The sequence below is a fragment of the Candidatus Villigracilis sp. genome, from assembly GCF_057083605.1.
On sequence record NZ_JBXMTI010000002.1, the window covers coordinates 1 to 43,857 of the forward strand.

Consider the following 43,857-nt stretch of genomic DNA (forward strand, 5'->3'; position numbering starts at 1 on the left):
GCACGGATTCCACTGCTTCGAATACGGGCTCCGGTTTCATCACCATCCCACCCCCACCTCCGTAGGGAGTATCATCGGTCGTATGATGCTTATCGTGCGTGTAAGCACGGATGTCATGAACACGCACATCGATGAGTCCCCGCTGGCGGGCGCGCTGAAGGACGCTGGATTCAAGATAAGGACGGAATACTTCGGGCAGGAGGGTAAAGACCTCGAATTGCATTATGAGATTTTAGCATAATAAGAAGCAAATTAGAGATTAGTGCCTCGCTTGACGATGCTTTCCTGCGAATGGTAATATCAATTCATGTATTTAAAAGGAAGTAAATGGAGTATGAACCGCAGGCGGAAAAGGCCAAACTGGTTCCGAATTATTGTGTTGTGTCTGCTTGTGTTGGGCGGCTCATATGTCAATCGGTTCATCCTCCCGAATCAAACCCCCATCGGAGTATCTTCACCAACCCCAACCCTTGCGCCAGAGGCTTTTATCGTTAAAGCGGATGACTTGTTCAAGGAAGGCAAGTTGATCCCTGCCATTGAATCCTATCGCCAGGCAATTTCATCGCGCCCGGATGACCCTGCTGTTTATATTATGCTGGCGCGCACGCTTGTATTTGCAGGTCAGTATGAGGAAGCGCAGACCAGCGCGGAAGATGCGCTGCTGCTTAACCCAACCAATTCCATGGCCTTTGCTGTGCGTGCCTGGGCGCTTGGTTTTCAAGGCCAGTACGTTGAGGCTGAGGATGATATAGGACGAGCCTTGGAATTGGACCCCAATAATGCGCTGGCTCACGCGTATTATGTCGAGATCCTCGTGGACTCTTTTTATAACGACGTTGGTTCCTTTGAAAGCGTGGAGAAAGCCATTGAGGAGTCCAAGGTGGCTATTGCACTTGCCCCGGATACTTTGGAAACCCATCGTGCACGCGGTATCGTGCTCGAAGCTACAGCAAATTACGAAGAAGCCATTCGCGAATATGAAGCCGCCATTGCGATTAATCCCAATATCGCAGATTTGCATCTTTTCATTGGCAGTAATTACCGCGTTCTCGGAATTTATGATAAAGCCGTGGAATCCTTCACGCGAGCGAACGCCCTTAACCCTGAAAATCCCCTGCCCGATCTTTATATGTCCCGCACCTACGCCACCATTGGTGAATACGGCAAAGCCATGCAGTACGCTGAATCGGCTGTGGCGGATAGCCCTGCGGATTCAAACCTGCGCGGCAACCTGGGCGTGATGTACTATCGCAACTCATACTGGCCCGAAGCGGTTGAGCAATTTAAATATGTCGTCAACGGCGGGTTTACGGAAGATGGCGTTCAACTTAATGCAATTGATCTTACTCCGAACCCTCGTATTGCAGAATATTATTTTACGTATGGTCTCGCACTTGCGCGCCTGAATCAATGTGGCGAAGCTTTGAAGATTTCACAACTGATCATTTCGCGCGTCCCATCGGATGAGCTGGCAGTGGAGAATGCCAACGCGATTAACAGCCGCTGCCAGGAAAACCTCTCGGTGACTCCGCTCCCTGCTTCGCCTGAGCCTGATTCAGTCTCGACGGCTGAGCCTACGCCCACACCATGAACATTTACCAAAAACGCAATATCTTTCGACGCCGCGATGAATCTAATGTCTATCGCATGTTTTTCTGGGTCATCCTGATCCTTGGAGGAATTTGGCTGATCCGCGCTGTACGGCAGGGGGATGTCAAGCCGCTGTTTCTACCAACCCCAACTCCCACTCGTTTTGCACAATCTTATGCCATTGAAGGGGATGCATTATTTACAGCCGGCAAGCTGGAAGATTCTACAAGCACGGACGGCAAGGTAAGCCCTGGTGCCATTACGGCCTATCGTGAGGCCACCAAGGTGGACCCGAACAATGTGGAAGTGTGGGCGGATTTATCTCGCATCCAAACCTATTCCACTGCGCTTCTGGTTAGACGGGAGGATATCCTTGCCCGTTTGGACGAATCGATAGAGTCCGCTGAAAAGGCTGTAGAAGTTAACCCTGATGACAGCTATGCTCATGCCGTGCATGCCTTTTCGTTGAATTGGAAGGCATCATATATTGCGGATGATCGTGAAAGACAAGCCCTTCTGACAAAATCTGAGCAGGAGGCGGTGCGCGCTTTGCAATTGGACAATTCCAGTGCGCTTGCGCTTTCCTTTTATGCTGAGGTGCTGGTGGATCAACAAAAATGGACACAAGCCCAGCAGTATATTGAACAGGCCCTGGAACGCGACTCTTCACTGATGGATGTGCATCGCGTCCATGCCTATGTACTTGAATCGCTGGGTGAATATTCACTTGCCATCGAAGCTTATGACCGCGCCATTGCCATCACTCCAAACCTGACGTTTTTATATCTGCGGGCGGGAGCGGGATATCGCCGCCTTGCCTTTGAAAGCCCCAACGAGGATATTCAACGCCAGCTTTACGAAAAGTCACTTGAATATTTTGCGCAGACTGCCCGTATCAACGAACAGTTGGGTGTGCAAGACCCTGTACCCTATCTCTCCATTGCGAGAACCTATTCCCAGATGGGTGAGTTCTTTATTGCCATTCGCAACGTGCAGAAGACACTTGAATTTCAGCCTGATAATGCAGTTTTTTACGGTGAGTTGGGTGTGCTGTATCACAAGAACCGCAATTATGAGACCGGTATTCTTGCGTTGGCATGTGCAGTGCGCGGTTGTGATGAAGATGCCTCTTGCGAGGGACGTGGTGGCTGCGGACCAAATGACACTCCAGCAGTTGTGGAGGGGTTGGAGCTTGATGCCAGCACAGTCTACTATTACGATGTGTATGCATCTGAGTTGGCGGCGTTGAGTACACCAAAGAAAAGTTATTGTGATGAAGCACTGGCTGTTGCGGAAATCATCGAAGCCTCGGAATATGATAACGACCCGAACATCGCTGCCGATATTGTAGTGGTGCGTACCATCTGCGCTTTTGATGCAGGGGACGACACTGGCTTCATTATCCCTGCCACAGCCACACCTGAGCTGATGGATATAACGCCAACCCCGACACCATGATGTCGGCAGGAAAAATTCCCTCGAACCGAACCAACTGACAGTTAAGTCCGAGGCGGGTGTGCGTCAGAGTTTTGTAAGAATTTATACAATCCCCTTGACTTGACCAATTTAAATGGGTAATATTGAAATTAGCACTCGATAGCTGTGAGTGCTAATTGTGTGCTTATACAAAAATTCCAAAACTCTTACGGAGGCAAGAAATGGCAAAAATCTCATTTAAACCTTTGGGTGGCCGCGTGCTGGTCGAACCCATCGAGCAGGAAGAAGTGACCGCTGGCGGTATCGTCCTTCCTGAAACTGCAAAGGAAAAACCGCAGCAAGGCAAAGTATTGGCTGCCGGCCCCGGTGACCGTAATGACAAGGGCGAGCGCATCGCCATGGATGTGAAAGTTGGCGATGTGATCCTCTTCGCCAAGTACTCTGGCACCGAAGTGAAGATTGAAGGCAAGAAATTGCTTATCATGCGCGAGAGCGATCTTCTCGGTATCGTTGGCTAATTATGTCGCTCCTGGCGCCGTCCTCGGCGCCGAGACGGCGCCCAAGCTATAAAATAAAAAAGGAAGTGAATTATGGCCGCTAAACAACTTGTATTTTCAGAAGACGCACGCCGCAAACTTAAGATCGGCATGAATGTCGTTGCAGAAGCTGTTTCTGCAACTCTTGGCCCTAAAGGCCGCAACGTGGCAATTGACCGCAAATTCGGTTCTCCAAGCATCACGCACGATGGCGTTTCCGTTGCCAAGGAAATTGAACTTGACGATCCGTTCGAGAACATGGGCGCTCAGCTTTTGAAGGAAGCTGCCCAGAAGACCAATGACATCGCCGGTGACGGCACAACCACCTCCACCGTTTTGGCTCACGCCATCGTGAACGAAGGCCTCAAGGCTCTCGAAGCTGGCTATAACCCGATGCTGCTCAAGAAAGGCATCGAGCTCGCCACCGAGACTATTGTTGCTGAACTCAAGAAGAATTCCGTTAAGATCGATACCCGCGAAGAAATTGCTTCTGTGGCTACCAACTCTGCCGCAGATGTGGAAGTTGGTGAATTGATCGCAGACGTGATGGACAAGGTTGGTAAAGACGGCGTTATCACTGTTGAAGAATCCAAGACGATGCAGTTCGAAACTGAATTCGTCGAAGGTATGCAATTCGACCGTGGTTATCTCTCCCCTTATTTCATCACCAACGCCGAACAGATGGAAGCCCAGATCAGCGATGCTTATGTTCTGATCTACGATAAGAAAATCTCTGCTGCACAGGATATCGTTCCTCTGCTCGAAAAACTTGTTCAGCTTGGTAAGCGCGAACTTGTCATCATCTCTGAAGATGTAGACGGTGAAGCCCTCGCCACCCTCATTTTGAACAAGATCCGCGGCATGTTGAACGTGCTTGCCATCAAGGCCCCTGGCTTTGGTGACCGCCGCAAGGCTATGTTGCAGGATATTGCAGTGCTGACCGGTGGACAAGTTATCTCCGAAGAGACCGGCCGCAAGCTTGAATCTGCCACTGTGCAGGACCTTGGCCGCGCCGAGAAGGTCGTCTCCGACAAAGAGAACACCACCATCATTGGCGGCAAAGGCAAGAAAGGCGATATCGAAGGCCGCATCAAGGAAATCCGCATCGAGATCGACAAGAGCACCAGCGATTACGACAAGGAGAAACTTCAGGAACGTCTCGCCAAGCTCAGTGGCGGTGTTGCCATTATCCGCGTGGGCGCAGCAACCGAAACTGAAATGAAGGAAAAGAAACACCGCGTGGAAGACGCTCTCTCTGCCGCCCGCGCCGCAGTTGAGGAAGGTATCGTCCCTGGTGGTGAAATTTCCCTCATCAATGCGGCTGCCAAACTCGATAAGCTCGCCAAGCAACATGCTGAAGACGAGAACGAAGAGATCAAAGTCGGCATCAACATCGTCAAGAAGGCGCTCGAAGCTCCTATTCGCAAGCTGGCTTCCAACGCTGGTCAGGATGGCTCTGTCATTATCGACACCGTCCGCCGCACCGCTGCTGAGAAGAAGAATACAAACATCGGCTTCAACGTGCTCACCGGCGAATACACCGACATGATCAAAGCTGGTGTAATCGACCCCGTGAAGGTGGTTCGTGGCGCTCTCGAAAACGCCGCCTCCATCGCCGCGATGATCCTCACCACTGATGTGCTCATCACCGACATGCCCGAGAAAGACAAGGCTCCTGCCATGCCTCCTGGCGGCATGGGCGGTATGGATTACTAAGCCCTCACCCTACCCTCTCCCAAGCTTCGCTGGGAGAGGGTTTTGTAAACAAATTTGCAGGGACACAGCGACGCTGTGTCCCTGTGTTTTTAATTTATGTAATGCCCGCTCGCGGGTATAATTCTGCAAATGTTTTCACAACCCCGTTTCATCAATAAGACTTCGGAAGTCTCTGGCAAGATTCTCCGATCAAAACGAATCAAAAAAGACTTCCGAAGTCTGGCTTTGATTCTGTTTTTTGTTTTGGGATTAAGCTCCTGCGCTTCCTTCTTAAACTCGAGCACGCCCACTCCCGAACTGCCGACTTTTACGCCCGAGCCTCCTACTGCCACTCCTCCGCCCTCGGTAGCGACTGTCAATGGGGAGTACATCACCTCCGCAGAGTTCCAGGCTGAACTTGCGCGCTATAAAGCTGCACAAACTGAACGTGGTAACACTGTCTCTGATGCGGACGCGAATAAGGTTGTCCTGGAGGACATGATCGCGCAGTTTTTATTGTCACAAGCTGCCAGAGAAGCGAATTTCAATTTGACAGAATCAGACCTCCAGTCCAGGATTGAGGCGCTTGGCGGTGCAGATGCGGTTGCCCAATGGCAGTCTACTCACGGATATGACGATGTATCCTTTCGAGTCGCATTGAAACGTTCGATTGAATCCGCATGGATGCGTGACAAAATCATTGCGGATGTTCCAACAGCCATGGAGCAAATCCATGTGCGCCAGATTTTGACCTATAATGAAGCCAATGCGCAGGCCGCTTTAGAGCAGTTAAATGCCGGTACAGATTTTGATGAACTTGCGGCATTGTATGACCCGGTCACGCTTGGAGAATTAGGCTGGCTGCCGCGCGGCTATCTGCTGGATGTGGGCGCGGATGAGGCGGTTTTTGCTTTGCAGGCAGGCGAGTATAGTGAGATCATTTCAACCGATGCAGGCTTTCATATCTTTAAAGCACTTGAACGCGGCGTACATCCATTAACCCCGGATGCTTTATTTACCATGCAGGAACTGGCCCTAAAGAATTGGCTTGCAGAACAACGTGCAAATAGCGATATTGTATTGGCTCCATAATGAGTGGAAGCCCTGATCTTTGTATAAGAATTTGCTACCGTACATTTACACCGCAAAGCTCGCTAAGTGCGCTAAGACAACCTTAAAATCTTTGCGTTCTTTGCGCTCTTAGCGGTAAAAATAATTTCATGTACGGTAGAGAATATAAGAATTAATTTCGGAGCAGCATAATGAGCAATTACAACTACGAAGGTTCCCCTGCACCAAAAAAACAAAGCTCGCGCCTTGAGTTGTGGGATATGTTAAGTATCGTCACGCTGATCGCTGCGGCTTGTATCGGCCTGTACTTTGTTACGATCTTTATGATGCCCAACTCCGCTCTTAATCCTTTCCCACCTGTTCCATCCAATCTTAACTTGCCTCCCACACCTACGATCACCCCCATTCAATTGGAGCCAACGTGGACGCCTACTCCCTCCAATGTGACTGAGACACCCACTCTGCTGCCAACTATCACTTTGGAGGCATCTCCAACTCTTATCTCATTGGTGACGCCGTCCATTACCCCGTCACCGACCAAGACGCCCAAGGCACCCTTCTCTGCTACTGTTACTTATATTGACAGCACGATCATCCACCCTGAACTCGGATGCAACTGGCAGGGTGTGGGCGGCACGATTGTGGATGCCAATAATGCAGATATGCTCAGGATCACGATCCGTCTCGTAGGTTTTTATAATGGCAAATCCAAGAATGAATTAACTGTCAGTAGCATTGCCCCGGCTTATGGGAAATCAGGCTATGAATTTTTCCTGGGGACTGTGCCAATCTCATCCGAGGGGCTGTTGTACATCCAGATATTAGACCAGGCTGGCTTGCCGCTCTCAGATAATGTATACATCGATACCTTCAATGATTGTTCCAAAAATCTGGTGCTGGTGAGATTTAAGAAAAACCCGTAAATTGCATACTATAACCAAAAAGTCCGCCACTTTGCCAGTGACGGACTTTTTTGATTTTTACTTCACTTCCAGATTCCAATTATGATATTGTGGATGTTTTGCACGGACTACATCATCGAAAAGTGATCGTAATTTGCTGGTGACCGGGCCCATCATCCCCACACCAACGGGGCGGTGATCAATCTTCGTCACTGCAACAACCTGTGCGGCGGTACCCGTCATGAACATTTCTTCCGCGATAAAAACCTCTGTGCGGTCAATCGAACGTTCAACGACTTGGACGCCAAGCTCGTTGCGCGCCAATTCAATGATCGAGCGGCGGGTGATGCCTTCAAGAATATTATCTGTGACGGGCGGTGTGATCAACACACCATCACGCACCATGAAGATATTCATCGCGGAACCTTCAGAGACATGACCATTTTGGTCCAACACAATGGCTTCGTCAAAGCCAGCACGGTTTGCATCCGTTTTGATCAGCGCCGAGTTTGCATATGCGCCAGCCACCTTGCCTCGCGCGGGGATAACGTTATCGTCGATGCGTCGCCACGAGGAAAAAGTCACATGCGCATTCGTGTCATTCTTAACGTATTTCTCGAATTTCATCACGAACAAACAAAATTCATCTTTCAAGTCATGCAGCTTCACGCCGATACCCAGGTCTGATTTGTAAATAGTGGGGCGCAGGTACACATCCTCTTGCCACTTGTCCGTCCGCAAAACATCCAGTGTGAGTTCCGTCAGACTTTCTTCATCAAACTGAATGTTCATCGCCATCATTTTCCCCGAATTTAGCAAGCGGCGGAAATGGTCATAGGGACGAAAAACGAAGAGACGTTTCTTCTCTTCGTTCCAGTAAGCCCGCATCCCACCGAAAACGGCGGTTCCATATAAAAAGCCATGCGTGGCGATATTGATCTTTGCCTCGCTCAAGGGAATTATTTTTCCCTCAAAGAAAGCGTGCTTCGTAAGGTCCACTGACACCTCCAAAATTAAATTGAATTGATCGGATTGGAATTATAACGTATACAACCCCGTCACCATTCCGACGCTTCGCCTCATTCTCCGCCCATGCCTGATTCTTCATCTACGACATTTGCCTGCGCCTGCCCATTCCCGCCTTGACAAGAATCCGATTCCTGCCTAAAATCTAATTCGATACTCATCGAATTAGATTTACGGAAGTGAAAAGTGAACGAAATGCTTGATTTTGTAAAAGCCATGTCCAACCCAGACCGTCTGCGGATCATCGGCCTGCTCTCACAGGAATCCGCCACCCGCAAGGAGATCGCCGAGCGCCTCAAGCTCTCGGTAAAAGACTCGCTGACCCATCTGGGATTCCTGGAGTTTGTAGGCGCTGTAACCAAGACAGATGGCGTATACACCCTCAACAATGACAAACTTGCGGTGCTTGCAAAAGAAAAACTGGCAGAGGTGCGCCCGTCTTATGTTCCCGCGGAACATTTGGATGAGAAATCTAAAAAGGTGCTGAAAGCTCACCTCAATGCGGACGGCAGCATAAAGCAAGTGCCGCTCCAGCCTGCAAAGCTGCGCGTGATCCTGGATTATCTAATTCCATTCTTTGAATTTGATAAAAACTACACAGAGAAGGAAATCAATACGATTTTGCGGCCTTTCAACGAAGATACAGCCGGTCTGCGCCGCGACCTGGTGGAAGCAGGTCCGTTAGCCCGTGAAAGCGACGGTTCGCGATATTGGAGAGTCAAATGAATATAAAAACAAGAAAAGATATTAACAGGGAATATAAAGAAAGAGTGAAACCCGCTGGTGTCTATCAGGTAAAAAATACTGTGAATGGCAAGGTTCTGCTCGGAAGCAGCCTGAACCTTGAAGGGCCGTTGAACCGTCACAGGTTCATGCTCAAAATCGGAAGCCATACCAATAAAGCACTCCAAAAAGACTGGGATGAATTAGGCCCTGATAATTTTATCTTTGAAATCCTGGAAGAGGTGAAGTTCAAAGATGACCCAAACTTTAACCTCAAAGACGAATTGATATTATTGGAGATGATCTGGCTAGAGGCGCTTCAGCCTTTTGACGAGCGGGGTTACAACCTCAACGCAAATATTCGCGAGGCTTGATGCCGAAAACCTCATACGACGGTCAATTAGCATGAGCGACGAACTTGTTACTTTCTTCAAAGCCCTCTCAGACGCGAACCGTCTGAAGATCATTGGCTTGCTTGCCCAGCAACCTTATAGTGTGGAGGAACTCGCCGCGCTGTTAAATCTCAAGGCATCCACAGTTTCGCACCATCTTTCAAAACTGTCGCAGGTTGGTTTGGTCAGCGCGAAGACAGAAAGTTATTACAACGTCTATCAGCTAGATGAAAAAGCGCTGGAACTCAAATCCCGCAACATCTTCTCGCAGGAGAATCTCGCCGCCTCTGTCGCGGATGTGGATGCGGATGCCTATGACAATAAAGTGGTCAAGGATTACGTTCGCAAGGACGGAAGTCTGAAAACCATCCCTGCTCAACGCAAAAAATTGGAGGCCGTACTACGCTATGTGGCCAGGGCTTTCAAGGTCGGTAAACGTTACAGCGAGAAACAGGTCAATGAAATCTTAAGCAGCTATCACGAAGACACTGCATCCCTGCGGCGCGAATTGGTGGGATTTAAATTGATGAAACGCGAAGGTGGCGGTGGGGAATACTGGAGAGAAACATGATCGCAGAATATCCACTCACAAAAGCCAATCGCATTAATCTGGCAAAAGCATTCAGAAATGTGCCTCGCGTGGATATTTCAATCGAATGTGTGCTTGAGGACCAGATGGGAAAAGCCTATGTAGATGATGCGGTAAACCCGTCTGCCTATAAGATACAGATTGGGCCGTTCTTCTATTTTGCTGGAAACGCTTTTGGAGAAGGTGGGCAGGTGATGCTGAAGGATATTAAGCCTTACAACCTGTTTATGTCATCTTCCACTGGATGGGTCGAAGAATGCAGGAAATTATACGGAGAAAGCCTTGTTGCTTTTGACCGTTACAGCTTTTCATCGAAGAATATATCCCTTGAAAATTTGCAACAATTTTGCCAGAATTCCACCCACAACATTAAGCAAATGGATATTGCCCTACTGGAAAAGATATGGGGGCAGAATCATTTTATTGATATCGCTGATTTTGATTCCCCATCTGATTTCATGGAACGCGGCATTGGATATTATGCTGAGAAAAACGGAGAAATTATCGGAGCAGCCTATTCATCTCTGGTCTGTAATCAGGGAATTGAAATAAGCCTGTTTGTTTCGGAAAACCATCGGCGGCAGGGAATGGCAACCGCTCTTTCTGCAAATTTGATCAAGTGGTGTCTGGAAAATAATATGGATGCTCACTGGGATGCGGCGAATCTTGAATCCAGCAGGCTGGCCGAAAAATTGGGGTATATTTCAACCGGAAAGTATCAGGCGTATTATCTGAAACTTTAAACTCAGAAGCAGCTATTTCCATAACCGCTTCTTCAATTCCAGAAACTTCCCCGCTTGTAACGATATAAAAGCAAATAAAACCATGGCAAAAGGGGCGATCCCCAGCAGAACCCAAAACTGAACCCATGTGATCAGGTTTTCTGTCAGTGCGCGACGGAAGAGATAAAACGAAAAGGGCAGGGTGATCAATAAAGCGGAGACGACCCCGGGGCTGTAAAGACGGAAGCGGATTGTTGAGAACAAATGCGGCACGAAAGCATTGAAAGTCAGTGTCATTTGAATTCCCAAAACGAGCAAATATCCGATTGGCTGCGACAAAATTTCCAAGCCGAGAAATGTCAAAATAAACCCGCCCAACGTGAGAAGAGTCACCGCAATTACAAATTGTTTTGTAGAAACAAGAGGGTGCGCTTTTAGCGGCAATCGTTTTGACCAGTTCTCCATGAACGGGGCTTCTTCTATATTATGAAGCATGAAGAAGAATGGGACGAACCAGAGCAGTCGGTTGAATGGGATGGAATCAAGAAAGATCATTTTTTCCTAGCTGAAAGTTGGATGATATCGCCCCCTGAAAGGGCGCCTGATAAACTTTCGCTTTCCAGCTTCATCACCTTGCTGTTGGCAAAGAAGGCGAAGTCGAATTCAGTGGAATCACCAGCCCGTTTACCGGGAACAGGCATCAGCCGCGCGGTGAGCGGTTTGTCCAATCGAAGCGCAAGAGCACACAGGTCAAGCAGAAGCGGGGTGATTTGATCCGCAGTTGAATCGCCTGGCAGCGGAATTGTATCCAGCCCCGTACCGCAGACAGCAGAATAAAGCAGAGCATCTTTTATGGTAAGCGTTCCCTCCGCCGCGCGTTTCGCAAGGACGGTATCTTCCAACACGGGCTGCATGAAACCGTTGAAACCAATGTGAGGAAAATCCGCGCGTTCGATGGCCTCAGTGAGAATCGCGGCAGACGCAAGCGAGCCATGCAATCCAATTTTTTGCACGCCCATTTTCTCAACCGCGTTGCCAAGCGAATGCGCATCATCGGGGAAGGGGGCGAGGGAAAAATCAATGCCGAGAAATTTTGGGAATTCGAGATTGGATATTAGAGATTGTGCAACACCTGAGATAGCCTGACCATGTTTGGTTATTTCGGAAATGAGAGCGCTTCGCCCCTCGTCCAAAGTTGATTGCTCCGCAAAAGCATTCACCGCCACATCAGCAGACTCCACCGCAATTGCAAATGCGGGTTGATCATCGTTGTGATATGCAGCAGGAAAAAATGGCGCACCTGCATTGACGTTCGCCAGTGCAGCAAACCTCAAGTTTGCAAATCCATTCGGGTCAATAGGTGCACATTTGACGATGACTTCCACACAGGCCTTAACTGCTGCCATATAAATTCTGGACTCGGACAGCTTGCTGTCTGTATTTCCTGTCATAGCGCCGCTGAAAAAGATGTTTTCGCTGGCAGCTATCGCCTCAGGAATAACCTCATAACTGCGTGGAAACTCAGGCAATGCAGGCCCTAATGACGCGTATGCAATCCCCACATCCTGAATAGCCTTCGCAAGTTGATTTGAAAATTTGGGCAATTCATTCAATGCCTTCGTAGTGGCGACTTCAGTCGCCCCAGAATGACTAAAGTCGTTACTACTTAATAATTTTGGAAATGGGATCGTCGCCAGGCGCACCGTCTGCACTTCATAGCCCGCGGCTTCATACGCCGCTTTCGCCTTGGATAAAAATTCGCCTGCGTCTTGCAGGATCTTTTCTTCGAGCGGAAATTTGGGATTGCAGAAATAGGTGATTGATCGGATTTTCATTATTTTCCTCGTTGAAACGCTTGAACGTTCAAACGTGAGAACGTTGTCTTGTCACTTCAAACATCAATACCGACCCAGCCACGCCTGCATTCAGTGACTCCATCATCCCTGACATAGGAATGCTGATCTTCTGACTTGCCAACTTCCGCGCGGACTCGGTTGCGCCTTCGGCTTCACTTCCGACGATCAATGCAACAGGCTGGCGTAAGTCAGTGTCCCAGCATGATTGACCATTCATATCCGCCAGGAAAACCTGCAGGCGAGGGTGCGTCGCACCTGACGGGTGGACTCTTTCCTCTAAATGAGCAGAATCTCCTCGATTTGAATCATCCTGTATAGTAAGGTGCGACGCACTTCCAGCTATGAAATGGCTTATCTCATCCCAACTCATCGATTGAATTGGTAATTTGAAATGCGCGCCCATCCCAGAGCGGAGAACCTTTGGTGCAAATGCATCCGTCGTTTCAGGTGGGATTAAGACAGCCTGCACCCCTGTCGCTGTGGCAGAACGGAGCAATGTACCGAGATTGCCCGGGTCACGGATCTGGTCGGGGATGAGGATAAAATCTGGGTGATTGGGGATTAGTAATTGGGAGAATTGGAGAACTGCGAGAATTCCCTGCGGAGATTCTGTGTCGCTCAGGGATTTCATCACACTCTGCGAGACTTCTTCCATTTCGATACCGCGTGATTTCAGGCTTTCAACCAGCAACTTTCCCCGCTCATTCAATGAATCGTCATAAAGTGCAGTCTCAAATTTCCAGTCTCTATTTGCCGCTTCCTCCACTAGCCGTACACCTTCCACAACGAACGCGCCAGCCTCACGGCGTTCCTTTGCACGCCCAAGCAATGCACGCACTGATTTAATCTTTGAGTTTTGATTGGATGTGATCATGGGAAAGGATGAAATAGATCAATTGCGAGTAGTAGAACCCCAAACATCAAGAAAAACTTTAACGGTTGGATCGTCAAACAAAACGATACGGACAAGTTCTGTAACCGAATCACTCTTTGCTTCAAAATAGGTATTGATGGATTTTAGAATAATCCCTGCCGCGCGATCTTTTGGAAAACCAAAGATGCCTGTTGAAATGGCTGGCATGGAAATTGACTTGCATTTCAATTCGTCTGCCACACGCAGGGAACCTGTCACCGCAGATGCGAGCTTTGCATCATCTGAGCCATCATCTGCCCAGACAGGGCCCACCGCATGGATGATGTATTTCGCAGGCAGGAGCCCGCCTGAGGTCCACGCAGGATGCGAGTGGGTGACAGGGCCATGCTTACGGATCCATTCATCGCTTTCTTTTTGCACGGTCGCCCCACCTCGTTTTGATATCGCCCAAGCCACACCACCGCCATGCTGCAATTGTTCATTCGCCGCGTTGACAATGGCATCCACTTCTTCAGTTGTAATATCACCTTGCACGATTTGAAGGGTTTGACCTGTCGATAAAATTCGTTCAACCAAAGCGGAATTCATTTTTCTATTTTACCCCCATTAAAAATTGTAGGGGCACAGCGACGCTGTGCCCCTACGGGTTACTTCGTTTTTGCCACTACCGCAGCGAAGGCTTGCGGATTTCGTACCGCGATATCGGCCAGCATCTTGCGATTGAGCTCGATATTCGCTTTCTTGAGTGCAGACACGAGCTTGCTGTATGTCGTGCCGTTCAAGCGGGCCGCGGCGTTGATGCGGGCGATCCACAACTTTCGCAGATCGCGCTTGCGCACACGGCGATCACGGGTGGCATACCACAGGCTTTTGAGCATGGCTTCGTTCGCTCGTTTGAACAAAAGATGCTTCGAGCCGCGCTGGCCCTTCGTGATCTTCAAAATTTTCTTGTGACGTAGATGCCCTTGCGGGCCTCCTTTTACGCGCATATCTTTACCTCCTGCAAACTCGCGGGCGTCGGTGAGCTATCACCAGTTGCGCACACCCGTAAGCCGCAAATAAAAATTGACAAATACCGGAAGGTTAGCCTTCCATGTTTGGAGCAAGGCGCTTGATGCGTTTGATGTACTTGCGTCCCTTTACGGGAACCATTTCGCTCAATAACGCTTTTGTGCGGTCGGAAGTGCGGCGGCGCAAATGGCTTTTGCCACCTTTGGTTCGCACAAGTATGCCGGAGCCGGTCAGGCGAAATCTCTTGGATGTCGCTTTATGGGTCTTCAGCTTTAATTTTCCAGACTTTTTTGCTTTGCGAGGCATTGCTGGTTTTCTCCTTTCAGACAAAATTAACCGCAGGATATTTTTTACGAAGTATCCCGCGGACGATCAACATCTTTAGGGGCATTACACAACTCTCAGGCTTCCGCTTCGTTCTTGACCTCAGCCTGTTCGGTTTTCTCTTTCTTTTTTGCCGCAGCCTTGGCAGGGACAAGTACTACGAGCATTGTGCGCCCTTCCATTTGCGGCGGGACTTCGATCGTAGCGACATCAGAAAGTTCCTGGGCGATCTCTTTCAAGTCTTCAAGCGCGATCTCAGGGTAATCCATTTCGCGGCCACGGAACTTGACGGTCACACGTACTTTGTGTCCCTGTCCGAGCCAGCGGCGTGCATCATCTACTTTGAAGCCGCGATGCGCTTCATTCGTTTTAGGACGCAGGCGGATTTCTTTAATTTCGATCTTGGTTTGGGCCTTTTTGGCCTCACGTTCCTTCTTTGCCTTTTCGTAAATGAATTTACCAAAATCCATTACGCGGCAAACTGGGGGAGTGGCACCGGGCGAGACTTCAACCAAATCCATCTCAGCATCACGGGCGATTTGCAGGGCCTGGCGGATCGGCACAACGCCGACGTTACCGCCGTCTGGACCGATTAGACGAACCTCCGCGACGCGGATGCCCTCATTTACTCGAAATTCATTAGCGCTTATGTGTTTCTCCTCATGTTATACATAAAACAAACCCAGCTTTTGGCTGGTTTTTTAGCGGGCGAATAATACCATGAAGGCGGGTGAGTCGTCAATAAATAAGAGCCGAGTTCGCTCGGCTCTATTTGTCACACATGCGGGGTGACTTTGGCTGCCAATTTTTCCTTTGGCTGATACCCCGTCATACGTTCCTTGATCTGGCCGCCTTTGAAAAGCATTAAAGTTGGGATTCCCATCACGCCATATTGCATCATGATGTTTGGGTTCAAGTCTGCGTCAAGTTTTACGACCTTGACCTTGCCCTCCCATTCGCCAGCGAGCTGCTTCACGATGGGTTCGATCATTTTGCATGGCTGGCACCATGCGGCTGTGAAATCCACAAGCACGGGCAATTCCGCGCCGATAACTTCAGCTTGAAAATCTGATTCGGTTACATATTTTACGTCTGTCATTTTTTTGCCTCCGAATTCACAGACGCCGCGTTGATCGCCATTATTACGTTGACGCCAGTATTTTGCCGTGATAGAATGCAATCCGCCTTGGTAATGGGCGCGTAGCTCAATGGCAGAGCAGCGGCCTTTTAAGCCGTTTGTTGAGGGTTCGAGTCCCTCCGCGCTCACAAAAGTCCTCCAAATGGAGGACTTTTTTATTACCGCTAAGAGCGCAAAGTTCGCGAAGATTTTATTTCTTGGCGCTCTCACCGCACTGGCGCGCGGCGCAAGTGCGGTGAGCCTTGTGGCTGATCAGTTATTTATCTTCTTCCTCATCCTCTTCAAACTCAACTTCATCCAAATCCTCGAGATCATCTTCATCGAGTGACAGGAGATCGAATTTGTCCAACTCTTCATTGAAGTCCAGGTTTTCGAGGGCGTCCTCAAGAAAAGCTGTGAGGTCTTCGTCTTCGGTGCTCTCGATCAAATTGACGATATAAATGCGCGCATCGTCACCGCCGATCTGTGAAAGCGACCAGATCGCGGCGGTGATGACGTCATCGTCCTCTTCTTCGTCTTCCAGCATTTGCAGCATGACGGGGCCCGCTTCTTCAATGCTGAGTTCGCCTGCGGCTTCAGCGGCCGCAAAGCGGATGCGTGGGTCTTCATCTAGTAGCTTGCTGACTACATCATCATTCCAGCGGTTATCATGCGAGCGGCCCATGGCGCGTAAAGCGCTGGCTACCCAGGCTGGATCTGCGCGTTGAAAAGCGGATTCAATGATATTGACCATTTCATCCCGCGAGGAATAGCCGAATGATTCAAGCGCACGTTTCCGCAGGGCAGGATTATCTTCTCCGCGGATGACGGAGATCAGCGCATCTTCTATCTTGCGTTGAAGCTCTTCTTCCAGTTCTTCCAGTTCGCCCAGCAGGACGAACTCACCCAGCAGGCTCGCGGCCTCCATGCGCGGAGCGAGGTCTACGTCGTTGAGGAAAATGTTAATTAATGTGTCAACAAGTTTCGGGTCGTTTGATTCGGCCAGCAATCCAAGCGCCAAAGCGCGGACTTCTCTATCCGCATCGTTCAGAAGCGCTTTACCAATCTCTTCATAAGAGACGAGGTTGTCTGAGTCAAGGTGTTTTAAAAGCTCACTAAGCAGGAGCAGTTTTCGGTTAGGTTTGACGCTGGGCCACACATCCATAAAAAGCCGCATGGATTTTGGATCCAGATCGGAATAATGCTGGAGGTGGCTTTGCGGAATATCCTTTTTGGAATCCAGCAGATGATCGAGCACGGATTGGAAGGTAATAGTTTCAGACATTGATTATGGCGTGGGTATTTGGGCGGGGTTGACGAAATCCATCACGTTGACAAAGAGCATCAAGCTGATGAGCAGAAGCATGGCAATGCCATTGACCATGTTTTCCCATTCAGGCGGGATGCGTTTGTGGAAAAGGATTTCAGGAAGTGTAAATAGGATGCGTCCGCCATCGAGAGCGGGGATGGGGAAGAGGTTGAGCACGCCAAGAGATATGCTCAACACGCCGATCAGGTTGAGAGTCCAGTTTGTGGGTCTGGGTGTGCTGGAACTTGACGGAGCCGATTCAACTTCCTGTCGGCTGGAGACATCCTCCTCCACGGCCACATCGAACATATCGAAGATGCCTTTGAAGCCGATGAAACGTGCATCTTCGGGAGCGATTGCGCCGCGGATCAGCGCAATGGGAAGATACGCAATGGTGGCGGCCTGAATGCCCGTGATTGTAAATCCGCCTGTAACACTTTCAACAAATGTTGCCGGGCGTGTTGGATACCCGAGCCCAACGCCAAGTGCGCCTTCGCTTTTCTTTCTGCTGGAAAGCGGAGTGGCAGTGAGGGTGATTTCTTCGCCGTTGCGTTCGATCAATAACTCAACAGACTTATCAAGGTTATCTTGAATGATATCAATGGCGGGCTCCACCTCAGTGACACGTATGCCATTGATGGCAAGCAGGATATCGCCAGGTTGAATGTTTGCCTGTTGTGCAGGTGAATTATCGGTGACGGATTCGATCTTGATCGAGCCAGGAATTGGCACGCCCGAAGATGCGATCAGAAATGCAAACACCACAACCGCTGTTATAAGATTCATGAGTGGCCCCGCGAATAATACAACCAATCGCTTCCACGGGTTGGCGGATGCGAGTCCACCTGGCACATTGGGGTCGTTCTCGCCTTTGGGCCGAATGAATCCGCCCAACGGCAAAGCATGGATCGTAAACTCCGTCCCCTGCCATGTGAAGAGCGTTGCAATTTTATAAGATGGCAGGCCGAAGCCGAATTCCTCTACCTCGATCTTTGCCCAACGCGCGGCAATAAAGTGCCCCAATTCGTGCACAAATATCATCCCACCCAGCGCAAACAGGAAGATAAGTAAAGTTACAAAACCAGATACCATGTTTTATCCTTAATTCAGACTTCAGAAGCCTGTTTGAAATCATTAAGACTTGGAACCAATAAAAGACTTCCGAAGTCTACTTTCGAGGATGGGGATTATATCTTCAAATGGATTGAAAGAAGTTAATCTTTTATTAGACGAAGTGCCGCGCTGCTTTCCCCGCTGAAAGCTGATTCTGTTACGAAAAGCATTCTCTTCATCCGCAGATTGAGCAGATTACGAGGATTATTTTATAAAAAATCTGCCCAATCTGTGTAATACCCTTACGAGTACGATGTCTGTGGATCAAACGATCTTCGCCGCCCCGCCGACTCCTGCAACAAGCACATCACTAACCCCAGGCAACTCGCGCAAGCGTTTCTCCACCTCTTTGGCAGAATCCCCCAAACATATCACGTGGACATTTGCGCCCGCATCCACTGTATACGCAACAGGGAGTCCTTTATTGCGCCATTCTCGTACTTCATGAAAAATATTGACAGTTGCAGCCTGCCAGTACATCAATGGCGGAGTGGATGTCATCATCACCGCGTGCATCATATCTGAATCATGCTCGATGATATTTGCGAATGTATCAAAGTCTTTGTTGAGGATCGCGTTACGGCAAATCTCCAACCTGCGCGGAGCATCTTCCACGCGTGCGTTTTGCAGTGGACTTGTCCCTGCGATAGCGTGGCCTTCTGTGGAGCCAGTTTTTTTATGTGAAGCATTCACGATTGCAACACAGTCCACCAAATTCCAATGATCCACGGGAGCAATGGAAAAAGCAAAAGAATCTTCTTCGTTTGTTCCTGCTTGCCATTCTACAAACCCGGCAGGGATGGAGCGCGAAGCGGAGCCTGATCCGCGCCTTGCCAGCCTGGATAACTGCGCTTCGGATAGAGTCAAGCCTGCGGCGCGGGAAGAAGCGAGTGCCAGTGCCGCAAACGCCGCCGCCGATGAGGCGATCCCCGCGCCTGAGGGAAAATTATTTTCGCTCATCACTTCCGCATTCATCTCAATCCCCGCCATCATACGCACCAGGTCAAGAATATAGGAAATTCGCTCCAGCCCTTTGCCCATCACCGCATGACCATTGATGATCAACTCGTCAAATGGCAAGGATGGCTGAAAGCTGACTGTAGTGCGCGTGAAGAGTCCATCCAGGTTCATTGAGATCGAACCGTTGGCAGGGAGTCGTAAAGTGTTATCACGATTGCCCCAGTATTTAATGAAGGCAATATTGGCATTTGCTTGAGCAGTGGCTGTGGTCATGGGGCGATGATACCATCACTATCAATATACTGACATTTCGCGCAAGGCGGATATGTGCGTTGAATAATTGGCTCGCAGATGAGTCGGGGGATGGGCCGGTTCGGTTTTTTCCGGGCACCAATCATCGAATCTTCAAACTCATTTGAGTGTGTTGACCGAAAGCCAGACTCTGCACCAGGCGATGGGTCGGCACAGAATTTTCGTTTGAGTTTCATAAAACCATTGACTTACTAGTTGATTCTCTGTATACTCTTGAAAACGCTTTCTGAAAGCGTTTTCAAGAAGGCTAAATGTCCCTAAAATCTCACCCTGCCACAATCACCGATGTGGCCGAACGTGCTCAAGTTTCTATTGCGACAGTCAGCCGCGTGCTCAATGGCACGACCCCGGTACAGAATGAAAAGGCTGAACGGGTGCGCCTCGCAATGGAAGAATTACGATTCGTGCCGCGTTCCGCCGCGCGAGTCCTCGCCAGCCGAAAATCGAATACGATCGGGCTTGTCTTTTCGGAAATCAGCGGCGCGTTCTTTCCTCACCTTCTGAAGGGAATCGAGGCACAGCTGCACTCCGAGAGATACGAACTGCTGGTCTATTCCACCGACAGTCGGCACCCCAAAGGGCGCAAGCCCATAGGCGAACACAATACGGATGGTCTGCTGGTCTTTGCTGCCAGTCTCGAGCCCGAGGAACTGCAGCGGCTGTACAACATCAACTTCCCCCTTGTCCTCCTGCATGAAACTCCACCTGATGGAATGAACATTCCTGTAATCACCATTGAAAACAAAGCCGGCGCTGAAATGCTGGTCAGTCACTTGATCGAACAGCACGGACGCCGTCGAATTGTTTTCTTGCGCGGGTCAGCAGGCCATGAAGATTCGGCATGGCGCGAACGTGGATATCGTGATGCGCTCGACTCGCACGGCATTTCATTCGATGAAAACCTGGTGGCCTCAGGCGGTTTTGACGAGGAAGCCGCTTTTGCTGCAATGCAACAACTAATGAGGGATGGAGTTGAGTTCGATGCGGTCTTTGCGGGCGACGATGATGCGGCCATCGGCGTATACCGTGCCTTGAAACTAGCGGGCCGCGTCGTTCCACACGATGTAGCTGTTGTCGGTTTCGACGACGTTCAATTTGCCCGATACGTTTCCCCCGCGCTGACAACGATCCGTGCGCCGATTGAAGAGGTGGGCCGTGAAGCCGTCCGCCAGATGTTGAATTTATTGAACGGCAAACAGGCCCAGGCCTTGACCCTGATGCGCACCGAGCTGGTAATCCGCGAGTCGTGCGGATGCAAGTCATAGAAGGCTTCACTTCAAATAACCAGCCGTCATCCACACGGAGGTGAATCAAAAAAAGAGAGCCTGGAATAAATCGTATCAAACCATTCTATTTCTTCGGAGGAGAAAATGAAAAACAAACTGTTCAAGTTGTTGGCGTTGTTCTCGATGGTTTCCATGGTGTTGGTCGCGTGTGGCGGAGCGCCGGCCTCGCAGGGACCGGTCAAGATCACAGTTTTCGTCGGCTTCGGGGCAGGCAGCGACCCTGATTCAATGGAAGCCTTGAACAAAATTGCGTCCGAATATAACAGCAGCCATACCGATATCCAGATGGAGTTTACATTCTCCACCTGGGAGGAACATGCAGCCAAGTTCTCAACCCTTCTTGCAGGAGACCTGGCTCCCGATCTTGCTTTCCCGATCGGCATCCAGGGAATTGCCGAGTTCTATGATGAGTGGGTGGATGTGGCGCCTTTCATCAAAGAGGATGCCTACGATACGAGTGATTTCTATGGCCCCGCGGTGGACCTGCTCCAATATCCGGACAAGACCATCGGTGTGCCTCTTGGTGTGTATCCTTCGGTCGTGTTTTATAACGAAGACCTCTTCGATAAAGCAGGGCTCGCGTACCCGCCCTCTGCATATGGCGATTCCAACTGGACCTACGATCAGCAGGTGGAACTGGCCAAGTCCCTCACCCTCGACGAAAACGGCAATGATCCAAACTCTGCGGATTTCGATCCCGCAAAAATTACCCAGTGGGGCTGGGGCGGTTGGTGCGGCCCGTTCCGCACGATACCCGGAAAATTCGGCGGCAATCCTTTGGGTATGGATGCCGAATATAAGACGGCCGAGATGAATACCGGCGGTTACCTGGAAGGGGCCCAATTCCTCCACGATGCGATCTGGGAAACGCATGTTAGCCCCACCAGCGAAGAACTGAGTTCATCATTTGGCGGTGCCGATAATCCCTTTGAAGGCGGAGCAACCGCAATGTGGGAGTGCTTCAGCTGGATGGCTTATGCCTATCCCACATTTAATAATTTCAATTGGAACGTTGCGCCCATTCCGGCCGGACCCAGTGGGGATATTGTCTCTCCCACCAACGCGGATACCTTTGCAATTTCCTCTCATTCCAAGAATCCCAGGCAGGCATGGGAAGTTGCGAAATGGCTGGTTGAACCTGAAATGCTGGCGCGGGTTTGTGGAATTCTCGGCTGCATGCCTGCCCGCCAGTCGCTGGCTGAGGGCTGGCTGACGGATATGTCAGCAGACTATCCAAACGTTAATTTCCAACTGTTCGTGGACTCGATCCAATACATGGACGCATCGCCGAACAACGAAGAGTGGGTGCCCAATTACCAAAAGGTATGGGACGCAACCGAAAACGCAGCAGACATTCTTAGGACCGACGGAACCGCCGATGTTCAGGCCACAATGGATGCGCTGGACGCAGAAGCCCAGGGCTATCTGGACGAGTATTGGGCCGCGCAGTAAAGCCCAATGAGATTACTTAAATCGAGTCTCCTTTCGAGGAGACTCGATATCCATACTTGAGGAGCGAGATTGTGAAAGTCACAAGATCAGTACCCCAACCCATGAGTTTACGCCGGCGGGAAGCTCTTTGGGGCTATGCCTTCATCGCTCCCTGGCTGATCGGGTTCGTTATTTTTACACTGGGACCCATGATCGCCTCACTGATTTTATCTTTGACCAGCTACAACATCACAACTGCACCGGTCTTTATTCGGTTCGATAATTACATAAAACTCTTCACAGCTGATCCCAAATTCTGGCATTCCCTTGGTGTGACCGTCAAGTTTGCGCTTGTCGCGATCCCGCTCAATCTCATTTTCGGATTTGTATTAGCCCTTCTCCTCAACCAGAAGGTGCCCGGCGTTTCATTCTGGCGCACCGTATATTACCTGCCGTCTGTCATCGCAGGTGTGGCTGTTGCCATTTTGTGGAGTCTGATCTTCAACCCGCGCTTCGGCATCCTAAACTGGCTTCTAAGCCTGGTTGGCATAGACGGACCGGGTTGGCTTGCCAGCCCGGATTGGGCTGTGCCGGCCTTGATCATCATGAGTCTTTGGAGCGTCGGGGGCGGCATGATCATCTACCTCTCCGGCTTGCAAAGCATTCCGACGGCCCTGTATGAAGCCGCGGAACTGGACGGGGCCAACGCCTGGCAACGATTGGTTTATATAACGATCCCGTTGATGTCGCCCGTCATCTTCTACAATCTGGTAATCGGAATTGTTGGAACCTTTCAATATTTCACAGAAGTCTATGTGATCACGGCAACGGCTGATACCGGCCTGGGGGGGCCAGCCGAGTCCACGCTTTTCTACAATGTCTATCTATACAGCAACGCCTTCCGTTACCTGAATATGGGCTATGCCTCCGCCCTGGCGTGGGTATTATTTATTATTGTCCTGGTGCTGACCCTGCTGGTCTTTCGTAGTTCGGCATTATGGGTCTATTATGAAGGGGAGCTTCGCAAATGAGTACTCAGCCTCTCGAAGGGATAGCTGCGCGCCCGGTCAAAGGGTCAATTGCGAGGGTGGGAATAAAAGCGCGGGATCTGATCAATCGGATCATTGTGCTGATCATATTATTCATCGGGATGGTAGTGGTGGTAACTCCACTTGTCTGGATGATGATATCTGCGCTTAAAAGTCAGGATGCCGTAAACACGGACCCTCCGCAGTGGATCCCAACGGAACAGATTAAGGTTCCAATAAATGGAAAGGATGTATTCCTCTATAACATAGAAGCGAATGGTGTTCTGCGACAACTTGCCCTTGTAAATAAAGAAGGCAGTATGGGCATCTTCGTGAATCCGGAGGATCCCGCAGAACAATACCAATTACCGGTCGCTTCAGGAGCACGTGCCACACGCGTTTACTTCCATTGGGAAAATTTTGTATTGGCAGTAACCAAGGTGCCATTCTCTCATTATTTGCTCAATACCATGATTATTGTGGTATTTGGCACCCTGGGCACATTGATCTCCTGCGTATTGGTAGCTTACGGCTTTGCTCGTTTCCGCGCGAAAGGTTTGAATATCCTCTTTCTCATTCTGCTTTCCACAGTCATGCTGCCTCCACAGGTAACGCTTATCCCAACTTTTATTTTATTCAAGCAAATTGGATGGTACGACACCCTCTATCCCTTGATCATTCCTGCTTTCTTCGCAAATGCCTGGGATGTGTTCCTGTTGCGTCAATTCTTCATGACCCTGCCCACCGAATTGGATGACGCTGCGCGCATTGATGGCGCCGGGCCGCTGCAGATCCTGTGGCATGTAATCATCCCGCAGTCCTATCCGGTCATCGCGACCGTGACCATCTTCAGCGTGCTCTATGCCTGGAATGACTTTTACGCACCGCTGATCTACCTGCAAAGCGAAAGGAACTGGACCGTGGCTCTGGGGTTGCAAGCTTTCAACGCGATCTTTACGAAGCAGAGCCATTTACTGATGGCGGCCTCGGTGTTGATGCTCATTCCACCTGTCCTGCTGTTCTTTTTCGCGCAGAGACTCTTCATCCAGGGTGTGGTGGTATCCGGTATCAAAGGATAAAGACAGTCATTCAAAATATTATGCTGATAGGGTTGCGGGAAAGGTTATGAACTTATGAAAATAGCAGTCGTTGGCGGGGGTTCCACTTATACCCCCGAACTCGTGAACGGGTTTCTCGCCAGGGTAGATTCACTGCCCCTCAAGGAACTCTGGCTTATGGACATTGACAAGGAGCGGCTGGAGATCGTTGGCGGGTTTGCACAGCGGATGGTGAAGGCCAAGGGCCAACCCTTCAAGGTTATGCTCTCGCTCAATCAGCGTGAGGCGATTGCCGGCGCCTCGTATGTGACGACGCAACTGCGCGTTGGCCGGATGCCCGCCCGGCGCGGCGATGAATATCTGGGCTTGCGGCATGGCCTGATCGGGCAGGAAACCACGGGTGTCGGTGGCATGGCAAAGGCGCTGCGCACCATCCCCGTGATTCTTGATATTGCGAAAGATGTTCGTGAAGCTGCGCCGGGCGCATTGCTTGCGAACTTTACCAACCCCGCTGGCCTGGTCACGGAGGCACTCACACGTTATGCGCCGGACGTCTTTGCCGTGGGGGTGTGCAATGTCGGTATCACTACGAAAATGAACATTCTTGAAGGCCTGGAAAAAACCACAGGCAAAACATTTGATAATAACAATGCCATGTTGAACACGCTCGGACTGAATCATCTCACCTGGCATCGCGGTTTTACAATCGAAGGGGAGGAAATGTGGCCCCTGGTCTTTCCTGCCTATATGGCAGAGATAAGCAACGAAAAAGACCCCGAGTGGGATATTCAGACGTTGGAATCGCTTGGAATGATTCCAAATTATTATCTTCAGTATTTTTATTACACAAACAAAAAACTGGATGAGCAAAGGGATTGGCCGCCTTCACGCGCCGAGGAGGTGATGGAGATTGAAAAGGCCTTGCTCCGTGATTACGCTAACCCTGATCTCACCGAACCGCCTGCGGACCTAATGAAACGCGGCGGCGCCTACTACTCGACGCTTGCCACACAACTGATCAACTCGCACTACAACGATCTTGGACAGACGCATGTTGTCAATGTCCGTAACAATGGCGCGGTGAAAGAATGGCCCTCAGACTGGGTATTGGAACTCCCTGCCAGAGTGGATAAAAAAGGAATCCACCCGCTTCGCACAGACCCGTTGCCTGCTGCCTGCTTCGGACTCCTTTCTCAAATCAAGATGTACGAACTGCTCACCGTTGAAGCCGCCGTGCATGGAGACAGGAATGCTGCCTACCAGGCATTGTTGACACATCCGCTCGGCCCGCAGGCTGATCAGGTGGATGCAGTTTTGGAAGACATGCTCGAAACAAACCAACAATGGTTGCCTCAGTTCCATGACTAATGGGAATCAGTTATGAAATATTTTCTGGGCATGGATGTGGGTTCTTCAAAGACCCACGCGCTGATCGTGGATGAAACGGGTCGTTGTGTCGGTTTTGGCAGCGCCGGCGGAGGAAATCACCAGAGCGTCGGTTACGCTGGCTTTGAAGATGTGGTGCGAAAATCGTTCGAGGCGGCCAGTCAAATGTGCGGGGTGGAGAAGGCCCAAATCGTTGGAGCAGGCTTCGGCGTGTCAGGATGCGATTTCCCATCGGATAGGCAACCTCATTTGAATGCGATCTCATCGTTGAAGTTGGCCGGCGCTGTTGAAGTGGTCAACGATGGCGTTAATGGTTTGCTGGCGGGTGCGACGCGTGGCATCGGAGTCAATGTAACGGCAGGGTCATCCAATAATTGCCGGGGAAAGAACAAGGCTGGCAAGGAAGGCCGTATCGTGGGCAATGGCGAGACTTTCGGGGAATATGGGGGCGGGATCGAGATTGCGGCGAAGGCGCTTCAAATGATCAACTACGCATGGATCCAACGTGGGCCCCCCACCGCGCTGACAAAATTGCTGCTTGAATATACAGGCGCAAAGAATGAATTGGAATTGATGGAGGGCTTCTCAACCGATTATTATCATCTCGCCCCGTTTCTGGCGGTTGAAGTTATTCGCCTTGCGCGTGAAGGAGATATTGTCGCACGTGAGATCGTTCGATGGGCAGGCGAAGAGTTGGGTTGGCTGGCGGTTGCGGTGGCACGTCAGATCGAAATGGAGAACGATGAAGTCGAAATCATTCAATCGGGCAGCGTTTTTGAAGCAGGGGAGTTCATCACAGATCCGATGAGTCAGGTCGTTCTCAAATATTGCCCCAGGGCAATATTGAAACGACTCGATGGTCCGCCTGTTGTGGGAGCTGTCGTCCTTGGAATGGAGCAGGCAGATTTTGATGGATATGCTGTTCGAGACTTAATAGTTCGGACTGCGAAAGAAATTGTGAAATAAAAAAGCAATCGAAAATGGAATCAGATTGGTTCAACGCAGTCTCTGACCGGCTCCAACCAGTGAAATTATTGGGTGTGATTCCACATGAGCGCCGCACAGACCCTGGCGGGTAGTTCTGGTCTCAAAACAAGCCTTGCGGTTAGTTCAATCGAGTTTCTAGTGTGACTACTTGATAAACGCAATATTGGAAAATGCCTGAGCGGTGGCTGTAGTCATGGGGCGATGATACCACTAGTGTATTCGTAAAGAACAACGTTCATGATAAAAGCTCGGCGGGATCAAAGACCCACGCCGAGCATATTGTTTTTTCAAACCCTGCACCGGCAATGGGCCAGTGCAGAGCTGTCGACATGTGTTCGGGAGGAGAAGAAAGGAGCGAACACGTCCCGATGAGCAAAACGGTGAGCAGCTAGCGACACAAGGCTCCAATATCATTCTTCGCGTGCAATGCCAATTTAGCCAGCTACCATCCGTGAGCGTATTTTCTAGCGCGGATTTAGTGTGTTTCTTTGGAATAAGAAGTCCCGCCGCTGATTTCAGCGGCGGGACTTAGAAGCCACTTATACTTTTACCGTTACGGTGAAAATATGTAGGTGGCATTGTCATAAAACCCGTTCCGGTCGGGGCATACTTGGTCATTCCGGCTCTCATCGGTCAATTGAAACTTGAGGTACGTGCCGTCAAAGGTGTATTTGAAACTTGTGGAGGGACAACCATGGCTATTCGTGAGTTGGAAATAGATATCGCCTTCCACACGATATGTGCCTGTGGCGAAAGCCAATTGCCCTTCAGCACCCTGAGCCCACCTGCCTTCCTTACTAAAAGTGTAATATAAAGTTGGGTCATTCGGAAACACAAACTTTCCGATGGGAAAACTTCCTACTTCTGTCGGCACGGCGGTTGGCGTAACGGACGGTATGACTGTTGGAGCCGTTGTAACTGTCGGTGCAATCGTTGCTGGAGCGGTTGGAATAACGGTCGGGTTCGTTGTTATCGTCGGTTCAGCCTGCGGAGCACAGGATGTAATGGTAAGTAACCCGATCACAATCAACAGATGGAACAGTCGATGGGCAAACATTTCGATCTCCTTCGATTTCATTCGAAAATTCTTTCTTCACGCCCCACACCAGGTCAGCCAGTGTGGGGCAATTGACATCGCGCTATGGTGCAAGTTTGTACGTTTTATTGTTGTAAAAACCTTTCCTGTCGCCACAAGTGTCATTTTTGCTCTCCTCGGTCAGTTGAAACTTTAGGTACTTGCCATCAAATGTGTATTTGAAACTCGTGGAGGAACAACCCAAGACGGTATTCGTGAGTTGGAAATAGAGATCGCCTTCCACGCGGTATGTGCCTGAATTCGCAAGAGTGCCGCCGAGATAATGAGCCCACCTCCCATCCTCACTGAAAGTGAAATACGAACTTGGGTCACTCCCAGATACATATTTCCCGGTTTGAAAGGGCAGGTAGACTGGGATTTTCGTTGCCGTTTTAGTCGGCTGAACAGTCGCCGTTGGCGCAACTGTTGATGTACTCGTGGGCGCAAGTGTGGCTGTATCTGCTGGCGCGGCTGTTGCCGCCGGTTCGACTTGTGGCGCACAAGCGGTAATCACAAGCAATACAGTAACTATTAACAAATGGAACAAACGATTGGTATACATTTTGATCTCCGTTCATGGAAAACTTTTTCAATCCCTGCACTGGCTTATTACCAGTGCAGGGTTGTCGACGTGTGCTCGGGAGGAGAAGAAAGGAGTGAGCGGGCACGTCCCGATGATCAATACGGTGGACAGCTAGCGACACAAGGCTCCAATATCATTCTTCGCCTGTAATGCTAATCCCCAAGCGGTATAGGACCGGGTCGCGGAGTCAAGGTTAAGGCCGTCGGTGGCATCCACAGTGCAGGCCACCGCTTTCGCTTGCGCAATATAAGAGCGGGTAGCGGAATCCACCGTGCTGGCTTCTGCTTCGGCTGCCTTAGCCCACGTGGTGTAAGAACGGGTGGCAGAGTCCACATTGGCGACAAGGGACATGGAAGCGCTAACTTCCCGGACGACCAGAACAACCATAGCTAACAGCGAAACGGCAATGAGCAGGCGAATGAAACGATTGGTATACATTTTGATCTCCTTTTTGGTTCAACAAGTTATAATGTTTTCAGAAACCCGAGTTGGTCTCTAATATGCCCATACTTTAGCAAATTGTTCTTCCGATTTGGTGACAAAAAATGTCACAAAAAGTGACACTTATTCGTAATCTGAAGCGAACCTGTTTATTTGGAAAATGATGCAAGAACAACATTCTTTTGGCTACTGGCTCAGGCTCAAGAGAAAGGCGCTTGATCTCACCCGCGAAGCTCTGGCTGATCGCGTCGGGTGTTCCGTATCAACCATTCGCAAAGTTGAAGATGAAGTACGGCGTCCCTCCGCACAGATCGCCGAACTTCTGGCTGAAATCTTCAAGATTCCCACAACTGAAAGAACAGCCTTTTTGCGGTTTGCGCGCGGCGACTGGAGTTCTGCTCCCAGCCTGGGGGACGAAGAGGCCCCCTGGCGCGTCTTAACACCAGAAATTCCCCAACATCCCCGTTCGAATTTGCCGGCAACCTTTACTTCCTTAATTGGACGGGATAAGGATATTGCGGCTGTCCAGGACTATTTGACCAATCCAGATATCCGCCTGGTCACCTTGATCGGCGCGCCGGGAATCGGGAAGACGCGCTTGAGTATCGCGTCAGCGAGGGAGTCACCGGCCGAGTTCTCCGATGGTGTTTTCTTTGTCGCGCTGGCTCCGCTGGATCAGCCATCCTTGATACCTTCTGCCATTGCACAAGCGCTTGGGTATGTTGAAAAAAGTGACTTGCCTGCCGAGAAACGTCTCATGGAGGGCATCGGAAACAAACGAATTCTGCTTGTGTTGGATAACTGCGAGCACCTCATCGAAGATGTAGCTCCACTCGTCGCCTCCCTCCTTTCAGCCTGCTCCCGCTTAAAAATCCTCACCACCAGCCGCGAAGCGCTAGGAATCCCTGGAGAATGGCTTTATTCGGTACCTGCACTGGATATGCCAAAAGAGCACTCCATCGTTGACGTAGAAACCGTTTCGGAGTTTCCAGCTCTGGTGTTGTTTGCCGAGCGTGCCCGCGCAGCTCGTTCCGATTTTGCACTGAACGCCGAAAACATCCGGGCCGTCGCATCCATCTGCTCACAACTCGATGGATTGCCATTAGCCATCGAACTGATTGCCGCGCGCGTCAAGACGTTATCCATAGAGCAAATCGCTGCACGGCTCGATGACCGTTTCGCATTGTTAACCAGCGGTAGTCGAATCGCGCCCTCACGACAACAAACATTGCGCGCGACCCTCGATTGGAGCCATGAGCTGCTGACACAAACGGAAAGAGAACTTTTTCGGCAGCTTTCGGTCTTTGTTGGTGGTTTTACATTGGATGCGCTCGAATCGGTGGCGCTACTGGATTCAAATCAATCAATTCTCGATGCGCTTTCACGCCTCGTGGACAAATCACTGCTGCTCGTCGAACAGCAAGATCAACCACGTTATCGGTTTCTTGAGCCAATCCGTCAGTATGCCAGAGATAAACTGAATGAGACCAGAGGATCGAACTTGATTCAAGATCGTCATCTTAATTACTACCTCCGCGTCGCGGAGGAGGCAGAGCCGTACTTATTTGGCGCCGTGCAACAGGACTGGAAGAATCGATTGGAGTTGGACCATGATAACTTGCGGGTCGCGTTGGCATGGTCGCTTGAAAGCAATCAAGTCGAAGCGGGACTGAAATTGGCAGGGGCGCTGGCATGGTTCTGGCACGGTAAGGGTCATTTAAGCGAAGGCAACCTATGGCTGGAGAAAATCCTTGCATCTGGCATCGGCAACCAGGGAAAGGAGAGAGCGAAAGCGCTGCGCGCATCATCCATCCTATCAACAGGTACAGGCGATTACACTCGAGCCAGAGCCTTTGCAGAATCAAGCATTAAGTTATATCGAGAAATTGGAGACAACCAAGGTGCAGGCTTAGTGCTTGCTGACCTGGGTGCAAGCCTTCACTGGGACGGCAAGGAAGAGGAGGCAATAGAGTCGCTCGAAGAGAGTTTGCGCCTGCTTCGGGCAACTGGAGAGCGCTGGGGGATCGCCTACACACTCCTCTGGTTGGGCGATACGTGGTTCAGGATGGGAGATATTGAGCGCGCCGCCACAAGCTGGGAAGAGAGTCTGCGCCTCACCCAGAAGTTGGGGGATGACTACCTGATGGGTTGGTCGCTTGGTGGTTTGGCGGATGTGGCGCGTCTGCGCGCTGATTACAAGCGTGCAACAGGAATGTTTAAAGAATCCCTGTCCCTGTATCTGAGTTCAGGAAATAAATTCGGCCCACCGTTCTCCATGGAAGCGCTGGCATTGGTTGCCGTTGCGCTAGGGGATGCGAAGCGAGCGGCGCGTCTTTGGGGTGCCGCATTCGCCTGGCGCGAAGCGATCAACGAGCCGCTCCCCCCGACCTATCAGAGGGACTATGCTCCCTCTATTACCCAGGCGCGTACTCAACTTGGGGAGGAAGTTTATACGTCCGCATGGTCGGAAGGCCACGCGATGTCACCCGAACAGGCTATCGCCCTGGCGTTAGGGGAATAAATGCCCCCTGAACAAGATGAATTTCAAATGGCAACCGAAGATTTCCAATCAGCACGGTAGACGCTTAGGTGAAAAACAGGGCAAGCTGTAAAGCCTGTCCCGCTCTAGGTCTCATGCAAGTGGAACATATCGTTTACCTCGATTCTCCCATCCGTTTGAAAAGCAAAGTCACCAGGCTCGCCGCCGTTGCAAAGTATATCGCCCAAACCATGTTGGCATATATGCCCACCTTATCGCCGATCTCTGTCCCTGCTTCGTTGACAGGCAGGGAGATCGCGGGAATGACCAGCGTGGGGATGATGAACAACACGCCGTTCATGATGAACAGCCATTTGATCCAGCTTTCAAGTTTTCCTCCTGAAAAGACGAATCCCGCCGCGAGCGTTGCGGCGCACATGAACACATACCCGAGCATATCCTGCGCAAACAATGGCGTGCCGGGAATGAACACAAAAGGCTGGAGCACGTTTTCCGCCATGTGCAGGTTGTTGTTTTGGATCACGGTCAGTTGGATGTAATAACTAAGCGCGCACATCACGGCGTAAATGGTCGCGAACGAAATCCCCAGATGACTCCAGATTTTCTTCTCTTCGGGTGAATAATAATGAATTGCGATCATCATCGCAACGAACGTCGGTGCGAGCAGAAAAGAGGACGCAAACATCAAGCTCTCGTTCGGCAGTACCAGTGAGATGAAAAACAAAATCGTCTCAAACGTCACCAGCGCGGCAGACCAAAACCCGAACTGGTATACAGAATTGCTTCCCTTGTAAATTGCTCTTTCAGTGGATTGTTGTCTCATTATCCTTGCTCCTTTGGCTTTGATGATTTTTCTACGAAATGGATGTGGACTGGTTGCAGGCTGTGATAATGACTTTCTCCGCTTCTTTCTGGACCTCGAACCTGTGCGGCGCGAATCTGCATTTCCTCCACTGACAGAGGAGGTAAATGCCTTTGATAACGGGATCAGGTGGAGGGGTGGAAAGAGGCGAGTGCTTTTCGTCAGCGATCACGCGCCCATTGGTTTGATCGCTTTCAGTTGCTGATTATAAATGTTGTCTTCCCTGGAACATATCAGATCGGTTCCGCAAATGCCAACACATATCCATCAGGGTCGAGGCTGTATGCGGCGCGATGTCCCCAATCTCGTTCGGACAGTTCGCTTAGTTCGGTTGCGCCAGCATCGAGGGCGCGCTGGTGATATGTTTGTGGTGCGTCAACCATCAAGTACAGTTCAGCACGAGGAATTCCATCTCCTACTGAAGGATCGGGGAGCCGTTCACCCAGCAATCGCTGGATTCCCGATTGCGGCATCAATCCCAAAATGCAATCATTGGATAGGGTGAACTCAGTCATGCCGGGCACATCGAGAGACGGTTCGTGATTCAGCACACGCGAATAAAAGGCTGTGCTGTACGCCTGGTCTTTGACGAAAAGGATGAAGTGGGCTTTGGGCATATGTGATTCCATGAGTGACCTAATCACCTGCATGAATGAGCTCAACTTCCCGCAATATAACGGATTGGACCCAATTACTGCAATGAATAGCTGATGCCAATATTACCCTTTGTGAACTTCAATAACAACTTTCCCCTGGGCGTGCTCTTCCATAAGATACCGCAGTGCTTTAGGAACCTCACTTAACGGATAAGATCTATCGATAACAGGTACGACTTTACCGGCTTCAAGAAGCTCTCCCATAAAAACCAAATCCTTCTGGTTTGTGTGCGCCAACAAGAACCCTATTTTCTTGCCTCCGATCCTCGACAACAATGGCCCCAGAATTAACCCTTGGAGAACTTGAAACATGGGACCGCCGAGCACGACACAAATTCCGCCAGGACTCAATGCGCGCCTGTAGTCCAGAATCGGGCGGTATCCGTTAACGGCCAGAATCAAGTCAAAATGCCAACCAATTTTGGTGAAATCTTCTCGCGTGTAATCAATGATATGGTCCGCCCCAATGGAGCGCACCATATCCAGGTTCCGCGGGCTGCATAGGGCAGTTACTTCTGCTCCGAAGGCTTTAGCAAGCTGCACGGCAAATGTACCCACGCCGCCAGACGCCCCATATATAAGAACCTTTTGCCCTGGCTGAATCTGTCCTCTGTCACGAAGAGCCTGAAGCGCGGTGAATGCCGCCACAGGGACAGCGGCGGCTGCTTCAAACGATACATTGGCCGGCTTCAGCGCTAATTTAGTTTTACTGGCACACACATATTCGGCAAACGCACCCGAGGCTACACCGAATACCTCATCTCCCGGCTGAAACTCCGTGACATTGCTGCCAACTGCCTCAACCCGCCCAGCGATGTCAGTGCCGAGCTTCGGGTCTTTGGGTTTGAGCAGCCCGCCTATCCCACCCATCAAGCGGATAAAGATCGGTGACATCGTGAAGGGCCGCCACTCGAGTGCATTTACTGATGCCGCATGAACTTTGACCAGCACTTGATTTTCAGTCGGGGTAGGTTTTTCGATCTCTGTGAGCTGAAGAACTTCCGGTGGCCCGTATTTTGTCTGTAGAATTGCTTTCATTGAGGTCTCTCCTTATGCTTGTTTTGATTCGAATATTTTTAGATTACATCAGGCAGATTCAGTCGCACGTTTATCCCACTGTTCGACGTTTACACCTTTAATCAACAGCCATAGGATGAATAACAGTTCCCCCCAGGATGTAAAGAAAATAATACTCACGTTGTAACCGAGAAATGCTGCAAAACTTTGTATGACATAGCCAAAACATCCAATCATCAACAAGATACCTAGAATTCTGGGGAGGAAACCCGACTTGAAGACTAGATAACCCATGGGAAATAGCCATAGACCCCAGAATATCTGGGCGATATTAAGTCCCTGAGTGTGCAACCTAAGAAAAGACTTTGCCTATCGTATGCCCTTTTCAACATGACGAGTCCCAATGATCGTGCGCGCCCTGTTGCGGCTTATTGTCTAGTCGAATTGTGATTATTGTTCTGTTAATGCTAGTTGTAGTCCCAGGCCAATAAGAATGCTGCCGGCGATACGTTGGAATAATTGAGTGTATTGTGGTCGGTACATTAGCCATCTTCCAATTGTTCCAGAAGAATATCCAACGATTAGCAAGAAACACAATCCAAAGCAGGCAAACGTTACTCCCAAAATAACCATTTGCAATGTTATGTGGCTGCTTCCTTTATCAACAAACTGAGGCAGGAAGGCCAAAAAGAAAATGGCGATTTTCGGATTGAGGACATTTGATAAAACGCCTTGCCAGAAGAGCGCACTGGACTTCGTGAGTGGCGCAGGTGTTTGTAGACTAAAAGTGCTCTTATCTCGCCAAGCCTTGATACCGAGGTAAAGTAAATAGACTGCGCCAGTAAACTTAACTAAAAGAAAAGCGAAGGCCGAAGTCTGAAGAATTAGCGTTAGCCCAAATGCAGCGGCGGTGGTGTGAACTAGAATCCCGCAAACTACACCGATTGCGGACACTATACCCGCTCTGCGTCCGTGAGCCATTCCGCGGGTAATTACATAGAACATGTCAGGACCCGGGGCAAGGATCAGGGCCCATGAGACTCCGACGAACAAGGCAAATTTGGCTGGGTCAATCATCATCAACTGTTATTTTGCATACCTATCAAGTAACGCTGTCAATCGGTAGAGACTTTATGGGGTCGCGGTAACTGTGGGGAGACAGAGTGGCGGCGGGGTTGGGGTCGGTGCATGAAATGAAAAAATATTATTAGCTTCTCGGCTCTCGACAACTTGGTTGGTTACATCCGCAGTTGCCTCATATTGCCCGCTCGGGGCAGTACCCGTGAAATGCAGCTCAATAGATTGACCAACTTGTAGGCCGTAATTCACCTCTTGGAGAATACCATTCAAATCGACAAAGAAAGACCCGGTATTAGCGGAACCGATATTTTTGATTTGTACACGAATCTCATAGGGTGAATAGGCGTTCACACAGTTACCTTGTCTTCCTTCCATTTCGAGATACATGAAGTTGATGATCAAATCGGGCAGTGATGGGCGGTCTGATTCGCTTGCCGCCTGGATCAATGGTGAAGAAGGCGAAGATTCGGATGCTGTTGGATTCAAGGGAGGCTTGGGTTTTGGGGCGCAAGCCACAATCGCGAGAATCAGCAATCCGAGAACGCTGTGTATTCCAAGACTTCTCATGGGCTCTATAAAGCCTTTCATCCATTATATATGCAAGGAATTCGATGCGAACTAACCATAATGCAGAGAGCGTTGAGTGGGTAATCTTATTGATTTAGAGAATTATGGCTGAGTTGGACATCTCCTTCCACCTTTGTGTATTTACACCTTTTATAAGAAGCCACAGGATTTGCGATATGCTGCCAATAAGGGCGATGACCAGGATGTAGGGCAATAACTGATTTCCAATCGGTGGATAGATGAAGGTCAGCCAACCCAAGCCGCCTATCATCGAAAGCACTCCCAATACCTTCGGCCAGAAGGTGGATTTGACAATGAGATAGCCGTTAAGAAAGGTGGAGAAGCCAAAAAATGGAAGCGCCATTCCGGCGGCACGATCATTCACGTTAAGCAAGAGGAGCGCCAACGCCTGCAACTGCTCGACGCTAAATACATTCAGGTAACGAATATCTCCCAGGACGAGCAGGGGAGCGATATAAAAGAGGCGGCTCAAGGTCTTGATGATACATCCAACAAGTCCAAAGAACAGCGCCAGCAAAGAGACACTCCTGCTTACCGGCTTAAGCAGGATATAGAAGAGTACGGTCATGGCGATTTGGGAGGACATTTCAATGAGGTAGATTGTGAAACCCAATTGGAACAGGTCCTTCTGGTTCAGGATGTTCATTGCTGTAGCCGCAGCGTTGCCATTTACCACAATCGCGCCGCTGATGAATATCTGGGCAATTATGCCCGCGGCGATGACCGTCAGGTAGAGTATTCCAGCAGTGCGCGAATGGATTTGTGGCGATACTCCAGATGTATGCGTTGTCATTTGATTTTCTCCTTTTTAGCGATCCATTTGGCTATTTTTGCTGCCAGACTTCCCATTTTCCTGTTCCGTTTACCGGCAAGCCTTCTCCCAACCACTCATACAACGAACCATCGTATACGGCAACGTTGTCATGCCCGGTCATTAAGTGCGCCACAGCATTAATTGTCGCCGCGATCCCGCCACCGCAGTAGGTGATGATGCGTTTATAGTTCGACATTTCTTTTAGGCGAAGCGCTAGCACATCATTGGGCAGGAGGGTATCAAACCCTTGTTTCATGTCTCCTTGCATCAAATCCATACATGGGAGGCAAATCGAGTCTGGGATGTGTGACGCTTCATAGCTCACGAGCGGTAATACATCAACTATGGCTACATCATTATTCTGCATGGATTCCAAAATTTCTTCTTTGCTGGCGAACATGTTGGGTCTGAAGCGACTCTTAAAGACGGACGGTTCATACTGACGGGTTGCCTGCTCGATGTTTCCCCCGGCATTTTTCCACGCGGACAGCCCTCCGTTGAGAACGCGCACATTATTGTGGCCTGCATAATGGAGAACCCACCAGGCGCGCACTGCGTAGGGAAGCATTCCACACGCATAAACAATGACTTCCGCCTCATTGGAAATTCCGGCATTGCCGATTGCCTCAGAAAGCTCGGCTTCAGGTAGTATCGTGATTGAATAAGGGCTGTTGAGGTCTGAAAATCTCTCATGATCAAAATATACTGCGCCGGGGATATGCCCCTGCCGATACATATCATCTGTAATTGTTGCGTCGTAGATTCGGATATTTTCATTTTCAGCCAATTTCTTCAGCAGTTCATCTGCCTCAATTAATATGCTGTCTCGATTCATGGTTCAATTTCCTTTCTTAATTTGTTTGGTTCAGTTGATTAGGTTGCAGAGGTCTTGGGCGCCGCAACTCCCTTGATGAGCAGCCACAGCGCGAATGTCACTTCGAACACCAACATTGGCAGCCACACAATCCAGGTGATCGATGCCGACCAGCTCATAGCTCCACCGAACAGTCCGGCGAGTTGCAAGGGAAGGATCACCACCAGCAGAACCGAGGCAACCAGACCCAACCAGGCCAGGGCGATGGGAATCAGCCGTCCACGGAGAAGAAGCCAGCAGAAGAGTGTGCTGCCCACCGCGAAGAAGATCGCGCTCTCACCATGGACGGCTTCCATGATGCGGCAGGTCAGTGCCAATAGCGCCAGAGCAGGTCCTTGCTCGCGCGTAATCATGTAAAGCGTCACGCCCAGAACCAAGGCTGAGAAGTTTAGGAGCAGGGAGAGTAAATCGGCCACCTGTGACTGGTCGGGCAGTGCCATACTGGAGATGCCGGCTATGATGTAGAAGAGGAATGTGAAACCGGCGATACTTGCATATATACGATGTGATGCTTCCGAATTTTTCATGATTTGGTCTCCTTTTTGTGTGTTTAATTGAAATTCTTTAATCGGCGCAACCTGCGACATCGTACCCGAATGGGTAAATCTGCGGATTATTTCCGATACTGTCTAGTACATATAACGTCTATCTGCTTTGTTTTATATGGTAATGACGACATTTCCCTTTTTATGTCCCTGCTCAACATAGCGATGCGCCTCAACCATCCGTTCCAATGGATAGCGTCTATCAATAACCGGTTTTATCTTTCCCGCTTCAACCAGCTCCTTGAGTAAAATTAAATCTTCAAACTGAAACTTTGGACTGCCATCATCGACTGTTATATGTTTCCCATTCGACGTTAGCGCATTTTCGCACTGTAATTTTGCTTTTCTTTTTCCAACAGCATTAAAGATAAAGTCATAACGTTCGCCTCTCGTTGTAAAATCCTCTTGTGTGTAGTCAATGACTGTATCGGCTCCCAGAGATTTCACCAGTTCCAAATTTGTCGTGCTGCAAACCCCGGTAACGGTTGCTCCAAAGTATTTGGCTAGCTGTACGGCAGCAGTACCAATTGCGCCAGAAGCGCCATAGATCAAAACTTTTTGCCCGCTTTGGATGTTTCCCTTTTTCAGAAAATGCAGGGCTAACATTCCCCCATAGGGAATTGCGGCGGCTTCCTCATAGGTTACATTGGACGGTTTCAGTACGATTAGACTATCTTCAGGCAGGCACATATATTCGGCATAAGCACCCCAGCGCGGCCGAAAAACGGATTTGATGGTAAACCCAAAGACCTGATCGCCTGCTTTGAATTGCTTTACGTTTTTGCCCGCCAATTCAACATCCCCAGCCAACACCCCGCCTAATATGGGATTTCTTGGTTTGTTAAAACCCAGCAACAGGCCGGCCATTAATCCCTTCAGCTTCCGAGCATTAGGATTCAGTCGCCGCATGATACAGTCGCTGGCAGTCACTCCTGTCGCGCGGATTTTTATGAGCACTTCATTATTTTTAGGGGCAGGTTTTTTCACCTCTTGGAGTTGAAGAACCTCCGGTGGGCCATATTTTGTGCATATGATTGCTTTCATGAGTATTCCTCCAGTGTTGTTTTGATTTGACGATAAGAAATTTTGAAATATTGATAAGTTTCTGAATAGCTTCGCTTCAATTTTCTGCCTGACAGTTGATACGCCTGCCTGACCGGGCCCAACGCGATTGACCGAGAGCAGGGGAATTCCCAAGTCACGCACTTTTTTGAGCAATCCATGCAACGCGGCCTGGTCAACTAACGGCCCGGTCAGAAGCGTATCGCCGTTGTCTTGCAGAGTAATGGTCAGGCCGTCAAACCAATCTGTCCATTGATGGCTCAGATGGCCTTCGATCTTGATTTGATAGACCATGGATTGACTCGGGTCAGAGTTTGGGTTGAGGTTGTTTGACATGATCCTGTACTTGATGTGGCCCGTCTTATGCGTCTGTGCCACTTGCTCAATGTACAAGGAGTCTATCTGCGTAAGGTGTTAGCAGATAGACACGAAAGTGTTGTTTGGGGTGTTGTTTGGGTGTTAATGAGAGGGAGCGTTAATTTCTTTATGTCCCCGTTGCGAATAATTCTTTAATTTAGCGTCAATAATGGATAAGGGAATGTGTCATGCTGAGCGCCGCTTTTCAGGCGCGAAGCATCTCGTGACTTACTTTCGAGACCCTTCAGTCGCTGAAAAGCGCTCCTTCAGGGTGACACAACGGCCTAATTCCAGGTGCTAAGCACGCTAAGTTTTAGAGTTTTTCTTCGCGATCTTTGCGGGCTTCGCGGTTCATTTTTGGTATTTTTACAGCAAACCCAGCTCGCGGGCGCGGGCAACAGCTTCGGTGCGTCTTTGCACTTGCAGTTTGTCAAAGATTTTCCGATTATGCCCTTTAACAGTATCCAGTGCCAGAAAAAGCTGTTTGCCAATCTCGTCGTTTGAGAGTCCCTGGGCGATGAGTTGCAGTACTTCCAACTCACGTTGACTCAATGGCTCAGTCAAAGGCTGGGCCAAGGATGGGTTAGGCTTGTCTTGACTCTTTAATTTCTCAACTTCAAATGCAGCCAGCAGTTTACCTACATAGTCCGGCATCATCCCACGGGCAGCTGCTTCGGACAATAGTTGAGCTATCGGCAATCCTTCATCAACAAAGATACGGATGAAACCGCCCGGCTCTGCCAATGTCAGCGCCTCACCCAGCAATTGCACAGCCCGATCAGTTTCGCCCTGCGCATGATACGCGACCACTTGTAGGATCATCAGCTTGAGCCGTTCATCCTGCCAGTTCTTTTCATCTACCTGTTGACGCAACGGCTCCAGCACGGCTAAAGCTGATGGTGGGTCTCCCTGCGCCAGATGTACCCGCGCCTGGCTGATTGGTAGGTTGTGCGTCTGAGCCAGTTGCATTGCTGCATCCAAATTGCCCTGGCGAAGCAAGATCAGCACTTGTGCGGCAGCAACTTCAGGGATGCGATGTACAAAGTTCTTCTGGCGCGCGGACTGATTAGCCTGAGCCAGCATAGCAGCCGCGCCATCCACATCACCCTGGGTCAGTTTGAGGCGGGCAAGAAACACCTCGCAGATTATGAAGCGGTCAATCACGCTTTCATATTGCCGCGCCAGGTGGAGGCTCTGTTGCCCATACTGTTCAGCAGCATCCAGATCATTCCATTCATAGAATATGCGGGCCAGGCCAAGATGCGCTTCGTTGATAATCTGAAGTGGCTGGTCACCCGTCAATTGCAGCACACGCTGATAAGTCTCCGCCGCTTGAGGCAGCTGGTTATCTGCTTCCTGCACGTTGCCCAGGCCGAGTGTCGCTAATATGGTAATGAAGGTAGCCCTGCCTGCCTGGCTGAGAGAGATGGATTCATTAAGAGCCTGGCGGGCTGCGGCACGATCTCCCTGGAACAGGTAGGCAACCCCCAGCGTCCAGTTAGCGCTGGCGCGGGTAGGCAGGTTGTCGGGCGGCAAATGCTCAAGTGCCCTGCGTGACTCAGTAATGACGACAGGCGCCTGATACTTTGTGAGAGCCAATACAGCCCTGGCAGCGGCGATTTGTCCGGTAAGGCTTCGGGTCTTATTGTCCGCCTCGACCCCTTGCAGGGCGGCTTCAGCAGCATCTAGTTTTTCTCCCACGCCGGTTGTTTGACCACTAATCAACAGCAGCGAGGCATGCCTCCACCACAACGAGGGCCTGGCATTCATCACAGTTGTTGGCAGCGACTCCAGCCAGTCTAATATGGTGGTCACCGCGCCGCGAAGATGCAGGGGGATTCCCCGGCCTTGAATGAGACGCTCGGCGCGCTCAATATCATTCCCAGCAGCCGCATGATGAAAGGCTTCAAGGTCAAGGCCATTGTCTTCATACCACTGGCTCGCCCGGATGTGTAATTCGCTCACTCGGATATCTGAATCCGCTGTCCCTGAGGCTGAGGCGAGGCTTTGATGCAGACGCTGCCGCAGCAAATCGGCAAAGAGATGATGATAGCGATACCAACGCCGCTCGTTATCCAACGGAATGATAAACAGGTTGACGCTTTCGATATATTCCAGGGTTTTCTGCCCGGACGTAGAAGAGTCAAGCAGAACAGCATCGCAAAGCGGACCGCACATGCGGTCAAGAATAGATGTGTGAAGCAGGAAGGTCTGGATGTTTTTAGGCTGCTGGTGCAGGACTTCTTCGACCAGATAGTCCATCACGAAATGGTGGCTGCCTGTGAAAGATTTGATGAAGCTGGTAACGTCTTTGTACCCCTGCATTGAAATTGCGGCTAATTGGAGGCCGGCAATCCAGCCTTCGGTTCGGTCTTCCAATGCGGCGATGTCTTCTGCCGAGAGGTTGAGCCCCATCACCTGGTTGAGAAACCCAACGGCTTCGGAGAGGGTAAAACGCAAATCTGTGACTCGCAGTTCGGTCAACTGGCCTTGGGCGCGTAAGCGGGCCAGGGGTAGATCTGGGTCTTCACGCGTGACGATGACCAGGTGCATTTGCGGAGGCAGGTGCTCGATCAGAAAGGTGAGGGCAATGTCAACAGAGTTGTTGTCAACCACGTGGTAATCGTCAAGCACGAGGATGAAATTATCTGGGATGGTAGTGATCTCATTGAGCAGGGTTGTCAGAATCGATTCGGTTGGCGGCGGCTGTGGAGATTGAAGCGCACTTAATACCCCTTCTCCAATATTCGGCTTAAGTGTTTGCAAAGCAGCTACAAGGTAAGTCAGAAAACGTGCAGGGTCGTTATCCCCTTCGTCCAGAGAAAGCCAGGCCACTTGATTTACGATTTTGGATTTTGGATTGACGATTTGTCTCTCGTTGGCGGCATCCAATCGTAAATCGTCAATCGTCAATCGTAAATCGCTAACCCAGGCGCTGACCAGCGTGGTTTTACCAAAGCCGGCAGGGGCAGAGATCATGGTCAGCTTGCGGCGCAGGCCTTCATTCAATCTTTCGATAAGGCGGGGGCGTGAGACAATTTTAAGCCGAGGCGGGGGGAAATAAAGCTTAGTGGCTAAAATTGGCAGAGACATGGATTAATTATAAGACAAACATACTCTAAAATTCAAAACGCGGTTTTTTGAGGTGCCGCAGACTGGCGATCATGATCAAATTTTCCCGGTCAGACTGATCGACTGCCGCAACGCCAAATCCGTTTACGTCTTCCATTTTAGGACTCCTTTATTTAGTGGTTCTGTTCCACAGTAATGACTATTTTTCCTTTGGCGTGTCCTTCTTCAATGTAGCGGATCGCTTCGGCAGTCTCACTTAATGGATAAACTCTATCGATCACGGGGACGACTTTGCCGCTTTCAAGAAGTTCCTTGATAAAAAGCAGATCTTTTTTGTTTGAGTACGCTGTCTTCATCAAACCGACTTGCTTCCCGCCAAAAAGTATAAATTGGAACAAACGTGATAGGGATGTAAACCCGGCGACGGAACAAATTCCATTGGGAGTTAATGCGCGCTTGTAATCTGCCACCGAACGATTTCCCACAGCATCAAAGATCAGATCATATTGTTTGCCGTTTTTTGTAAAATCCTCCTGGGTGTAATCGATGACATGGTCTGCGCCAATCGAGCGCGTTATATCCAGTTTGCTTGTGCTGCAAACGCCGGTTACTTCAGTCCCGAACGATTTGGCGATCTGCACTGCAAACGTACCCACACCACCAGATGTACCATTGATCAATACTTTTTGTCCGGCCTGAATTTGTCCTTTATCACGCAGACCCTGCAAAGCAGTGAACGCCGCTAAAGGAACAGCTGCTGCCTGCTCGAATGTCATGTTGGCTGGTTTCAACGCCAATGCATCTTCAATGCTGCATACATATTCTGCGAAAGTACCAAACCCATCCAAAGGCAATTCACCGAACACATCATCTCCCACCTGAAATTGCGTTACGTTTTTGCCGACCACTTCAACACGCCCCGCCAGGTCTGCGCCAAGTCTGGGATTTTTGGGCTTGAAAAATCCATTGGAGAGGCGGGCCAGGAACGGTTCGGCTCGCATGGTATGCCAGTCAGCAGCGTTTACAGATGCTGCGTAAATTTTGACCAGGATTTCATCGTCTTTGGGTGTAGGTTTTTCTACATCCTTGAGTTGAAGAACATCCGGTGGCCCGTATTCTGTGAATAGTATGGCTTTCATGATTCTCCTTATTGCTAAAATGCTGCCTTCAAACTAATTCTTTGTTTACGCACTTCATCACAAAAAGTTTCCATAAGGGACTGTGCAACAATTAGATCATTAGACAAATACACCTTCAGCTTTTTAGCTGAAGGTGTATTTGTCTTGTGCGTTGACAATTTGTTTTTCACCCCCGTTTTTTATACGTCCTCATCGCAAAGACATAAGCCACGAGCATAATCCCGACGCACCACGCAAGCGCGCCCCATATATCATTGCCCACCGGCTGATTTGACAGCAGCGCACGGATGGCGTCCACGATCGGGGTCACCGGCTGGTTTTCGGCAAAGGCGCGAACAGCCGTCGGCATCGACTCGGTCGGTACAAACGCCGAGCTGATAAACGGCAGGAAGAGCAGCGGATAGGAGAAAGCAACTGCACCGTCCATCGATCTTGCGGACAGCCCGGCAGTCGCCGC

At 50.0% G+C, this 43,857-nt stretch carries 45 protein-coding genes, 1 tRNA gene and 1 pseudogene; 18 read left to right on the forward strand and 29 right to left on the reverse strand.

The window, feature by feature from the left end; genetic code table 11:
- Window positions 1-223, reverse strand: a pseudogene (locus AC14M5_RS00300) (tRNA (guanosine(37)-N1)-methyltransferase TrmD); the annotation flags it as partial.
- A gap of 111 nt (window positions 224-334) precedes the next feature.
- On the opposite strand from AC14M5_RS00300, the gene AC14M5_RS00305 reads away from it, so the two are divergent.
- The 6 genes from AC14M5_RS00305 (at window position 335) to AC14M5_RS00330 (ending at window position 7,252) form a co-directional block, all read left to right on the forward strand.
- The gene (locus AC14M5_RS00305; protein WP_484027615.1) at window positions 335-1,591 is read left to right on the forward strand and encodes a tetratricopeptide repeat protein; all 1,257 of its coding nucleotides are present in this window, start codon (window positions 335-337) and stop codon (window positions 1,589-1,591) included.
- On the forward strand, window positions 1,588-3,048 hold the full coding sequence (locus AC14M5_RS00310) for a tetratricopeptide repeat protein (protein ID WP_484027616.1): 1,461 nt from the start codon (window positions 1,588-1,590) through the stop codon (window positions 3,046-3,048). The genes AC14M5_RS00305 and AC14M5_RS00310 overlap by 4 nt, the downstream gene beginning before the upstream one ends.
- Window positions 3,049-3,257: 209 nt before the next feature.
- Window positions 3,258-3,545 carry a co-chaperone GroES gene (gene groES / locus AC14M5_RS00315; RefSeq protein WP_484027657.1) on the forward strand — a complete coding sequence of 96 codons (288 nt, stop codon included), beginning with the start codon at window positions 3,258-3,260 and terminating at the stop codon, window positions 3,543-3,545.
- A gap of 72 nt (window positions 3,546-3,617) precedes the next feature.
- On the forward strand, window positions 3,618-5,279 hold the full coding sequence (gene groL / locus AC14M5_RS00320; protein ID WP_484027617.1) for a chaperonin GroEL: 1,662 nt from the start codon (window positions 3,618-3,620) through the stop codon (window positions 5,277-5,279).
- Window positions 5,280-5,408: 129 nt separating this feature from the next.
- Window positions 5,409-6,350 (forward strand): peptidylprolyl isomerase, encoded by a 942-nt coding sequence (locus tag AC14M5_RS00325; protein ID WP_484027618.1) that lies wholly within the window; start codon window positions 5,409-5,411, stop codon window positions 6,348-6,350.
- Between the two features lie 170 nt (window positions 6,351-6,520).
- Window positions 6,521-7,252, forward strand: a complete 732-nt coding sequence (locus AC14M5_RS00330) for a hypothetical protein (RefSeq protein WP_484027619.1) — start codon at window positions 6,521-6,523, stop codon at window positions 7,250-7,252.
- A 57-nt stretch (window positions 7,253-7,309) separates the two neighbouring features.
- On the opposite strand, the gene AC14M5_RS00335 is transcribed toward AC14M5_RS00330, so the two are convergent.
- Window positions 7,310-8,230, reverse strand: a complete 921-nt coding sequence (locus tag AC14M5_RS00335; protein ID WP_484027620.1) for a branched-chain amino acid transaminase — start codon at window positions 8,228-8,230, stop codon at window positions 7,310-7,312.
- A 222-nt stretch (window positions 8,231-8,452) separates the two neighbouring features.
- On the opposite strand from AC14M5_RS00335, the gene AC14M5_RS00340 reads away from it, so the two are divergent.
- The 4 genes from AC14M5_RS00340 to AC14M5_RS00355 are packed head-to-tail and all read left to right on the forward strand — an operon-like array spanning window position 8,453 to window position 10,704.
- A complete protein-coding gene (locus AC14M5_RS00340; RefSeq protein WP_484027658.1) occupies window positions 8,453-8,983 on the forward strand; it encodes a DUF2087 domain-containing protein in 531 nt (176 codons plus the stop codon).
- Window positions 8,980-9,354 carry a GIY-YIG nuclease family protein gene (locus AC14M5_RS00345; RefSeq protein ID WP_484027621.1) on the forward strand — a complete coding sequence of 125 codons (375 nt, stop codon included), beginning with the start codon at window positions 8,980-8,982 and terminating at the stop codon, window positions 9,352-9,354. The genes AC14M5_RS00340 and AC14M5_RS00345 overlap by 4 nt, the downstream gene beginning before the upstream one ends.
- Before the next feature lie 31 nt (window positions 9,355-9,385).
- Window positions 9,386-9,943, forward strand: coding sequence for a DUF2087 domain-containing protein (locus tag AC14M5_RS00350; RefSeq protein ID WP_484027622.1), 558 nt, complete (start codon window positions 9,386-9,388; stop codon window positions 9,941-9,943).
- A complete protein-coding gene (locus AC14M5_RS00355; protein ID WP_484027623.1) occupies window positions 9,940-10,704 on the forward strand; it encodes a GNAT family N-acetyltransferase in 765 nt (254 codons plus the stop codon). The genes AC14M5_RS00350 and AC14M5_RS00355 overlap by 4 nt, the downstream gene beginning before the upstream one ends.
- A gap of 12 nt (window positions 10,705-10,716) precedes the next feature.
- Here the strand turns inward: AC14M5_RS00355 and AC14M5_RS00360 are convergent, their stop codons facing one another.
- The 8 genes from AC14M5_RS00360 to trxA form a co-directional block, all read right to left on the reverse strand.
- Entirely contained in the window at window positions 10,717-11,238 is a 522-nt protein-coding gene (locus AC14M5_RS00360; protein ID WP_484027624.1) for an HXXEE domain-containing protein, read from the reverse strand.
- A complete protein-coding gene (locus AC14M5_RS00365; RefSeq protein WP_484027625.1) occupies window positions 11,235-12,518 on the reverse strand; it encodes a DUF711 family protein in 1,284 nt (427 codons plus the stop codon). The genes AC14M5_RS00360 and AC14M5_RS00365 overlap by 4 nt, the downstream gene beginning before the upstream one ends.
- A gap of 28 nt (window positions 12,519-12,546) precedes the next feature.
- Window positions 12,547-13,413, reverse strand: a complete 867-nt coding sequence (locus tag AC14M5_RS00370; protein ID WP_484027626.1) for a TrmH family RNA methyltransferase — start codon at window positions 13,411-13,413, stop codon at window positions 12,547-12,549.
- Between the two features lie 18 nt (window positions 13,414-13,431).
- Window positions 13,432-14,001 (reverse strand): macro domain-containing protein, encoded by a 570-nt coding sequence (locus tag AC14M5_RS00375; RefSeq protein ID WP_484027627.1) that lies wholly within the window; start codon window positions 13,999-14,001, stop codon window positions 13,432-13,434.
- Between the two features lie 59 nt (window positions 14,002-14,060).
- Complete coding sequence (gene rplT, locus AC14M5_RS00380; RefSeq protein WP_484027628.1) at window positions 14,061-14,402, reverse strand: 50S ribosomal protein L20; 342 nt, start codon at window positions 14,400-14,402, stop codon at window positions 14,061-14,063.
- Window positions 14,403-14,496: 94 nt separating this feature from the next.
- A complete protein-coding gene (locus AC14M5_RS00385; RefSeq protein WP_484027629.1) occupies window positions 14,497-14,730 on the reverse strand; it encodes a large ribosomal subunit protein bL35 in 234 nt (77 codons plus the stop codon).
- Between the two features lie 95 nt (window positions 14,731-14,825).
- Window positions 14,826-15,398 (reverse strand): translation initiation factor IF-3, encoded by a 573-nt coding sequence (infC, locus tag AC14M5_RS00390; RefSeq protein ID WP_484027659.1) that lies wholly within the window; start codon window positions 15,396-15,398, stop codon window positions 14,826-14,828.
- A gap of 125 nt (window positions 15,399-15,523) precedes the next feature.
- A complete protein-coding gene (gene trxA / locus AC14M5_RS00395; RefSeq protein WP_484027630.1) occupies window positions 15,524-15,847 on the reverse strand; it encodes a thioredoxin in 324 nt (107 codons plus the stop codon).
- Between the two features lie 95 nt (window positions 15,848-15,942).
- On the opposite strand from trxA, the gene AC14M5_RS00400 reads away from it, so the two are divergent.
- A tRNA-Lys gene (locus AC14M5_RS00400) sits at window positions 15,943-16,014 on the forward strand.
- A 128-nt stretch (window positions 16,015-16,142) separates the two neighbouring features.
- Here the strand turns inward: AC14M5_RS00400 and AC14M5_RS00405 are convergent.
- The 3 genes from AC14M5_RS00405 to mvaD form a co-directional block, all read right to left on the reverse strand.
- Window positions 16,143-17,150 (reverse strand): HEAT repeat domain-containing protein, encoded by a 1,008-nt coding sequence (locus tag AC14M5_RS00405; protein ID WP_484027631.1) that lies wholly within the window; start codon window positions 17,148-17,150, stop codon window positions 16,143-16,145.
- Window positions 17,151-17,153: 3 nt separating this feature from the next.
- Window positions 17,154-18,266: a M50 family metallopeptidase gene (locus AC14M5_RS00410; protein WP_484027632.1), complete on the reverse strand. Its 1,113-nt coding sequence runs from the start codon at window positions 18,264-18,266 to the stop codon at window positions 17,154-17,156.
- 285 nt (window positions 18,267-18,551) lie between these two features.
- Window positions 18,552-19,520 carry a diphosphomevalonate decarboxylase gene (gene mvaD, locus AC14M5_RS00415; protein ID WP_484027634.1) on the reverse strand — a complete coding sequence of 323 codons (969 nt, stop codon included), beginning with the start codon at window positions 19,518-19,520 and terminating at the stop codon, window positions 18,552-18,554.
- A 290-nt stretch (window positions 19,521-19,810) separates the two neighbouring features.
- On the opposite strand from mvaD, the gene AC14M5_RS00420 reads away from it, so the two are divergent.
- From AC14M5_RS00420 to AC14M5_RS00445, 6 genes are all read left to right on the forward strand, one after another.
- Complete coding sequence (locus tag AC14M5_RS00420; RefSeq protein ID WP_484027635.1) at window positions 19,811-20,824, forward strand: LacI family DNA-binding transcriptional regulator; 1,014 nt, start codon at window positions 19,811-19,813, stop codon at window positions 20,822-20,824.
- 105 nt (window positions 20,825-20,929) lie between these two features.
- Complete coding sequence (locus AC14M5_RS00425; RefSeq protein WP_484027636.1) at window positions 20,930-22,297, forward strand: extracellular solute-binding protein; 1,368 nt, start codon at window positions 20,930-20,932, stop codon at window positions 22,295-22,297.
- Between the two features lie 71 nt (window positions 22,298-22,368).
- Window positions 22,369-23,307 (forward strand): carbohydrate ABC transporter permease, encoded by a 939-nt coding sequence (locus AC14M5_RS00430; protein ID WP_484027637.1) that lies wholly within the window; start codon window positions 22,369-22,371, stop codon window positions 23,305-23,307.
- Entirely contained in the window at window positions 23,304-24,383 is a 1,080-nt protein-coding gene (locus AC14M5_RS00435; RefSeq protein WP_484027638.1) for a carbohydrate ABC transporter permease, read from the forward strand. Before AC14M5_RS00430 ends, AC14M5_RS00435 begins: the two co-directional genes overlap by 4 nt.
- A 54-nt stretch (window positions 24,384-24,437) precedes the next feature.
- Window positions 24,438-25,730 (forward strand): 6-phospho-beta-glucosidase, encoded by a 1,293-nt coding sequence (locus AC14M5_RS00440; RefSeq protein ID WP_484027639.1) that lies wholly within the window; start codon window positions 24,438-24,440, stop codon window positions 25,728-25,730.
- A gap of 12 nt (window positions 25,731-25,742) precedes the next feature.
- Window positions 25,743-26,714, forward strand: coding sequence for an N-acetylglucosamine kinase (locus AC14M5_RS00445; protein WP_484027640.1), 972 nt, complete (start codon window positions 25,743-25,745; stop codon window positions 26,712-26,714).
- Between the two features lie 574 nt (window positions 26,715-27,288).
- On the opposite strand, the gene AC14M5_RS00450 is transcribed toward AC14M5_RS00445, so the two are convergent.
- From AC14M5_RS00450 to AC14M5_RS00460, 3 genes are all read right to left on the reverse strand, one after another.
- A complete protein-coding gene (locus AC14M5_RS00450) occupies window positions 27,289-27,792 on the reverse strand; it encodes a hypothetical protein (RefSeq protein WP_484027641.1) in 504 nt (167 codons plus the stop codon).
- A gap of 82 nt (window positions 27,793-27,874) precedes the next feature.
- Window positions 27,875-28,372: a hypothetical protein gene (locus tag AC14M5_RS00455; RefSeq protein ID WP_484027642.1), complete on the reverse strand. Its 498-nt coding sequence runs from the start codon at window positions 28,370-28,372 to the stop codon at window positions 27,875-27,877.
- A 132-nt stretch (window positions 28,373-28,504) separates the two neighbouring features.
- A complete protein-coding gene (locus AC14M5_RS00460) occupies window positions 28,505-28,831 on the reverse strand; it encodes a hypothetical protein (RefSeq protein ID WP_484027643.1) in 327 nt (108 codons plus the stop codon).
- A 166-nt stretch (window positions 28,832-28,997) separates the two neighbouring features.
- On the opposite strand from AC14M5_RS00460, the gene AC14M5_RS00465 reads away from it, so the two are divergent.
- Window positions 28,998-31,355 (forward strand): helix-turn-helix domain-containing protein, encoded by a 2,358-nt coding sequence (locus AC14M5_RS00465; protein ID WP_484027644.1) that lies wholly within the window; start codon window positions 28,998-29,000, stop codon window positions 31,353-31,355.
- 133 nt (window positions 31,356-31,488) lie between these two features.
- Here the strand turns inward: AC14M5_RS00465 and AC14M5_RS00470 are convergent, their stop codons facing one another.
- The 13 genes from AC14M5_RS00470 to AC14M5_RS00530 form a co-directional block, all read right to left on the reverse strand.
- A complete protein-coding gene (locus tag AC14M5_RS00470; RefSeq protein WP_484027645.1) occupies window positions 31,489-32,157 on the reverse strand; it encodes a hypothetical protein in 669 nt (222 codons plus the stop codon).
- Between the two features lie 272 nt (window positions 32,158-32,429).
- Entirely contained in the window at window positions 32,430-32,813 is a 384-nt protein-coding gene (locus AC14M5_RS00475) for a VOC family protein (protein WP_484027646.1), read from the reverse strand.
- Between the two features lie 102 nt (window positions 32,814-32,915).
- The gene (locus AC14M5_RS00480; RefSeq protein ID WP_484027647.1) at window positions 32,916-33,890 is read right to left on the reverse strand and encodes an NAD(P)-dependent alcohol dehydrogenase; all 975 of its coding nucleotides are present in this window, start codon (window positions 33,888-33,890) and stop codon (window positions 32,916-32,918) included.
- 48 nt (window positions 33,891-33,938) lie between these two features.
- Window positions 33,939-34,220, reverse strand: a complete 282-nt coding sequence (locus AC14M5_RS00485; protein WP_484027648.1) for a DUF4386 domain-containing protein — start codon at window positions 34,218-34,220, stop codon at window positions 33,939-33,941.
- Window positions 34,221-34,319: 99 nt separating this feature from the next.
- Window positions 34,320-34,949: a LysE family translocator gene (locus AC14M5_RS00490; RefSeq protein ID WP_484027649.1), complete on the reverse strand. Its 630-nt coding sequence runs from the start codon at window positions 34,947-34,949 to the stop codon at window positions 34,320-34,322.
- A 51-nt stretch (window positions 34,950-35,000) separates the two neighbouring features.
- On the reverse strand, window positions 35,001-35,516 hold the full coding sequence (locus AC14M5_RS00495; protein WP_484027650.1) for a CARDB domain-containing protein: 516 nt from the start codon (window positions 35,514-35,516) through the stop codon (window positions 35,001-35,003).
- Window positions 35,517-35,610: 94 nt separating this feature from the next.
- Window positions 35,611-36,330 carry a DUF4386 domain-containing protein gene (locus AC14M5_RS00500; protein WP_484027651.1) on the reverse strand — a complete coding sequence of 240 codons (720 nt, stop codon included), beginning with the start codon at window positions 36,328-36,330 and terminating at the stop codon, window positions 35,611-35,613.
- 31 nt (window positions 36,331-36,361) lie between these two features.
- Window positions 36,362-37,186: a sulfurtransferase gene (locus AC14M5_RS00505; RefSeq protein WP_484027652.1), complete on the reverse strand. Its 825-nt coding sequence runs from the start codon at window positions 37,184-37,186 to the stop codon at window positions 36,362-36,364.
- Window positions 37,187-37,224: 38 nt separating this feature from the next.
- Complete coding sequence (locus AC14M5_RS00510; RefSeq protein WP_484027653.1) at window positions 37,225-37,752, reverse strand: DUF4386 family protein; 528 nt, start codon at window positions 37,750-37,752, stop codon at window positions 37,225-37,227.
- 132 nt (window positions 37,753-37,884) lie between these two features.
- Complete coding sequence (locus AC14M5_RS00515; protein ID WP_484027660.1) at window positions 37,885-38,814, reverse strand: NAD(P)-dependent alcohol dehydrogenase; 930 nt, start codon at window positions 38,812-38,814, stop codon at window positions 37,885-37,887.
- Between the two features lie 741 nt (window positions 38,815-39,555).
- A complete protein-coding gene (locus AC14M5_RS00520) occupies window positions 39,556-42,282 on the reverse strand; it encodes a winged helix-turn-helix domain-containing protein (protein ID WP_484027654.1) in 2,727 nt (908 codons plus the stop codon).
- A 152-nt stretch (window positions 42,283-42,434) separates the two neighbouring features.
- Window positions 42,435-43,400, reverse strand: a complete 966-nt coding sequence (locus AC14M5_RS00525; protein ID WP_484027655.1) for an NAD(P)-dependent alcohol dehydrogenase — start codon at window positions 43,398-43,400, stop codon at window positions 42,435-42,437.
- Window positions 43,401-43,566: 166 nt separating this feature from the next.
- Window positions 43,567-43,857 (reverse strand): ABC transporter permease (locus AC14M5_RS00530; protein WP_484027656.1); only part of this gene is annotated, 291 nt, incomplete at its 5' end.

Excerpts from the sequence above, each read along its gene's own strand:
- AC14M5_RS00305 (WP_484027615.1), top strand. The coding sequence starts at position 335 with ATGAACCGCAGGCGGAAAAGGCCAAACTGGTTCCGAATTATTGTGTTG.
- AC14M5_RS00310 (WP_484027616.1), top strand. The coding sequence starts at position 1,588 with ATGAACATTTACCAAAAACGCAATATCTTTCGACGCCGCGATGAATCT.
- groL (WP_484027617.1), top strand. The coding sequence starts at position 3,618 with ATGGCCGCTAAACAACTTGTATTTTCAGAAGACGCACGCCGCAAACTT.
- AC14M5_RS00325 (WP_484027618.1), top strand. The coding sequence starts at position 5,409 with ATGTTTTCACAACCCCGTTTCATCAATAAGACTTCGGAAGTCTCTGGC.
- AC14M5_RS00330 (WP_484027619.1), top strand. The coding sequence starts at position 6,521 with ATGAGCAATTACAACTACGAAGGTTCCCCTGCACCAAAAAAACAAAGC.
- AC14M5_RS00340 (WP_484027658.1), top strand. The coding sequence starts at position 8,453 with ATGCTTGATTTTGTAAAAGCCATGTCCAACCCAGACCGTCTGCGGATC.
- AC14M5_RS00345 (WP_484027621.1), top strand. The coding sequence starts at position 8,980 with ATGAATATAAAAACAAGAAAAGATATTAACAGGGAATATAAAGAAAGA.
- AC14M5_RS00350 (WP_484027622.1), top strand. The coding sequence starts at position 9,386 with ATGAGCGACGAACTTGTTACTTTCTTCAAAGCCCTCTCAGACGCGAAC.
- AC14M5_RS00355 (WP_484027623.1), top strand. The coding sequence starts at position 9,940 with ATGATCGCAGAATATCCACTCACAAAAGCCAATCGCATTAATCTGGCA.
- AC14M5_RS00360 (WP_484027624.1), bottom strand. The coding sequence starts at position 11,238 with ATGATCTTTCTTGATTCCATCCCATTCAACCGACTGCTCTGGTTCGTC.
- AC14M5_RS00365 (WP_484027625.1), bottom strand. The coding sequence starts at position 12,518 with ATGAAAATCCGATCAATCACCTATTTCTGCAATCCCAAATTTCCGCTC.
- AC14M5_RS00370 (WP_484027626.1), bottom strand. The coding sequence starts at position 13,413 with ATGATCACATCCAATCAAAACTCAAAGATTAAATCAGTGCGTGCATTG.
- AC14M5_RS00375 (WP_484027627.1), bottom strand. The coding sequence starts at position 14,001 with ATGAATTCCGCTTTGGTTGAACGAATTTTATCGACAGGTCAAACCCTT.
- rplT (WP_484027628.1), bottom strand. The coding sequence starts at position 14,402 with ATGCGCGTAAAAGGAGGCCCGCAAGGGCATCTACGTCACAAGAAAATT.
- AC14M5_RS00385 (WP_484027629.1), bottom strand. The coding sequence starts at position 14,730 with ATGCCTCGCAAAGCAAAAAAGTCTGGAAAATTAAAGCTGAAGACCCAT.
- trxA (WP_484027630.1), bottom strand. The coding sequence starts at position 15,847 with ATGACAGACGTAAAATATGTAACCGAATCAGATTTTCAAGCTGAAGTT.
- AC14M5_RS00405 (WP_484027631.1), bottom strand. The coding sequence starts at position 17,150 with ATGTCTGAAACTATTACCTTCCAATCCGTGCTCGATCATCTGCTGGAT.
- AC14M5_RS00410 (WP_484027632.1), bottom strand. The coding sequence starts at position 18,266 with ATGGTATCTGGTTTTGTAACTTTACTTATCTTCCTGTTTGCGCTGGGT.
- mvaD (WP_484027634.1), bottom strand. The coding sequence starts at position 19,520 with ATGACCACAGCCACTGCTCAAGCAAATGCCAATATTGCCTTCATTAAA.
- AC14M5_RS00420 (WP_484027635.1), top strand. The coding sequence starts at position 19,811 with ATGTCCCTAAAATCTCACCCTGCCACAATCACCGATGTGGCCGAACGT.
- AC14M5_RS00425 (WP_484027636.1), top strand. The coding sequence starts at position 20,930 with ATGAAAAACAAACTGTTCAAGTTGTTGGCGTTGTTCTCGATGGTTTCC.
- AC14M5_RS00435 (WP_484027638.1), top strand. The coding sequence starts at position 23,304 with ATGAGTACTCAGCCTCTCGAAGGGATAGCTGCGCGCCCGGTCAAAGGG.
- AC14M5_RS00440 (WP_484027639.1), top strand. The coding sequence starts at position 24,438 with ATGAAAATAGCAGTCGTTGGCGGGGGTTCCACTTATACCCCCGAACTC.
- AC14M5_RS00445 (WP_484027640.1), top strand. The coding sequence starts at position 25,743 with ATGAAATATTTTCTGGGCATGGATGTGGGTTCTTCAAAGACCCACGCG.
- AC14M5_RS00450 (WP_484027641.1), bottom strand. The coding sequence starts at position 27,792 with ATGTTTGCCCATCGACTGTTCCATCTGTTGATTGTGATCGGGTTACTT.
- AC14M5_RS00455 (WP_484027642.1), bottom strand. The coding sequence starts at position 28,372 with ATGTATACCAATCGTTTGTTCCATTTGTTAATAGTTACTGTATTGCTT.
- AC14M5_RS00460 (WP_484027643.1), bottom strand. The coding sequence starts at position 28,831 with ATGTATACCAATCGTTTCATTCGCCTGCTCATTGCCGTTTCGCTGTTA.
- AC14M5_RS00465 (WP_484027644.1), top strand. The coding sequence starts at position 28,998 with ATGCAAGAACAACATTCTTTTGGCTACTGGCTCAGGCTCAAGAGAAAG.
- AC14M5_RS00470 (WP_484027645.1), bottom strand. The coding sequence starts at position 32,157 with ATGAGACAACAATCCACTGAAAGAGCAATTTACAAGGGAAGCAATTCT.
- AC14M5_RS00475 (WP_484027646.1), bottom strand. The coding sequence starts at position 32,813 with ATGCCCAAAGCCCACTTCATCCTTTTCGTCAAAGACCAGGCGTACAGC.
- AC14M5_RS00480 (WP_484027647.1), bottom strand. The coding sequence starts at position 33,890 with ATGAAAGCAATTCTACAGACAAAATACGGGCCACCGGAAGTTCTTCAG.
- AC14M5_RS00490 (WP_484027649.1), bottom strand. The coding sequence starts at position 34,949 with ATGATGATTGACCCAGCCAAATTTGCCTTGTTCGTCGGAGTCTCATGG.
- AC14M5_RS00495 (WP_484027650.1), bottom strand. The coding sequence starts at position 35,516 with ATGAGAAGTCTTGGAATACACAGCGTTCTCGGATTGCTGATTCTCGCG.
- AC14M5_RS00500 (WP_484027651.1), bottom strand. The coding sequence starts at position 36,330 with ATGACAACGCATACATCTGGAGTATCGCCACAAATCCATTCGCGCACT.
- AC14M5_RS00505 (WP_484027652.1), bottom strand. The coding sequence starts at position 37,186 with ATGAATCGAGACAGCATATTAATTGAGGCAGATGAACTGCTGAAGAAA.
- AC14M5_RS00510 (WP_484027653.1), bottom strand. The coding sequence starts at position 37,752 with ATGAAAAATTCGGAAGCATCACATCGTATATATGCAAGTATCGCCGGT.
- AC14M5_RS00515 (WP_484027660.1), bottom strand. The coding sequence starts at position 38,814 with ATGAAAGCAATCATATGCACAAAATATGGCCCACCGGAGGTTCTTCAA.
- AC14M5_RS00520 (WP_484027654.1), bottom strand. The coding sequence starts at position 42,282 with ATGTCTCTGCCAATTTTAGCCACTAAGCTTTATTTCCCCCCGCCTCGG.
- AC14M5_RS00525 (WP_484027655.1), bottom strand. The coding sequence starts at position 43,400 with ATGAAAGCCATACTATTCACAGAATACGGGCCACCGGATGTTCTTCAA.